General features: G+C 71.8%; 52 protein-coding genes (2 of these 52 only partly in view). 38 read left to right on the forward strand and 14 right to left on the reverse strand.

Translation table 11 applies throughout. The annotated features are described in order from the left end of the window. A protein-coding gene (locus ABEB28_RS05830) for a hypothetical protein (protein ID WP_345726930.1) crosses the window boundary here: on the forward strand, window positions 1–402 show its 3' portion. 2,214 nt of this gene lie to the left of the window's left edge; 402 of the gene's 2,616 nt are visible here — the last part of the coding sequence; its start codon lies beyond the left edge, outside the window; it ends in the stop codon at window positions 400–402. Between the two features lie 27 nt (window positions 403–429). Here the strand turns inward: ABEB28_RS05830 and ABEB28_RS05835 are convergent, their stop codons facing one another. The 4 genes from ABEB28_RS05835 to ABEB28_RS05850 form a co-directional block, all read right to left on the reverse strand. Then, a complete protein-coding gene (locus ABEB28_RS05835) occupies window positions 430–1,314 on the reverse strand; it encodes an alpha/beta fold hydrolase (RefSeq protein WP_345726931.1) in 885 nt (294 codons plus the stop codon). A gap of 235 nt (window positions 1,315–1,549) precedes the next feature. Next, window positions 1,550–2,344 carry a citryl-CoA lyase gene (locus tag ABEB28_RS05840; protein ID WP_345726932.1) on the reverse strand — a complete coding sequence of 265 codons (795 nt, stop codon included), beginning with the start codon at window positions 2,342–2,344 and terminating at the stop codon, window positions 1,550–1,552. Further along, window positions 2,341–3,534, reverse strand: a complete 1,194-nt coding sequence (locus tag ABEB28_RS05845; protein WP_345726933.1) for a CaiB/BaiF CoA transferase family protein — start codon at window positions 3,532–3,534, stop codon at window positions 2,341–2,343. Before ABEB28_RS05845 ends, ABEB28_RS05840 begins: the two co-directional genes overlap by 4 nt. A gap of 56 nt (window positions 3,535–3,590) precedes the next feature. Beyond that, window positions 3,591–4,373 (reverse strand): IclR family transcriptional regulator, encoded by a 783-nt coding sequence (locus ABEB28_RS05850; RefSeq protein ID WP_345726934.1) that lies wholly within the window; start codon window positions 4,371–4,373, stop codon window positions 3,591–3,593. 297 nt (window positions 4,374–4,670) lie between these two features. Here ABEB28_RS05850 and ABEB28_RS05855 point away from each other — a divergent pair, with 297 nt between their 5' ends. From ABEB28_RS05855 to ABEB28_RS05890, 8 genes are all read left to right on the forward strand, one after another. Continuing rightward, complete coding sequence (locus ABEB28_RS05855; RefSeq protein WP_345726935.1) at window positions 4,671–6,188, forward strand: aldehyde dehydrogenase family protein; 1,518 nt, start codon at window positions 4,671–4,673, stop codon at window positions 6,186–6,188. Beyond that, window positions 6,188–7,915, forward strand: coding sequence for a thiamine pyrophosphate-binding protein (locus ABEB28_RS05860; protein WP_345726936.1), 1,728 nt, complete (start codon window positions 6,188–6,190; stop codon window positions 7,913–7,915). Before ABEB28_RS05855 ends, ABEB28_RS05860 begins: the two co-directional genes overlap by 1 nt. 59 nt (window positions 7,916–7,974) lie before the next feature. Next, window positions 7,975–9,102, forward strand: a complete 1,128-nt coding sequence (locus ABEB28_RS05865; RefSeq protein ID WP_345726937.1) for an ABC transporter substrate-binding protein — start codon at window positions 7,975–7,977, stop codon at window positions 9,100–9,102. 80 nt (window positions 9,103–9,182) lie between these two features. Then, window positions 9,183–10,052: a branched-chain amino acid ABC transporter permease gene (locus tag ABEB28_RS05870; protein ID WP_345726938.1), complete on the forward strand. Its 870-nt coding sequence runs from the start codon at window positions 9,183–9,185 to the stop codon at window positions 10,050–10,052. Next, entirely contained in the window at window positions 10,049–11,857 is a 1,809-nt protein-coding gene (locus tag ABEB28_RS05875) for a branched-chain amino acid ABC transporter ATP-binding protein/permease (protein WP_345726939.1), read from the forward strand. Before ABEB28_RS05870 ends, ABEB28_RS05875 begins: the two co-directional genes overlap by 4 nt. After that, the gene (locus ABEB28_RS05880; RefSeq protein WP_345726940.1) at window positions 11,854–12,585 is read left to right on the forward strand and encodes an ABC transporter ATP-binding protein; all 732 of its coding nucleotides are present in this window, start codon (window positions 11,854–11,856) and stop codon (window positions 12,583–12,585) included. Before ABEB28_RS05875 ends, ABEB28_RS05880 begins: the two co-directional genes overlap by 4 nt. Before the next feature lie 70 nt (window positions 12,586–12,655). After that, window positions 12,656–13,324 (forward strand): TetR/AcrR family transcriptional regulator, encoded by a 669-nt coding sequence (locus tag ABEB28_RS05885; protein ID WP_345726941.1) that lies wholly within the window; start codon window positions 12,656–12,658, stop codon window positions 13,322–13,324. A 12-nt stretch (window positions 13,325–13,336) separates the two neighbouring features. Beyond that, window positions 13,337–15,022, forward strand: a complete 1,686-nt coding sequence (locus ABEB28_RS05890) for an FAD-dependent oxidoreductase (RefSeq protein ID WP_345726942.1) — start codon at window positions 13,337–13,339, stop codon at window positions 15,020–15,022. Window positions 15,023–15,050: 28 nt separating this feature from the next. On the opposite strand, the gene ABEB28_RS05895 is transcribed toward ABEB28_RS05890, so the two are convergent. The 3 genes from ABEB28_RS05895 to ABEB28_RS05905 all read right to left on the reverse strand — a co-directional run bounded on the left by ABEB28_RS05895 (window position 15,051) and on the right by ABEB28_RS05905 (window position 18,228). Further along, a complete protein-coding gene (locus ABEB28_RS05895; RefSeq protein ID WP_345726943.1) occupies window positions 15,051–15,722 on the reverse strand; it encodes a hypothetical protein in 672 nt (223 codons plus the stop codon). Between the two features lie 109 nt (window positions 15,723–15,831). Further along, window positions 15,832–17,364, reverse strand: coding sequence for an alpha/beta hydrolase domain-containing protein (locus ABEB28_RS05900; protein ID WP_345726944.1), 1,533 nt, complete (start codon window positions 17,362–17,364; stop codon window positions 15,832–15,834). 297 nt (window positions 17,365–17,661) lie between these two features. After that, window positions 17,662–18,228, reverse strand: a complete 567-nt coding sequence (locus ABEB28_RS05905) for a TetR/AcrR family transcriptional regulator (RefSeq protein ID WP_345726945.1) — start codon at window positions 18,226–18,228, stop codon at window positions 17,662–17,664. A 216-nt stretch (window positions 18,229–18,444) separates the two neighbouring features. On the opposite strand from ABEB28_RS05905, the gene ABEB28_RS05910 reads away from it, so the two are divergent. The 21 genes from ABEB28_RS05910 to ABEB28_RS06010 all read left to right on the forward strand — a co-directional run bounded on the left by ABEB28_RS05910 (window position 18,445) and on the right by ABEB28_RS06010 (window position 39,974). Next, window positions 18,445–19,842, forward strand: a complete 1,398-nt coding sequence (locus tag ABEB28_RS05910; protein ID WP_345726946.1) for a DNA-binding protein — start codon at window positions 18,445–18,447, stop codon at window positions 19,840–19,842. Between the two features lie 32 nt (window positions 19,843–19,874). Further along, window positions 19,875–22,061 (forward strand): catalase/peroxidase HPI, encoded by a 2,187-nt coding sequence (gene katG / locus ABEB28_RS05915; protein WP_345726947.1) that lies wholly within the window; start codon window positions 19,875–19,877, stop codon window positions 22,059–22,061. A 335-nt stretch (window positions 22,062–22,396) separates the two neighbouring features. Beyond that, entirely contained in the window at window positions 22,397–22,858 is a 462-nt protein-coding gene (locus ABEB28_RS05920; RefSeq protein ID WP_345726948.1) for an MSMEG_3727 family PQQ-associated protein, read from the forward strand. Window positions 22,859–22,886: 28 nt separating this feature from the next. Further along, the gene (locus tag ABEB28_RS05925; protein ID WP_345726949.1) at window positions 22,887–24,587 is read left to right on the forward strand and encodes a PQQ-dependent dehydrogenase, methanol/ethanol family; all 1,701 of its coding nucleotides are present in this window, start codon (window positions 22,887–22,889) and stop codon (window positions 24,585–24,587) included. Window positions 24,588–24,600: 13 nt separating this feature from the next. Further along, entirely contained in the window at window positions 24,601–24,696 is a 96-nt protein-coding gene (gene pqqA / locus ABEB28_RS05930) for a pyrroloquinoline quinone precursor peptide PqqA (protein ID WP_345726950.1), read from the forward strand. A gap of 59 nt (window positions 24,697–24,755) precedes the next feature. Next, on the forward strand, window positions 24,756–25,625 hold the full coding sequence (gene pqqB, locus ABEB28_RS05935) for a pyrroloquinoline quinone biosynthesis protein PqqB (protein ID WP_345726951.1): 870 nt from the start codon (window positions 24,756–24,758) through the stop codon (window positions 25,623–25,625). 79 nt (window positions 25,626–25,704) lie between these two features. Next, a complete protein-coding gene (gene pqqC / locus ABEB28_RS05940; RefSeq protein WP_345726952.1) occupies window positions 25,705–26,391 on the forward strand; it encodes a pyrroloquinoline-quinone synthase PqqC in 687 nt (228 codons plus the stop codon). 4 nt (window positions 26,392–26,395) lie between these two features. Further along, a complete protein-coding gene (gene pqqD / locus ABEB28_RS05945) occupies window positions 26,396–26,665 on the forward strand; it encodes a pyrroloquinoline quinone biosynthesis peptide chaperone PqqD (protein WP_345726953.1) in 270 nt (89 codons plus the stop codon). Beyond that, window positions 26,658–27,737, forward strand: a complete 1,080-nt coding sequence (gene pqqE, locus ABEB28_RS05950) for a pyrroloquinoline quinone biosynthesis protein PqqE (protein WP_345726954.1) — start codon at window positions 26,658–26,660, stop codon at window positions 27,735–27,737. The genes pqqD and pqqE overlap by 8 nt, the downstream gene beginning before the upstream one ends. Beyond that, the gene (locus tag ABEB28_RS05955; protein ID WP_345726955.1) at window positions 27,737–28,786 is read left to right on the forward strand and encodes a sodium:calcium antiporter; all 1,050 of its coding nucleotides are present in this window, start codon (window positions 27,737–27,739) and stop codon (window positions 28,784–28,786) included. The genes pqqE and ABEB28_RS05955 overlap by 1 nt, the downstream gene beginning before the upstream one ends. Before the next feature lie 95 nt (window positions 28,787–28,881). Further along, entirely contained in the window at window positions 28,882–30,213 is a 1,332-nt protein-coding gene (locus tag ABEB28_RS05960; RefSeq protein ID WP_345726956.1) for a PP2C family protein-serine/threonine phosphatase, read from the forward strand. Then, window positions 30,213–31,226, forward strand: coding sequence for a cobalamin B12-binding domain-containing protein (locus tag ABEB28_RS05965; RefSeq protein ID WP_345726957.1), 1,014 nt, complete (start codon window positions 30,213–30,215; stop codon window positions 31,224–31,226). The genes ABEB28_RS05960 and ABEB28_RS05965 overlap by 1 nt, the downstream gene beginning before the upstream one ends. A gap of 76 nt (window positions 31,227–31,302) precedes the next feature. Further along, on the forward strand, window positions 31,303–31,995 hold the full coding sequence (gene trmB / locus ABEB28_RS05970; RefSeq protein WP_345726958.1) for a tRNA (guanosine(46)-N7)-methyltransferase TrmB: 693 nt from the start codon (window positions 31,303–31,305) through the stop codon (window positions 31,993–31,995). A gap of 134 nt (window positions 31,996–32,129) precedes the next feature. Continuing rightward, window positions 32,130–33,851: a cholesterol oxidase substrate-binding domain-containing protein gene (locus tag ABEB28_RS05975; RefSeq protein WP_345726959.1), complete on the forward strand. Its 1,722-nt coding sequence runs from the start codon at window positions 32,130–32,132 to the stop codon at window positions 33,849–33,851. A gap of 90 nt (window positions 33,852–33,941) precedes the next feature. Next, window positions 33,942–34,391, forward strand: a complete 450-nt coding sequence (locus ABEB28_RS05980) for a protein-tyrosine phosphatase family protein (protein ID WP_345726960.1) — start codon at window positions 33,942–33,944, stop codon at window positions 34,389–34,391. Window positions 34,392–34,447: 56 nt separating this feature from the next. Next, window positions 34,448–34,999 carry an RNA polymerase sigma factor gene (locus ABEB28_RS05985; RefSeq protein WP_345726961.1) on the forward strand — a complete coding sequence of 184 codons (552 nt, stop codon included), beginning with the start codon at window positions 34,448–34,450 and terminating at the stop codon, window positions 34,997–34,999. After that, window positions 34,996–35,790, forward strand: coding sequence for a zf-HC2 domain-containing protein (locus ABEB28_RS05990; protein ID WP_345726962.1), 795 nt, complete (start codon window positions 34,996–34,998; stop codon window positions 35,788–35,790). The genes ABEB28_RS05985 and ABEB28_RS05990 overlap by 4 nt, the downstream gene beginning before the upstream one ends. Before the next feature lie 60 nt (window positions 35,791–35,850). Next, window positions 35,851–36,651 carry an ABC transporter ATP-binding protein gene (locus ABEB28_RS05995; protein ID WP_345726963.1) on the forward strand — a complete coding sequence of 267 codons (801 nt, stop codon included), beginning with the start codon at window positions 35,851–35,853 and terminating at the stop codon, window positions 36,649–36,651. After that, window positions 36,648–38,000: a hypothetical protein gene (locus ABEB28_RS06000; protein ID WP_345726964.1), complete on the forward strand. Its 1,353-nt coding sequence runs from the start codon at window positions 36,648–36,650 to the stop codon at window positions 37,998–38,000. The genes ABEB28_RS05995 and ABEB28_RS06000 overlap by 4 nt, the downstream gene beginning before the upstream one ends. Further along, window positions 37,997–38,587, forward strand: coding sequence for a hypothetical protein (locus tag ABEB28_RS06005; RefSeq protein ID WP_345726965.1), 591 nt, complete (start codon window positions 37,997–37,999; stop codon window positions 38,585–38,587). Before ABEB28_RS06000 ends, ABEB28_RS06005 begins: the two co-directional genes overlap by 4 nt. Window positions 38,588–38,951: 364 nt before the next feature. Further along, window positions 38,952–39,974 (forward strand): zinc-dependent alcohol dehydrogenase family protein, encoded by a 1,023-nt coding sequence (locus tag ABEB28_RS06010; protein WP_345726966.1) that lies wholly within the window; start codon window positions 38,952–38,954, stop codon window positions 39,972–39,974. Window positions 39,975–40,040: 66 nt separating this feature from the next. Here the strand turns inward: ABEB28_RS06010 and ABEB28_RS06015 are convergent, their stop codons facing one another. After that, window positions 40,041–41,483, reverse strand: a complete 1,443-nt coding sequence (locus ABEB28_RS06015) for an MFS transporter (protein ID WP_345726967.1) — start codon at window positions 41,481–41,483, stop codon at window positions 40,041–40,043. Window positions 41,484–41,635: 152 nt separating this feature from the next. Between ABEB28_RS06015 and ABEB28_RS06020 the strand changes: the two genes are divergently transcribed. From ABEB28_RS06020 to ABEB28_RS06030, 3 genes are all read left to right on the forward strand, one after another. After that, on the forward strand, window positions 41,636–42,283 hold the full coding sequence (locus ABEB28_RS06020) for a TetR/AcrR family transcriptional regulator (protein WP_345726968.1): 648 nt from the start codon (window positions 41,636–41,638) through the stop codon (window positions 42,281–42,283). A gap of 8 nt (window positions 42,284–42,291) precedes the next feature. Continuing rightward, window positions 42,292–44,265, forward strand: a complete 1,974-nt coding sequence (locus ABEB28_RS06025) for a hypothetical protein (RefSeq protein WP_345726969.1) — start codon at window positions 42,292–42,294, stop codon at window positions 44,263–44,265. Window positions 44,266–44,376: 111 nt separating this feature from the next. Continuing rightward, the gene (locus ABEB28_RS06030; RefSeq protein WP_345726970.1) at window positions 44,377–45,447 is read left to right on the forward strand and encodes a YihY/virulence factor BrkB family protein; all 1,071 of its coding nucleotides are present in this window, start codon (window positions 44,377–44,379) and stop codon (window positions 45,445–45,447) included. 38 nt (window positions 45,448–45,485) lie between these two features. Here ABEB28_RS06030 and ABEB28_RS06035 read toward each other — a convergent pair whose 3' ends face one another. The 5 genes from ABEB28_RS06035 to ABEB28_RS06055 all read right to left on the reverse strand — a co-directional run bounded on the left by ABEB28_RS06035 (window position 45,486) and on the right by ABEB28_RS06055 (window position 49,075). After that, window positions 45,486–46,034, reverse strand: a complete 549-nt coding sequence (locus ABEB28_RS06035; protein ID WP_345726971.1) for a CGNR zinc finger domain-containing protein — start codon at window positions 46,032–46,034, stop codon at window positions 45,486–45,488. Window positions 46,035–46,082: 48 nt separating this feature from the next. After that, on the reverse strand, window positions 46,083–47,039 hold the full coding sequence (locus ABEB28_RS06040; RefSeq protein WP_345726972.1) for a pyridoxamine 5'-phosphate oxidase family protein: 957 nt from the start codon (window positions 47,037–47,039) through the stop codon (window positions 46,083–46,085). Continuing rightward, on the reverse strand, window positions 47,039–47,524 hold the full coding sequence (locus ABEB28_RS06045; RefSeq protein ID WP_345726973.1) for a VOC family protein: 486 nt from the start codon (window positions 47,522–47,524) through the stop codon (window positions 47,039–47,041). Before ABEB28_RS06045 ends, ABEB28_RS06040 begins: the two co-directional genes overlap by 1 nt. 93 nt (window positions 47,525–47,617) lie before the next feature. Continuing rightward, window positions 47,618–48,100 (reverse strand): SRPBCC family protein, encoded by a 483-nt coding sequence (locus ABEB28_RS06050; protein WP_345726974.1) that lies wholly within the window; start codon window positions 48,098–48,100, stop codon window positions 47,618–47,620. Between the two features lie 66 nt (window positions 48,101–48,166). Further along, window positions 48,167–49,075, reverse strand: a complete 909-nt coding sequence (locus tag ABEB28_RS06055; RefSeq protein WP_345726975.1) for a LysR substrate-binding domain-containing protein — start codon at window positions 49,073–49,075, stop codon at window positions 48,167–48,169. 71 nt (window positions 49,076–49,146) lie between these two features. On the opposite strand from ABEB28_RS06055, the gene ABEB28_RS06060 reads away from it, so the two are divergent. The 5 genes from ABEB28_RS06060 to ABEB28_RS06080 all read left to right on the forward strand — a co-directional run bounded on the left by ABEB28_RS06060 (window position 49,147) and on the right by ABEB28_RS06080 (window position 56,348). Beyond that, window positions 49,147–49,890 (forward strand): SDR family NAD(P)-dependent oxidoreductase, encoded by a 744-nt coding sequence (locus tag ABEB28_RS06060; protein ID WP_345726976.1) that lies wholly within the window; start codon window positions 49,147–49,149, stop codon window positions 49,888–49,890. Next, window positions 49,887–51,305, forward strand: a complete 1,419-nt coding sequence (locus ABEB28_RS06065; RefSeq protein ID WP_345726977.1) for an MFS transporter — start codon at window positions 49,887–49,889, stop codon at window positions 51,303–51,305. The genes ABEB28_RS06060 and ABEB28_RS06065 overlap by 4 nt, the downstream gene beginning before the upstream one ends. Before the next feature lie 88 nt (window positions 51,306–51,393). Further along, a complete protein-coding gene (locus ABEB28_RS06070) occupies window positions 51,394–53,826 on the forward strand; it encodes a glycoside hydrolase family 2 TIM barrel-domain containing protein (protein ID WP_345726978.1) in 2,433 nt (810 codons plus the stop codon). 83 nt (window positions 53,827–53,909) lie between these two features. Next, a complete protein-coding gene (locus tag ABEB28_RS06075; RefSeq protein ID WP_345726979.1) occupies window positions 53,910–54,689 on the forward strand; it encodes an SGNH/GDSL hydrolase family protein in 780 nt (259 codons plus the stop codon). Between the two features lie 87 nt (window positions 54,690–54,776). After that, window positions 54,777–56,348 (forward strand): methyl-accepting chemotaxis protein, encoded by a 1,572-nt coding sequence (locus tag ABEB28_RS06080; protein WP_345726980.1) that lies wholly within the window; start codon window positions 54,777–54,779, stop codon window positions 56,346–56,348. A 10-nt stretch (window positions 56,349–56,358) separates the two neighbouring features. On the opposite strand, the gene ABEB28_RS06085 is transcribed toward ABEB28_RS06080, so the two are convergent. Then, on the reverse strand, window positions 56,359–57,095 hold the final stretch of the coding sequence (locus ABEB28_RS06085) for an N-acyl-D-amino-acid deacylase family protein (protein WP_345726981.1). Its footprint extends 1,033 nt past the window's final position; only the last 737 of its 1,770 coding nucleotides appear in the window; the start codon falls outside the window, past its right edge — the gene reads right to left on this strand; the stop codon is at window positions 56,359–56,361.

Here is a 57,095-nt window from a genome sequence, read left to right on the forward strand (position 1 = left end):
GCCGCGGAGATCTACCGTCGGCTACGGGTGCCGGTGAGCGAGGCCGAGACCCGTGCGGCGCTCGCGGTGTCCACCCACGTCCCCGGGGAGACCGCCTCGACGCTGGCCGAGCTGGCGACCTGCCGCGCGTCCGGTGCCGGGGTGTGGGCGGACGCCGGCGAGGTCCTCGTTCGCTGCCTCGAGGGGGACGTCGAGGGCGCCCACGAGGTCCGGAGCCGGATGGCGACCGAACAGCAGGGCGCCGCGTACGGGTTCTGGCTGGCGATCACCGGGTGGTGGCTCGACGAGGCGAGCGGACAGCTCGAGGAGACCGACGCGCCGGGCGTCACCTGGCTCCACGGCGCAGACGACGCGCGGAGCCGCTGGCAGGAGGTGCTGCGCCGCCGGATCCCGAGCAGGTGAGCGCTCCGCCGACCGCCAGCCCGGCGCTCAGCGGTCGACCGGGGACCCGGCGAGGAAGCCGGCGAGCGCCGCGGCCAGAGCGGCGGGCTGCTGCTCCTGGACGTTGTGGCCGGCGTCGATCTCGACGATCTCGGCGCGGGGGACCCGGGACCGGAACTCCTCGACCGCGCCCGGGCCCAGGAAGCCCTGCGTACCGCGGACCAGGAGGACCGGGACCGTCGCCTCCTCCACCGCCGGCCAGAGGTCGCGGAAGTCGACGTCGAACCTCGCGCCGGGTGGCGGGCTGGCGAGGTGGTGCTTGAACACGACCACGCCGTCGTCGCGCACGCGGGTGTTGAGGACGACGCCCCGGGCGAGCGCACGCCGCGAGGAGCCGAGGCCGGCGGCGAGGGCCAGCTCGACGATCTCCTCGCGGGATCCGAACTCCAACGGTCCGGAGAGGAAGGTCGTCACCGGCGCGGCGTCCTCGGGGCGCAGGCCGGGGCTGACGTCGACGAGGACCAGACGCTCGACCAGGTCCGGGCGGGCCTGCGCGAGCGCGAGCGCGGTGACGCCGCCGAGCGACTGGCCGACGAGGGTCTGCCGGGCGCCCGGCGCGTGCGCGTCGAGCACGGCCGCCACGGCGGCGGCGTTCGCGCGGGGCCCGTAGTCGAAGTCGTCCCGCCAGGCGGAGTCGCCGTGCCCGGGGAGGTCCACGGCGAGCGCGGACCGGCCGAGCGCGAGGATCGTCGCGTCCCAGGTGTGGGCGTTCAAGCCACCGCCGTGCAGCAGCGTGATCCCGGGGGACTCGCCCCAGAGCAGCGCGCTGACCGTGCCGGCCGGCGTCGCGGCGTCGACGCGGCGCACGGTGGGGAGCGCGGCCGGCGCACCCACCTCCGCAGCCTCTTCGGCGAGGAATTCGAACTCGCTCACGTGCTCTCCCTTCGGACCGGCGGACGCGGCCTAGGTGACCGCCGACGAGGCCTCACCCGCCTCCATCGACCGCTGACGCCCGCTGGCGGCGCCCGTGGCGGTCACATTTTTCGGGAAGACCATCGCACGAGCCGACCCGCAGCATGGACTTTCGGGAAGAGCACCCCACGCGGCGCCGCGAGAGGTGCTCTTCCCGGCAATCGGCGGGCGGCGGCCCCGCGGGGACGCCGGGGCCTCAGGGCGCCGGGTGGTAGCTGGGGAGGATGGAGCGGGGGATCGGTCCCTTGTTGCGCTGCCCGCTCCGGCTCTCCTCCCAGGCGTGGGCGAGGATCCCGACGCTGCGGCTGAGCACGAACAACCCGCGGGCCAGCGGCGCGGGGAACCCGAGCTCGGCGTAGATCACGGCGGTGGCGCCGTCGATGTTCATCGGGACCGGCCGCGCACGGCCGCGATTCAGCTCGGTCTCCACGGCCCGCGCCGCCGCGGCGTGCCGACCCTCGACCACTCCCTCGTCCACCGCGGCGTCGACCAGCGCGAGCAGCGGATCCCGCCGGGGATCGACCGGGTGGAACCGGTGGCCGAAGCCCGGTAGGTAGCGCGACCGCGACCGCCAGGCGGCGACCGTGGCCGCGGCGGCTTCCTCGAGGGCGCCGTCGAACGCCACCACGTCGGTCAGCAGCTCGACGCACTGCTCGCCGGCGCCGCCGTGGACGTCGCCGAGCAGGTTGACACCGGTGGCCATCGCGTTGTTCAAGCCGATACCGCAGGTGGCCGCCATCCGAGCGGCGGCGATCGACGGGGCCTGCGGCCCGTGGTCGACGGAGGCCACCAGCGCGGCCTCCAGCAGCGCCGCCTGGCCGGGTGTCGGCAGATCACCGCGCACCAGCAACCAGATCATGCCGGGGAAACTCAGCGAGCCGATCAGCTCCTGCACCGGGCGGCCGCGGAGTTCGACGACGCCGGGCTCGATCCGGGAGACGCCGGTCGCCCACCAGTCGGCGACCTCCTGCCGGACCGACTCCGCGGTCACGACGTGGCCTCCGCGGTGCGGGCGCCCCACGCCGCCAGCAGTTCGGGAATCCGTGCGGTGTCGGCCCCGAGGAGCGGCGCGGGCCCGGTGGGCGTCAACGGCTCCCCGTCGACGAGCACGCCGTTGCCGGTCATCCGCACGGTGCGCTGCTCGTCGCCGGGGAACGGGACTTCGGTGAGAAATCCGCGGTGCGCGAGCTGCTCGACCTCGACCGCCTGCGGCACGGTGAGGATGCGTGCCGCGGGTACCCCGGCCGCCGGGAGGATCTTCTCCCACTCCCGGGCGGTGCGCGCCCGCAGCGCCGCGTTGAGTTCCGCGTTCAGCGACTCCCGGTGGGCCTTCCGCGCCTCCCGCTCGGCGAACCGCTGGTCGAGTAGCAGGTCTTCCCGACCGACGAGGCGGCACAGCGTCTCGAACTGCTCCTGGCGATTCGCGGCGATGTTGAGTGGTCCGTCGGCGGCGTCGAACGTCCCCGACGGGGCCGCGGTCGCGTTCTGGTCGCCCATCGGTTCCGGGGGGACGCCGCTGACGAGGTAGTTGGAGACCGCCCAGCCCATCGACGACAACGACGCCTCCAACATCGACACGTCGAGGAACGTGCCCTCCCCGGTCCGCGCCCTGGCCGCGAGCGCCGCGGTGATGCTCAGGGCCGCCATCAGGCCCCCGACGGTGTCGGCGATCGGGAAACCCACCCGCAGCGGCGCGGTCTCCGGTGTGCCGGTGATGCTCATCATCCCGGCGAGTCCTTGGACGATCTGGTCGTAGGCCGGTGCCTGGCTCATCGGTCCGGTCTGGCCGAAGCCGCTGATCGCGCAGTAGACGAGGGCGGGGTTGAGCGAGCGGAGGCGCGCCCAGGGGAACCCCATCCGGGCCAGGACCCCGGCGCGAAAGTTCTCCAGGAGGACGTCGGCGCCGGTGACCAGCTGCTCGAAGGTGTGCTGGTCCGCGTCGTCCTTGAGGTTCAGCTCGATCGACTTCTTGCCCGCGTTCTGCGCCAGGAACGACGCGCCGACGCCGGCCCGGTTGAGCGTGGCGTCCGGACCCAGATGGCGGGCCAGGTCCCCGCGGCCCGGCGTCTCGACCTTGACGACCTCCGCCCCCAGCAGCATCAGGTGGTAGCTGCAGTAGGGCCCGGCGAGCACGTTCGTGAGGTCGAGGACGCGAATGCCGTCCAGCGGTCGTCCCTGCATTGGCATGGCTCCTTCCGCGGCCACATGGTCCGACCGCGTTCCGAGGGAATGGCGGCCTACGCGCCCAGCGGGTGGTCGAAGCCCCGCTCCGAGAGCTGCCGGGCGACGTCGACGAGATCGCGCGCGTAGACGTCGACCTGCTCGTCGCCGAACCGCACGGTCGGACCGCTGAGCGTCAGGGCGGCGACCACCCCACCCGATCGGCCCTCGATCGGCACCGCCACCGCGGAGAGACCGGCCTCGCGCTCGCCGTGGCTGACCGCGTACCCGCGTTCCGCGGCCTCCGCGATCCACGCGCGCAGGGTGGACAGGTGCGCCTCCCCGTCGGGGGAGGCCTGGACGATCCGCCGCAGACGCTTGTCGTCGGCGTCCCGGAGCAGCACCTTCGCCGAGGCGCCGCCCCAGAGCGGCAACTCGTCCCCGATCCGGACCACGTGGCGCAACGCCTGCGGGCTCTCCTGCTGGGCGAGGCAGATCCGGGTCAGGTCGCGGGCCCCGTAGAGGTTCACCGTCTCGCGGTGTCGGGCGGACAGGTCGTTCATCGCGCGGGTCAGCTCCGGAGGCATCTCCCAGCTGCTCCGGGCCAGGTGGGCCCAGCGCCACAGCGCGGGACCGGCGAGGTAGCCGCCGGCGGTGGCCCAGAGCAGCCCGGTCTGCTCCAGCGTCTGCACCAGCCGGATGACCGTGGTCTTCGCCAGGCCCGTTCCGTCGGTGATGTCGCGGATGGTCACCACCGGCCGGTCCTCGGTCAGCAGGGACAGGATCTCCATCGCCCGCTGGACGCTGCGCACGCCGGTGGCATCGGCGCTAGCCGGGCCGTCTGTGGTTGCCGCACTCACTGATGGCACCTTCCCCGAGCGACGTCGAAATGCTTCTGGCGGTTGATTCTCGCCAGGGGCGGCCACGTCATCCATCGGCAACTTTCCGGGAACCGCCTATTGCCAGCCGTGAGCGGGCACCCGTACGTTACACGCAGTCCGCAGAGCGGTCCATAAGGTCCGCAGAGCGGTTCGCGGCATAGCTCCGGATTACACGAGCCGGGTATCGATCAAGGTCTTCCTCGCGGCGAGTGCCGTCCCTAACGTGTACGTACTAGTTCGAACATTGCGCCGTTCCGCGTGACGAGGAGTGTGCGAGTGAGTCCAAACAGGGCAGATCCGCTGGACGGCAGGCCGATCCTGGACGCACTTCTGATCCGTCAGGAGAATTCCGGTCCCGTGCTCGCGGCTGCGCTGCTGGCCGGACGCTGGGAGACCGACGGTGCGACCGCGGACCGGGTCGGCCCGTACACCCGGACCGTCGTCTCGCGGGCCCGGACCGCGGGGCTCGACGACGTCGGGAGCGCGGCCGAGTACGCGAGCCGCGCGGCCAGGACGATCGCCGCCCTCGCCCCCGCGACCAGGGCCGACATCCTGGAGCGAGCGGCGAACTCGGCGGCGGTGCACCGCGACGCGCTCGCCCGGCTGATCGCCTGGGAGCTCGGCAAGCCGGTCAAGGACGGCCGGGGCGAGCTGGACCGCGTGGTGGACACGTTCCGCGTCTGTGCCGCCGAGGCCAGGCAGATCGGCGGCGACGTCCTCCCGGTCGCGGGATTCGGTCGTGGCGTCGGGAACACCGCGCTGACCTACCGCGCACCGGCCGGTGTCGCGCTCGCGATCACTCCGTTCAACGCACCGGCCAACCTGCTCGCCCACAAGCTCGGCGCGTCGTTCGCGGCCGGCAACACCACGATCGTCAAGACGCCGCCGCAGGCTCCGGCCAGCTCCGCGGCGATCGTCGCGCTGCTCCTCGACGCCGGCGCACCGCCGGAGGCCGTGCAAGTGCTGCACGGTGACGGGGCCGTCGGCGCGGCGCTGTGTGCGTTACCCGAGGTCAGCGTCGTGAGCTTCACCGGCAGCGCGGCGACCGGCGCGGCCGTCGCCCGGGCCGCGGGCGCGAAGCGGCTGGTCCTCGAACTCGGCGGGAACGCGGCCACGATCGTGTGCGCGGACGCCGACGTCGCGCACGCCGCGGCCGTCTGCGCGAAGACCGGCTACACGAACTCCGGCCAGAGCTGCATCTCCGTGCAGCGGGTCTACGTGCACCGCTCCCGGTTCGGCGAGTTCCTGGACGCGTTCCGGGCGGGCGTCACGGCGTTACGCGTCGGCGACCCGCTCGATCCGGCGACCGACGTCGGCTCCATGGTGGACGACGACGCCGCCGAGCGAGTCGTGCGGTGGAGCCGCGAGGCCTCCGACGCGGGCGCCACGATCGTCACCGGCGGCACCCGCGACGGCGCCACCGTCGCCCCGACGATCGTCGCCGATCCGCCCCCGACGGCGAACGTCGTCACCGAAGAGGTCTTCGGTGCGCTCGTCGCGGTGGTGCCGTTCGACGACTTCGACCAGGTCGTGCAGGAGTGCAACCGCAGCCGGTACGGGCTGCAGGCCGGGCTGTTCACCCGGGACCTCGGGACGATCGTCCACGCGTGGCGCGAGCTCGAGGTCGGCGGCTTGATCGTCAACGGCTCCTCGAACTTCCGGCTCGACCACGTCCCGTTCGGCGGCGTCAAGGACTCCGGCTTCGGCCGGGAGACCCCGCGCTCGATGATCGAGGACTACACGGTGGTCAAGACGCTCGTCCTGCGCGGGATCTCGATTTGGGGCGATCGCTGATGCGCACCCCGACGGCCGCCGCGGCGCTCACCGCCCAGCTCGAGTCCTACGGCGTCGAGTACGTCTTCGGCACCTGCGGCCACACGAACATCGCGCTGCTGGACGCGCTCGGCCGCAGCAGCATCGAGTTCGTCATCGCCCGGCACGAGCAGGCCGCCGCCCACGCCGCCGACGGCTACGCCCGGGCCAGCGGCAAGCCCGGCGTCGTCCTGCTGCACGTCGGGCCGGGAATGATGAACGCGGTCACCGGGGTCGCGACCGCGGCGCTGGACTCGGTGCCGCTGGTCGCGATCGCCGGCGACATCCCGTCCTACTACGCCGGTCGGCACCCGCACCAGGAGGTCAACCTCCACAACGACGCCGACCAGACCGCGATCTACCGCCCGTTCGTGAAGCGCGCCTGGCACGTGCACCGGGTCGAGGACCTGCCCCGGTTCACCGAGCGGGCGTTCACCACCGCGGTCAGCGGTCGCCCGGGCGCGGTCCTGCTCAACGTCCCCATGGATCTGTTCAATCGGCCGCAGGCCGAGAAGGCCTACCCGCTGCCGGGCGAGCTGACCAAGCCCGACCTGCCCACCGAGGTCGCCGCGCGGATCGCGGACGCCCTGGCGGGCGCGGAGCGTCCGCTGATCTACCTCGGCGGCGGTCTCTCCGCCGGGCCGGGCCGGGCCGATCTCACCCGGCTGATCGAGCACCTGGACATCCCGGTCGCGCACTCGCTGATGGCCAAGGGCAGCTTGCCCGACGACCATCCGCTGGTGATGGGCATGCCGGGCTTCTGGGGGCTGGAGCAGACGAACCGGTACGCCCGCGAGGCCGACGTGGTGCTGGCGATCGCGACCCGGTTCGCCGAGACCGACGCCAGCTCCTGGGACGACCGGTACACCTGGAGCTTCCCGCCGACCCGGCTGATCCAGATCGACATCGACCCGGCCGAGATCGGCCGGAACTATCCGGTGGAGATCGGCGCGGTCGCCGACGCGGCGCTCGCCGTCCGCCGGATCGCCGAGGCGGCGATGCCGCACCCCGAGACGCCGCGCCCCGCGCTGCGGGCGGAGATCGCGGCGGGCCGCGGCGAGCTGTTCGCCGCCAGCGCCGAGCGCGGACGCAGCGACGACTTCCCGCTGCGCCCCGAACGCATCCTGCTCGACGTCCGGGAGACGCTGCCCGCCGACACCGTGCTCGTCACCGACGTCGGCTGGAACAAGAACGGGGTCGCCCAGGCGTATCCGCTGCCGGTCGAAGGCCGGTTCATCACCCCGGGCGGCGCCTCGACGATGGGCTTCGGGCCGGCCGCCGCGCTCGGTGTCCAGATCGCCTGGCCGGACCGGCCGGTCGTCGCGCTGATCGGCGACGGCGGGATGAGCGCTCAGCTGCCGGCGTTGCCGATGGCCGTGGAGCGGGGCCTGCCGGTGCTGTTCGTCGTGATGAACAACCGGGCCCACGGCACCATCGCGGACCTGCAGACCGCCAGCTTCGGCACCGGCTACGGCTGCGAGTTCACCGACCCCGACGGGAAGCCCTACAGCCCGGACTTCGCCGCCCTCGGCGAGGCCTGCGGCGCCGACGGCTACCGCATCACGCAGCCGGGCGATCTCCGGAACGCCCTGCGCAGTGCCCTCGCGCGTCGCCGCCCCGCGGTGATCGACGTGCCGATGGTGAACGAGCCGGTGCCCACTCCGGGCCACTGGAACATCAAGGACATCTACGCCGGAATCTTCGAGTGATCCACCCCAACCCCCAGAGGTGATGATCCGTGTTCGGAATCCGTAGTACCCGCCGCGCCATGGCTGCCGCGGCGGCGGTCCTGGCGCTCACGCTCAGCACGGCGTGCAGCGCACCCGGCGACGACGACGAGGACGGTGGCAGCGGCTCCGGCCCGATCAAGATCGCCGTGGTCGACGCCCAGAGCGGGCAGCTGTCCTCGCTGGGCAAGTGGGAGTACAAGGGCGTGAAGCTCGCGGTCGACGAGTGGAACGCGAAGGGCGGAATCGACGGCCGGAAGATCGAACTCGGGCTCTTCGACGACCAGGGTGACCCGACGATCGGCACGAACCTCGCGCGCAAGATCGACAGTGAGGGCTACATCGCGATGCTCGGCACCGCGGAGAGCGCCGTGACGATCGCGATGGCCCCGATTCTGCAGCAGGCCGAGATCCCGAACATCACCTCCGGCCAGTCGCCGGGCCTCACCGCGGTGAAGAGCCCGTTCCTGTTCCTCAACGGACCGACGAGCACGACCTACGACGAGAGCCTCGCGAAGTACATCGTCGATCAGAAGAAGATCACGAAGATCGCGATGATCACCAACAACGGCGGCTACGGCAAGGGCGAACACGACGCGTTCACCAAGGCGCTGGCCGACCGCGGGATCAAGCCGGTCGACGACCAGGTGGTGACCACCGACCAGAAGGACTTCAGCGCGGCGCTCACCAGCATTCGGCAGAAGGCACCGCAGCTGATCTTCGTCGGCGCCGAGGAGGTCGAATCCGGCCTGATCGTCAAGCAGGCCCGCGACCTCGGCATCAAGGTGCCGTTCGCCGGCGCCGCACCGCAGGGCACGCCGGTCTTCCTGGACACCGCCGGCGCGGCCAACGCCGAGGGCACGATCGTCTCCTCGCCGTACCTGAGCAACGACGTCAGCGACGCGTCCAAGAAGTTCGCCGCCGACTACCAGAAGGCGTTCAACGAGGAGGCCGAGCTGCACGGCGCCAAGGCGTACGACGGTGCGCAGATCATGTTGACCGCGCTGAAGAACAGCAACGTCGCCACCGGTAAGGAGCTGGCCGACGCGATCCGCGCGGTCAAGCACAAGGGGCTGCTCGGCGACTTCGCGTTCGACGACACGGGTGTCGGCATCTTCGCCACGTCGATCGGCACCATCACCGGCGGAAAGCTCGTCGCCGCGAGCTGATTTTTCTCGACCCGGTGCGGGGCCGCTCGGTGGCGGCCCCGCACCGACGCCCGCGCCTAGGCCCCTGCTCAGGGAGAGTCATGCAAGTCTTCGTTCAGACGCTCGTCGGCGGCATCAGCCTCGGAGCGATCTACGCGCTGGTCGCCATGGGTTTCTCCCTGGTCTACCGCACGATGGGCCTGGTCAACTTCGCCCACGGCAACGTCGTCATGATCGGCGCCTACCTGGCCTCCACCTTCTACCTCTCGGTCCGCCTGCCGTTCGCGCTCGCGATGGTCGTGGCGATCGCCGTCACCGGCCTCATCGGCGTCATCATCGAACGGGTTCTCCGGCCACTGGAGAACAAGGACTTCGACCTGATGCTGATCGGCACGATCGGCTTCGGCATCGTGCTGGACGCGCTGGCGATCCTGATCTGGGGCGCCACCGGCCGTGCCGTCCCCTCACCGGTGCGGTCGGCGCCGCTCGACGTGTTCGGGATCCGCATCCGCACCTACGACCTGGTCGTGCTCGCGGTCGCCGCGGCGGCGATGGTGCTGCTCGTCCTGTTCCTCCAACGCACCAAGCGCGGCGCGGCGATGCAGGCGGTGGCGATGGACCACGAGGCCGCCACCGCGGTCGGCATCCACGTCGGACGCAGCAACGCGATCGCGTTCGTGATCGGCGCCGGGCTCGCCGCGCTCGCCGGTGGCCTGGTCGGGCCGCTGCTCTACGTCAGCCCGTCGATGGGGGGCGCGCTGGGTATCAAGGGGTTCGCCGGCGCGATCCTCGGTGGCTTCGGCAGTATCCCGGGCGCGATCGTCGGCGGTCTCGCGATCGGCGTCCTGGACTCGTTCGCAGCCGGCCACTTCCAGGGCTACTCGGAGCTCGTGACGTTCGTCGTCTTCGCGGTGCTGATCATGGTCCGGCCGACGGGCATCTTCGGGGAGAAGACGGTGAACCGCGCATGAAGTACTCCCGGGTGGCTGCCCTCACTCTGCTCGTCGCCGCGGCGGTGGTCCTGCCCTACACCGTCGGCCGCTACACGATCCACGTCATCGACGTCACGATCATCTTCGCCATCCTCGCCATCGGCATGGGGCTGGCGATGGGCATCGGCGGCCAGATCAACCTCGCACAGATCGCGTTCTTCGGCCTCGGCAGCTACGTCACCGCGATCCTCACGGTGAAGGAGGGCTGGGGCTTCTGGACGGCGTCCGTGCTGGCGATCCTCGCCACGGTCGCGGTCGGCCTGCTGGTCGGGACGCCCGCGCTGCGGGTCCAGTCGCACTACCTGGGCATCGTCACCCTCGGCCTCGCGCTGGCGTTCACGAACTGGCTGACCAACACCGAGCTGACCGGGGGAGCGGAGGGCATCTCCGGGATCCCGGTCCCGGAGCTGCCCGGCATCGACCTGTCCAGCGAGTACCTCTACTACTACCTGGAGATCACCGCGTTCGCGGTCCTGCTCACGTTCGGCGAGTTCATCGTCCGTACGCCGCTGGGCCGACGGCTCCGCGCGATGCGCGACGACCCGCTCGCAGCCGGCGCGATGGGTGCCGAGGTCCCGATGCTGCGGATGACCGCGTTCGCGCTCTCCAGCGTCTACGGCGGGCTGGCCGGCGTGCTCTACGCCGGGCTGATCCGGTACGTCGCACCGGAGACGTTCAGCATCGCCAACATGTTCCTGCTGCTGGCGATGGTGATCATCGGCGGCAGGCAATCGCTGGTGGGCTGCGTCGTCGGCGCCGTCGGCCTGTCCCTGGTCCGGGAGTGGCTCGTCGACTACCCGACCTACGCCCAGATCGCCTACGGCAGCGTCGTCGTCCTGACCGTGCTGTTCGCCCCGACCGGCCTGGCCGGTCTGCCGGAGCGGATCCGCGGTGCCTATCGCCGCCGCCGTCCTGCCGCGGCCGACCGCGCGGTGCTGCGCCCCTTCCAGCCCTATGCGGACGCCGGGGAGCGAACCGCCTCCGGTGCGCCGGCGCTGGAGATCCTCTCGGTCAGCAAGCACTTCCGCGGGCTCAAGGCGCTCGACGACATCTCGCTGTCGGTGGCGGCCGCGCAGATCCGGGGCATCGTCGGCCCGAACGGTTCGGGCAAGACGACGCTGTTCAACGTCATCAGCGGGTTCTACAAGCCGACCGGCGGCGAGGTCCGGATCGATGGCCGACCGATGACCAACGCCCGGTCCTACCGGCTGGCCCAGGCCGGAGTCGCGCGGACGTTCCAGAACCTCCGGCTCTTCCCGGCCATGACCGTGCGGGAGAACGTGCTGGTGGCGCTCGACCAGACCCGGACCCGCAGCATCTGGCGGTACGCGATCTGGCAACCCGGGGTCTGGCGCCACGACCGAGCGCTGCGCCGCCAGGCCGACACGATCCTCGAGCGGTACGGCCTGACGGACTTCGGGGACGCCTTGCCCGGCGCCCTGCCCTACGGGATCCAGCGCCGCGTCGAGATCGCCCGCGCGATGGCCCGCGAGCCGCGTCTGCTGCTGCTCGACGAGCCGGCCGCCGGCCTCAACGGCGACGAAGTCCGCCAGCTCGGTGAGATCGTCCGATCGATCCGGGACAGCGGGGTCACCGTCGTGCTGATCGAACACAACATGGGCCTGGTCATGTCGCTCTGCGAGCACGTGACCGTGCTCGCCAGCGGCCGCATCATCGCCGACGGCACGCCCGACGAGGTCGCCACCGCTCCCCAGGTCATCGAGGCCTACCTCGGCGACTCGATGGACGACGTCCTGCCCGCCGAGAAGGAGGTCCGGCCATGACGCAGACCGTCACGTCCACCGACGCCCTGGTGGTCGAGGGATTGACCGTCAACTACGGCGGCGTGAGCGCGGTCCGGTCGGTCGCGCTCACCGTCCCGCCCGGCTCGGCGGTGGGGATCATCGGTGCAAACGGTGCCGGGAAGACCTCGACGCTGCGGGCGATCATGGGGCTCGTCCCGCGTAGCGCGAGCACGATGCGGTGGGGAGACGTCGACCTGACGAAGGTGCCGGCCCGGGACATGGTGCGGCACGGCGTCGGCTACGTCCCGGAGGGCCGGCACGTGTTCTCCGGCTTGACCGTGGAGAAGAACCTGCTGCTCGGCGCCTACTCGCGACCGTGGAAGGCGGACACCAAACAGGCCTTGGCGGAGGTATACGAACTGTTCCCGGTGCTCGGCGAGATGCACGGGCGGCTCGCCGGGGCCCTGTCCGGCGGTCAGCAGCAGATGCTCTCGATCGGCCGCGCGCTGATGTGCCGTCCGCGGCTGCTGCTGCTCGACGAGCCGTCGATGGGGCTGTCGCCGAAGTTGGTGGCGGACATCCTCGCGGTACTGCAGCGGCTCTCCTCCGAGGGGCTGAGCCTGCTGCTGGTCGAGCAGAACGCCAAGCTGACGTTCGAGGCGACGAGCAGCTGCCTGGTCGTCGAGAACGGCGAGGTGGCGATGGTCGGCAGCTCCGAGGAGCTCCGGCACGACCCGAACGTGCGCCGCATCTACCTGGGGTTGTGACCATGCGGCCGCGCCGGTCGCCCGGGCGGTAGCGTACTAACCGGTACGTAACTTGTGGAAGAGGGGCGGCATGCCGAGCGACTCGCAGGTGATACCGACCGAGCGGACCCGCGACGCCGAGCGCACCCGGGCGGAGATCCTCGACGTCGCGACGCACGAGTTCGCCGAGCACGGGTACGCGAGCGCACGGGTCGACGCGATCGCCGGCAAGACCAGTACGACCAAGCGGATGATCTACTACTACTTCCGCAGCAAACAGGGCCTCTACGTCGCCGCTCTCGAGCACGCGTACCGCCGCATCCGCTCGCTCGAACAGCGGCTCGACGTGGAGGATCTCGAGCCGGTCGACGCCCTGCGTCAGCTGGCCGAGCTGACCTTCGACCACCACGAGACCCACCAGGACTTCGTCCGGCTGGTGAGTATCGAGAACATCCACCACGCCGAGCACCTGCTGAGCTCCGGAGCGCGGGAAGGGCTGGCCGCTCCGGCGCTCGACGTGCTCACCCGGATCATGGAGCGCGGCCGCGCCGCCGGCGTCTTCCGCAGCGACCTGGACGCGCTCGACGTGCACATGATCATCAGCTCCTACTGCATCTTCCGCGGGGCGAACCGCTACACGTTCCGGGCGATCTTCCAGCGGGACCTGCTGGATCCGGCCCGGCGCGACCACCTGCGGCGACTGCTCGGCGATCTGGTGGTCGATCACGTGACCAGCGGTGGCAAGCACGCGAGCGCGTGACGGGGCCGTCTCGTGGCCAACACCGACGTGGACGTCGATCTGCTCGTCGTCGGCTCCGGCGCAGGTGGGCTGTCCGCCGCGGTGTTCGGTGCGGCCGCAGGACTGTCCACACTGGTGCTGGAGAAGACCGAGTGGCTGGGTGGAACGACCGCCTACTCGGCCGGCACCGCCTGGATCCCCGGCCACCGGCACCAGGCCGACTCCGCTGCCGATCGCGAGGCCGCACGCCGCTACCTCGACACGCTCGTCGGCGATCGGGCGCCCGTCGAGCTGCGGGAGTCGCTGCTCACCCACGGGCCGGCGGCGATCGACCAACTGGATCGGCTCGGGGTCGGCTTCCGGCACACGGTCTCCGCGGTCGACTACCACCCCGAGATCGAGGGGTGCGGCGTCGGCCGGGCGCTGGAGCCCGAACCCTTCGACGGACGTCGGCTCGGCGCAGAGCGGTTCCGGCGAGTGCGGCCTCCGGTGCCCGAGTTCGCGCTGTTCGGTGGCTCACTGATGCTGCGCCGCGCCGAGGTCGACGAGCTACTGGCGATCTTCGGCGGGTCGCCGCGCGCTGTCGGGCTCGCGCTGCGTCGCGGCGCGCGCTGGGCGCTCGACCGGCTCCGGTATCCGCGGGGTACCCGGCTGACGATGGGCAACGCGCTGGTGGCCGGCCTCTACCACCAGCTCGTTCGCCGGTCGGGTGACGTGTGGTTCGGCGCGCGGGCCGTGTCGCTGATCGTCGACGACTCCGGACGTGTCGCCGGAGCGGTGGTCTCCCGGGAGGGCGGAACCGTCCGGGTCGGCGCTCGTCGCGGGGTCGTACTCGCCGGCGGTGGCTTCGCGGCGAACCCTGCCCTGCGGGCCCGGCACCTGCCGGAGCCGACGGCGGAGTTCACCTGCGCGGCCGAGGGAGCCACCGGCGACTTCCTCACCCTGGCGGGCTCGGCGGGTGGTGCCCTCTCCGCACCGGTTGTCGGGGCCGCGCCTGGTGCCCGGTCCGCACGGCGGGACGACAACGCGTTCTGGTTCCCGAGCTCCGTCGGCCGGCGGCGGAACGGCTCGCTCGCGGTCTTCCCACACATCTGGGATCGCGCGAAGCCGGGCATCATCGCCGTCGACGCCGCAGGCCACCGGTTCGTCGACGAGTCGGTGTCCTACCACCGCTTCGTTCGTGCGATGTACGCGACGTCGACCGTCCCGGCCTGGCTCGTGCTGGACGCGCGCACCCTGTCGCGGTACGGGCTCGGGCTGATCCGCCCGCGTCTGCCCGCGCCGCTGTTGCGCCACTACCTGCGAACCGGCTATCTACGCCGCGGCGCCACCATCGGGGAGCTGGCCGCCGCGATCGGCGTCGACCCGGCGGGGCTCGAGCAGACGATCCGCGCGGTCAACGACGCCGCGCGCCTCGGCGTCCCCCAACTCCCGCACCCCAACCCCAACCTGGGGACCATCGAGGATTCGCCGTTCTCTGCGATCGCCGTGGTGCCGACGCCGCTCGCCACGTCGCTCGGACTGCGCATCAACCCGGCGGCGCAGGTGCTCGACGCGGCCGATCAGCCGGTGCCGGGCCTCTACGCGTGCGGCAACGACGCCCAGTCGATCACGGCGTCGGAGTATCCCGGCGCCGGCTGCCAGATCGGCGCGGCGCTGACCTTCGCCTACCTGGCCGCGCGCGACGCTTCCCGTGCCCACCGATCCGGGCGCGACTGACGGTCGAGCCCCGAGTCGGACCAGCGGTTCAGAGGTTCCAGAAGTATCGGCTGGTCGGCACCAGGTCCAGTCCCTGGTCCGCGCCGAACGCGGCGACGCTCGCCATCAGCTCCGTCGTCCGGCGGCGCAGTTCCGCGTCGTCGCCGCGGCTGCCGTAGAACGCGTGCGGGTCGGTCAGCGCGGCCATCGGGAAGTGCTCCTCGACGATCGCGGCGATCGGCGGCGACGACGCCGTGAGGGCCTCGTCCACGATGTTCTGGATGTAGCAGACCGTGTTCTGGGTGCGGATCGCGATCGGGGTGTGGTGCACCGTCCAGTACTCCAGGTACTCCGCCTCGGTCATCGTCGCGGGCCGACGGAGCAGCGCGACCTGGGCGAAGACGTCGGCGCGGGCGCCGTCGGGCACCGGCGCCGGGTCGAGCCGGACCCGTTCGGTCACGCGGTAGGCGTGCGGCGCCGGTTCACCGGCCGCCTCCGCGACGGCGGTGATCGCGGGCGAGGCGTCCCCGTCGGTCCAGATCGAGACCAGGGCGGTGATCGGCTCGCCCGGCCCGAACCGCATCGCGGGCGCCACGTCCGCGTCGTCGAGGTTGACCTGCACGGCGGACGCTCCCGCGGCGGCGAGCGTTTTGCGGAGCGGGAGTGCCGAGAGGGGAGCACCGAGGCCAGCGCGGTGCAGGACGACGATCAGCTTCTGCACGCGACGAACCTAGCAGCGAATCCGCAAAACTAGAACCGGTTACAACAGGACCAGCCCGCCGGGCGGCGGGGCTGGTCCCGGCGGTGGCGTCCGGCCACCGCGGTGTGCGTCAGGAAGGCAGGCGCGCGGGCTCGGCGTAGCCGATCAGCGCCGCCCGGTCCTCGGCGAGGACGAAGCCGTTCCGGATCGTCGCCTCGGCATCAGCGAGGTAGCGCTGCTGATAGTCCGCCCGGGACGGGTAGAGCTGGGCCAGCCGGGCCGGGGACAGCGGCTTGGTGGTGCCCAGCAGGAGGCAGATCGCCGACAGCTTCGGACCGGGGTCCCCGGAGAGCACGGTGACCGGGACGTCGACCGGTGGCGTGCGGACGCCGCCGAGGGCGATGCCGTCGGGGTTCCGCTTGACCGCCGAGATCAGGCCGGTCCGCACGTCGATGCGGGGCGCGGTCACCGGCGGCCGGCCGGTGTCCAGCCAGGTGGCCAGGGCGCGATACGCGGCCTTAGTGACCAGGTGCATCGGCCCGTTGTTGATCGGTGCGCCGCAGTCGATCGTGGCCGCGTTCCCGCCGAGCAGGTGGGCGTCCGCGTGCGCGGTTCCGGCGACCTCCCAGAGCCGGAACCGGTCGTTGTCGGGCTGGCGCGCCTTCACCGAGTTCAGGATGCTGGTCAGGTCCGTCTCGGTCTGGACGTTCATCACCGGAGCGGCCTGATCGGTGCGGAAGATGGTCGTGGTGCCGCCGATCAGCGCGCCCGTCAAGTCGGCCGCCTTGCCGGGGCCCACCAGCGGGAGCCCGGCCGCGCCGCGGCTGTGCACGAAGAAGCCGTCGAAAGCGCGGGTCAGCGGCTGGACGCCGTTGTAGTAGGTGACCATCGCGAATGCCGACTGGGACTCACCGGCGGCGATGATCTTCTCGGGCTGCAGGCCGCCGGTTCCGGCGCCCGCGCGGACGGCACGGGCGACCTGCGTGAGCATGTCGAACGCGAAGCCGTCGCCGGGATGGGTGAGCGAGCCGTAGCGGGCCGGGTCGATCGCCTTCAGGCCCTTGCCGGCCAGCTCCGAGCCGGGGCCGGGAGCCCCGACGAGAACCTGTCCGCCGATGACACCGATCTGCTGCGCCGACACGCCGACCCAGATGTCTCCACGGCGGATGATCTCCTCGTGGGTCGTGGCCCACTCGGGGTCGGCGTCGACGCCGCCGCTGACGTTCAACCACTCGACGATGACGGTGCCGCTGAATCGAGAGGCGTCCGCCGGCCGGCGAACCAGCACCCGGGTCCGGTACGGCGCGCTGCCATCGGTGCGGAACGTCCATCGGCCGTCGGAGGTCAGCCTGCCGCTGGCCTTGTACGAACTCGCCGTCCCGGTCGCGGCGTACTCGTCCTCGACGTAACCGGCCTGCTGGAGGTCGACGGGGATGGCGGTGCCGATGAACACGCCGTTTCCGCCGGTCAGCCGCTGAGTGAGGTCAGCGGCCGGGCCGGAGGTGGCGGTGGCGACGCCCACGTGCGCGGTCGTGGCACCGCTCCCACAGGCGGCCACCGCCAGCAGCACCGCGACGAGAAGACCGGCCAGCGCGGCCGTCGTCCGTCGGCCGGACGCCGGGGGGTCCGTTCCGGGGTCGAGATCGGAATGCGGGGATCGCATGCGTGATCGTCCTCTCGTGCGGGCCGGGTGAGCGGAATGGCGAAGCAAGCCGGCAGGGAGTTCCGCATTGGTTCCGGTGAGCATTTCGGTACGTATTCGGAGCCGGTACTTACCTGCCGGTAACCTGCTGAGGGATAAGGTCTATCGCCCGGGTAGCACTAGTCAAGTCTGTACCGAGCAAGTCGGCTCACCAGGAGATTTCGGGATCAGCAAACGAGAAATCCGGTCGCGGCGTCCCCCATTCCTCGAGTCGGAATCGTCAATTCGGCAACTCTATTGGCATTCCGGTGGGAGGAATCAATCCGACCCGGGACGGCCGGAGAACAGGCCGTCGAGGAGAACGGTGATCGCGCGCAGAGCCGTCCGCGACCGGTCCTCGATCGCGGCGTGAGCGATTGCGCCTTCGAGCATCGTCATGACCATCCGCAGGTCGCCGGGGCCGACTCCCTCCCGGAGCCCGCCGACGGCCTGGCAACGCAGCATCGGCCCGGTGAGCGCGGAGATCACCTGCTCCGTGCACCACTCCCGCTCCGCGTCGGTCAGCTGGTCGGTGAGCGTGACCAGCGGGCGCATCGACGCCTGCCCGATCAGGACCATCTCCAGCAGCCAGCGGAAGTTGTGCGGCTCGGTCTGCTCGACGAGGTCGCCGAGCACCGCCAGCTGCTCGCGGGTCACCGCGAGCGCTATCGCTCGGCGATCCGGGAAATGCCGGTAGGCGGTGGCCTGGCCGACACCGGCCCGGCGCGCGATCTCCGCGAGCGAGGGCACCGCATCGCCCTGGGTGAGCTCGGCGTTGGCGACGTGCAGGATCCGTGCCCGGTTCCGTTTCGCGTCGCTGCGCACGGGGGGAGGGGACGACGGCATGCGATGCCTCCTTGCCGGACGGCCAGGTGTTACCGATCGGTAGGAACCGTACCAATCGCCGGGCGAGACGGGTCCAATCCGGACGGAGTGCGGGAAAGGTGGCGCAGTCCGACCCGGGTACTTAGAGTGGGGTTGCTGGCCTGTGACCTAGGTAACTCCGTCGGGCGTCGGGGCTGGACGCAGCCATATTGGATGGACCAAGGGCGGTTCTCCACCATGAAGAACGGACATCGGCGCGACCCTTTGGCGACGACCGCGAGCCGGGGCTCCGTCTACGCGGCCTGGGAACGGTTCGTACAGGGCGACGATCAGGTCGTGGGTGTCCGTCCCGAAGTAGCGATCTCCTGGCATCGCTGCCGGGAGCAGTACCGCGTCGACCCGCACCTCACCGAGGCGCCGATCGCCGTCGCGGAGATCGACCACACGCCGGAGCACGACGGCGTCTTCGCCGAGCTGGGGTTCCGGGCCGCGGCCCTCGCCCACGACGTGGCGGTGATCGGCGGTGTCGTCACGATCACCGACTCCACCGGCCGGATCCTGGCCGAGTGGGGCGACGCGGCCACGCGCGCCCGGGCCGAGGAGGCCAACCTCGCGCCCTGGTTCTGCTGGTCGGAGTCGGCGGCCGGCACGAACGGCATGGGCATGGCACTCGAGGCGCACGGCCCGGTACTGGTCCGGGGCGCGGAGCACTGGTGCGAGCCGTTCCACGACTGGACCTGCGCGGGCATCGCGGTGCGTGACGTGGTGAGCCGGGAGCCGATCGCCGTCCTGAACATCTCCTGCTGGCGCAGCCAGCTCCCGTCGCTCGCGGGCAGCTGGCTGACGAACGCTGCGGCCAGGACGCAGTGCCTGCTGCGGCGGCGCGCGCGCAACAGCGGCGCCGAGCTGGTCGCGGCATACACCCAGGCCAGGGCCGGCTGCACCGGAGGGCTCGCCGCGATGGACACCGCGGGCAAGGTGGTGATCGCGGACGAGACGGCGAGCGTGCTGATGGGAGTTCCGGCGGCCATCCCGGCGCTCGACCCGACCGTGCGCTGGAACCCCGGGCTGCCGGAGCTGATCAGCGCCACCCGCTTCGCCAGCAGCCAGGCGGCCCGCAACCCCGAGTGGGTCGGCTCCACCCAGATCTTCACCTACCTCTCCGCGGAGCCGACGCCGATCACCATCCGTCCCGTCTTCCTCTCCGGTCACCTGATCGGGACCCTGGTCTCGTTCGGCGCCTCGGACGAGGTGCCGCTGCCTCCCGGCGCCGAAGCGCCCGCCCACCCGGGTACGAATCCGCGCCGGGTGGTCGCGACGCGGGAGAACCGGACGGTGTTGCTACGGCCGCCGGAGGTGTCGTTCGCCGAGTCGGACGGGAACGACGTGTGGCTCTCCACCGATCAGGGACGGCTCCGGGCCGCGTCGCCGAGCCTGGACAGCCTCGGCGACGAGCTGGCCGACGTCGGGTTCCTCCGGGTGCACCGCCGGTACGTGGTCAACCTCAGCCGCGTCCGTGAGGTCGAGCGCCGGCGGGGAGGCGAGCTGTTCCTGGTCACCGACGACGGGGCGGACGGGCTGGTGCCGGTCTCCCGTCGGAACGCGCCGGCCGTCCGCCGCGCGCTGGACATCTGAGCGCTGAGCAGACGACTCTCCGGGAGGGTTCCGTGTCCGAAAGCCCGAGCGGCACGACGAACACCGACACCGCGGGCGGCGGTCTCGGCCTCCCCGCCCCGAGGGAGGCCCGCCGCCCGACCACGCGCGCCGGGACCGGTGACTGGTGGCCGGAGCAGCTGGACCTCCGGGCGCTGCCGAAAAGAGCCGACCCGCTCGGCGACGACTTCGACTACCGCGCCGCGTTCCGGACGCTCGCCCTCGACGCGCTGGCCGACGACGTCGACGCGGTCCTCACCACGTCGCAGGAGTGGTGGCCCGCCGACTTCGGCCACTACGGACCTCTCGTCGTCCGGATGGTGTGGCACTGCGCCGGGACCTACCGCATCGGCGACGGCCGGGGCGGTCCCAGCGCGGGGCTGCAGCGCTTCGCGCCGGTCGACAGCTGGCCGGACAACCGCAACCTCGACAAGGCGCGCCGGCTGCTCTGGCCGGTGAAGAAGAAGTACGGCCGCCGGATCTCCTGGGCTGATCTCATGGTCTTCGCGGGCAACCGCGCCCTGGAGACGATGGGCTTCACCACGTTCGGGTACGCCGGCGGGCGGGCGGACGTCTTCGAGCCCGACGAGGTCTACTGGGGCCCGGAGACGACCTGGCTCGGCGACGAGCGCCACACCGGCGTCCGGGATCTGGAGAGCCCGCTCGCCGCCGACCAGCTGGGCCTCATCTACGTCAATCCGGAGGGCCCGAACACGGTCCCGGACCCGGTCGCCTCGGCCCGGGACATCCGCGCCACGTTCCGGCGCATGGGCATGAACGACGAGGAGACCGTCGCGCTCATCGCGGGCGGCCACACGTTCGGCAAGACCCACGGCGTCGCCGACCCGGAGCGTCACCTCGGCCGCGAACCGGCCGGCGCCGCGCTCGAGGACCAGGGGCTGGGCTGGCGGAGCAGCTACCGCACCGGCCGCGGCTCGGACACGATCACCAGCGGTCTCGACGGTACGTGGACACCGACGCCCACCACCTGGGACAACAGCTACCTGGAGAACCTGTTCGGCTACGAGTGGGACGTCGCGCTGAGCCCGGCCGGCCTGTGGCAGTGGGTACCCCGAGACGGCGCAGGAGCCGGCACCGTGCCGGACGCGCACGACCCCGCGAAGACCCACCCCCCGACGTTCCTCACGACTGATCTGGCCCTCCGCTTCGACCCCGGCTACGAACCGATCGCGCGGCGCTTCCACACGCACCCGGACCAGCTGGCGGACGCGTTCGCCCGGGCCTGGTTCAAGCTCACGCACATCGACCTGGGACCGATCCAGCGCTACCTCGGGCCGCTGGTGCCCGCCGAGACGCTGATCTGGCAGGACCCCGTCCCCGCCCCGTCCCAGGAGCCCGCCGGGGTCGCGGAGATCGCCGAGCTCAAGAGCCGGGTCCTCGACTCCGGACTGTCGGTCGCCGAGCTGGTCGCCTGCGCGTGGGCGTCGGCCTCGACGTTCCGCGTCAGCGACAAACGCGGCGGGACGAACGGTGGCCGCCTGCGCCTGGAGCCGCAGCGGAGCTGGGAGGTCAACGCGCCCGAGACGCTGGCGCGCGTGCTCGAAACGCTCGAAAGACTTCGCGGGACCATGTCGCTCGCCGATGCGATCGTGCTGGGCGGCTGCGCCGCCGTGGAGCAGGCCGCGCGGACCGCCGGTGTCGACGTCGTGGTCCCGTTCCGTCCGGGGCGGACGGACGCGACGCAGGAGTGGACCGATCCGGAGTCCTTCGCCGCGCTGGAACCGGTGGCGGACGGCTTCCGCAACTACCGCGGGGCGCGCGCCCGGCGGCCCTCGGAGCACCTGCTCGTCGATCGGGCGAACCTGCTGACGCTCAGCGCACCGGAGATGACCGTCCTCGTCGGCGGCCTGCGCGTGCTGGGCGCGAACACGGGCCGGTCCGAGCTGGGGGTCCTGACGGTCGCTCCCGGTGCGCTGACCAACGACTTCTTCGTCAACCTGCTCGACCCTGGCACGGAGTGGACGTCGGGAGCAACCCCGGAGGTCTTCGAGGGCCACGAACGCGCCACCGGTGAGCTCACGTGGACGGCCAGCCGCGTCGACCTCGTCTTCGGCGCGAACGCGGAGCTGCGGTCCATCGCGGAGGTCTACGCGGCCGACGACGCCCGGGAGACGTTCGTGCGTGACTTCGTCGCCGCGTGGGACAAGGTGATGAACCTCGGCCGGTACGACCTCCGGTGAGCCGCCCAGCGGTGGCGTCCGAGGTCTGAACGGTAGCTGCGGGCGGACGAACGGCGGTGCCGGCCCCGAATAGGCGTTCGTCCTTGTCGGTGCCAATTCGTCAGCGTAAAGTCCAGCGCGATAGGCGATCGCGGTAGCACACGACGATCACAATGGACGATGTCGCGACCCGATGTCGGGGATCGCTTTTTCCACTGCTGTGCCGGGGATTTCCCATTGCTGGCCCGAAAAGCTCCGCGAATTGGTCGCGGTTGTTTTCGCGTGCCATCGGCCGTCGTGATCGCGAATTCAGACGGAAAACCGGGTGACGAATCAGCGCGAGGAGATGAGGGTCGATGGCGACCTCGCAGGATCGGGACTTGCTGCTGGACAAACTCGGCTTGGGTGCGCAGAACAAGGCGGCGCTCGGCCGGGTGCTCAACACCGGGAACATCGGGGAGGCGACGGAGCGGGCCGACGGCCGGATGGAGGCGACGATCCGGATCCGGCCCGACGAGATCTGCTGGGACCCGTCGATCCTGGTCATGCCGCACGGGGGTGACCTGGAACTCGAGCTGATCAACGACGATCTGAACACCCACTGCGCGCTCCTGCCGAGCAACGGCGACCGGAAGTTCATCTGGCTGGTGAACCACTCACGCGGACGCGCGACCCTCAACCTCGACGGCCCTGGCTACTACTGGTACAGCTCGCCCACGGGCAACGACGAGGGCCGCGGACTGACCGGCGCGATCGTCGTGCTGGGCGATGTTCCGCCGGAGGCCCGCCTCGACCGCCCCGACCAACCTCGGCCGTGACCACCGTCCTGAGAAAGGGGAGCCGGCAATGACCAACGTCGAGTACGTAGATGCGGGCGAGGCCGTCGATCAAGCGCGGCTGAGCGGCAAGGTCGCGGGCGGAGAAACTGCGCCGCCGGTGGTGGAGAACGTCACCTACGAGCGCATTCTCCAGGCGCGGTCGGAGCCCGAGAATTGGCTCACTTACTACGGCGCGTACAACGGGCAGCGGTACAGCCTGCTCGACCAGATCAATACCGAAAACGTCAAGCGCATCGGGCCCGCGTGGGTCTTCCAGGCCGGTTCCAGCGGCATCATCGCGGGCGCGTCGACCTACTCGTTCGAGGCGACGCCGATCGTCGTCGACGGGATCATGTTCCTCTCCGGCTGGGACGGCTGGGTCTGGGCGCTGGACGCGAAGACCGGGACCGAGATCTGGCGGTACAAGCACGCGATCCCGTTCGACGTGTCGCTGTGCTGCGGGAACGTGAACCGGGGCGTCGCCGTGGCGAAGGGCAAGGTCTTCTTCGTCACCGCGAACGCCCACGTCCTCGCGCTCGACGCGACGACCGGCAAGAGGGTCTGGGACCGGACCTACGGCGACGTGCGGGCCGGGGAGAGCGCCACGGTCGCGCCGCTCGTCGTCAAGAACATGGTGATCGTCGGGAGCTCCGGCGGCGAGTTCGGGGTCCGGGGCCACCTGGACGCGTTCGACGTCGACACCGGTGAGCACCAGTGGCGTTGTTACACGGTGCCGAAGCCCGGCGAGCCGGGCTCGGAGACCTGGCCCGCCGAGGGAGAGGCCTGGGCGCGCGGCGGCGCGAACTGCTGGCTCACCGGCACGTTCGACGCGGAGACGAACCTGCTCTACGTGGGCACCGGCAACCCCGCGCCGGACTTCGACGGCGGCGTTCGCGAGGGCGACAACCTCTACACCGACAGCATCATCGCGGTGGACGTCGACGCCGGCCAGATCCGCTGGCACTACCAGTGCACCCCGCACGACGTGTGGGACTACGACAGCATCGGCGAGTGCATCCTGTTCGAAAAGGACGGGCGCAAGCTGCTCGGGCACTTCGACAAGAACGGGTACTTCTTCGTCCTCGACCGCACCAACGGCGAGCGGGTCTCGATCACCCCGTTCGTGGACCGGATCACCTGGGGTGCGATCACCCGCGACGGCCAGGTGGTGGCGAAGGTCTACCCCGACGAAGAGGGCGTCCCGGTGCACTTCTACCCGGGCCCGGCCGGTGCCAAGGAGTGGACCCACGCGGCCTACAGCCCGAAGACCGAACTCTTCTACGTCCCGGTCCAGGACGTCGGGGCCACGGCCACCCGTCGGCGCCGGGAGTTCAAGGAGAGCATCCCGTACTGGGGTGCGGGCGTGCAGGTCGACATCGACGAAGCGGTTGGCTACCTCAGCGCGTTCGACGCCAACGGCGAGGAGAAGTGGCGTTGGCGCAACGAGCTCCCGATGTGCGCGTCGGTGCTGGCCACCGCTGGTGACCTGGTATTCGCCGGCGAGCCCTCGGGGGAGTTCAACGCGTTCGACGCGCGCACCGGGGAGCTGCTGTGGCAGTTCCAGTGCGGCAGCGGCCATCACAGCAGCCCGTCGACGTACATGGTCGACGGCCGGCAGTACATCGCCGTGCCGGTCGGCTGGGGCGGGTGGGCCGAGGGATTCCTCCCGGGCATGCTCGGCGCCGGCCACGGAAGCGCGTTGATCGTCTTCGCTCTCCCGGAGTCGTAAAGGAGGTGGATCTGTGGAATCCCAGCTGGCTGCGTGGGAGACGCCCGAGTTCGAGGAGGTCTCCGTCGCACCCGAAGTGACCATGTACATGGGTCAGCTCGACGACTAGGAGGACGGCGCCGGACTTCCGAGTCCGGCGCCTCGCCTCGGCTGTGGAGGGCGGGCCGGATGTGGATGCGGGTGCTGGGTTCGGCGGCAGGAGGCGGCTCTCCGCAGTGGAACTGCGGCTGCCCGGTCTGCACCGCGGTCCGCGCCGGTGCCGCCCCTCCGCGCACCCAGTCGTCGATCGCGGTGAGCGTCGACCGACGGCGGTGGTTCCTGTTCAACGCCTCGCCCGACGTCCGGACGCAGCTCGAAGCGTTCTCCGGCCTCCATCCGCGCGGCGACCGGGTGACACCGCTCTCCGCGGTGCTGCTCACCGACGCGGAGCTGGACCACACGCTCGGCTTGTTGCTGTTGCGCGAGGCCCGGGACCTGCGTCTCTACGCCACGCCCGCGGTGCACACGACGCTGAGCGACGGCTCCGGGCTGCTGCCGCTGCTGGAGCGCTACTGCCGGGTCGAGTGGCGACCGGTCACCCCAGGCGGCGACGTGCCGCTCGCGGACGGGCTGTCCTGCCGGGCGTTCGACGTCCCCACCACGAAGCCGGACCGGTTCGCGACCGGCGAGAACCACGGCCGCGTCGTCGGTTACCGGCTGACCGACGAGCACACCGGCGGCACGCTCGGCTACCTGCCGTGCGTCCAAGCGCTCACCCCGGCGGTGCGCGCCGAGATCGAGGGCTGTGACTGCCTGCTGATCGACGGGACGTGCTGGCGCGACGACGAGCTGGGCCCCACCGCCCGGACCTCGCGCGAGATGGGCCACCTGCCCGTCGCCAGCAGCCTGCTGGAGATCCAGGCCCTGCGGGTGCGGCGGACGATCTTCGTCCACATCAACAACACCAACCCGATCCTCCTCGACGACACGCCCGAGCGGCGCCTCGTCGAGGACCGCGGCATGGAGGTGGCGATGGACGGCCTCGAGGTGAAGCTATGACCGTGTGCCCCGGCGCCCTCCTCCGCTCCGCTCCTCGGTCGCTAGGGCTCCCTACGATGCTCACTTCGGAGGACGCCTCATGACCGCGACGCTCCAGAACGACTTCGTCGCGACGTTGCGGGCGCACTCGCAGCGCTACCACGACCAGCACCCGTTCCACGTCCGGATGAACGCGGGGGAGTGCAGCCGTCGGCAGCTCCAGGGCTGGATCGCCAACCGCTTCTACTACCAGGAGAACATTCCCCGTAAGGACGCGGCGATCCTCGCCAACTGCCCGGACGTCGAGGTCCGCCGCCGCTGGATCCGCCGCATCCTCGACCACGACGGCCGGACGGACGGCGAGGGCGGCATCGAGGCGTGGTTGCGCCTCGGCGAAGCCGCCGGTCTGACCCGCGAGGAGATCGTCGACCACCGGCACCTGGTCCCCGGGGTGCGGTTCGCGGTCGACGCCTACGTGAACTTCGCCAGGACCCGTCCCTGGGTGGAGGCCGTCGCGTCGTCGCTCACCGAGCTGTTCGCCCCGGACCTGATGGCGGAGCGGCTGGTCGCGTTCGAGCGGTGGTACGCCTGGATCGAGCCGGGGGGCCTCGCCTACTTCCGGGCCCGCCTCGAACAAGCGCCGCGCGACTGCGAGCACGCCCTCGAGGTCGTCACCGAGTACTGCCGATCCGCGGAGGACCGGTCCCGCGCGGTGGACGCGCTGTCGTTCAAGTGCGACGTCCTCTGGAGCCTGATGGACGCCATCGACAACGCGTATCCGGAGTGATCCGATGGAGCCCGAGACCCGGCCCCGGTTGGCGCGCCATGCCCGGTTGACGTTCGACCGGACCCGGCAGCGGCCCGTCCTGCTGCTCCCGGAGACGGTGGTGGTGCTCAACGGCAGCGGCGCGGCCATCCTCGAGCGCTGCGACGGGACGCACACGGTGGCCGAGATCGTCGCCGATCTGGGCGGGCGGTACCACGCCGTCCCCGACGCCGACGTGCAGCGATTCCTGAGTGGGCTGGTCGCCCGCCGCTGCGTGGAGCTGGACCGTGACTAGCGCGTTCGGGTTACTCGCCGAGCTCACCTATCGCTGCCCGCTGTCCTGCGCGTACTGCTCCAACCCGCTGAACTTGGCGGACTACACCGACGAGCTCAACACCGACGAGTGGCGGCGGGTGTTCACCGAGGCTCGTGACCTGGGGGTGCTGCAGTGCCACCTGTCCGGAGGGGAGCCGCTGCTGCGGCGTGACCTGGTCGAGATCGTGGCGGCCGCCTCCGAACTCGGCCTCTACACCAACCTCGTGACCAGTGCGGTCGGGCTCTCCCGACCCAAGGCCGAGCAGCTGCGGGCCGCGGGCCTGGACCACGTGCAGGTCAGTGTCCAGTCCGACGAGCCGCTGCTGGCCGACCGGATCGCCGGGATCCCCTCGTTCCGGCGCAAAGTCGAGGCGATGGGCGTGGTCAAGGAACTGGGCTGGCCACTCACCGTGAACGTCGTGCTGCACCGGCAGAACATCGACCGCGTCGCCGAGGTGCTGGAGCTGGCCGAGCAGGTGGGCGCCGACCGGCTGGAGCTGGCCAACACCCAGTACTACGGCTGGGCCTGGCGGAACCGGAGCGCGCTGCTGCCGAGCCGGGCCCAGCTCGCGGCCGCCGAGGTCGTCGTCCGCGCCGCCCGCGAACGGCTGGCCGACCGCATGGACGTCATCTACGTCGTCCCCGACTACTACAGCCGGTATCCGAAGCCCTGCATGGGCGGCTGGGCCGCCCGGCAGCTGACCGTGACACCCAACGGCGACGTCCTGCCGTGCCCGGCCGCCCAGTCCCTGCCGCTGCCGCGGGCCAGCGTCCGCACCGACTCACTGGACTGGATCTGGGCGGACGCTCCGGTGATGACCGCGTTCCGGGGCACGGACTGGATGCCGGATCCCTGCCGCAGCTGCGAGCGGCGGGAGCAGGACTTCGGCGGGTGCCGCTGCCAAGCCTTCCAGCTCACCGGTGACGCCGGGCGCACCGACCCGGTCTGCCACCTCTCGCCGGACCACGCCCTGGTGACCGACGTCGTGGCGGCGGCGAACACTGGGACGACGGACCTGCCGCTGGTTCCTCGCCCGCACCGGGGCCGCTGATGACGTCGGTACTCCTCTTCGTGGCCGGCGCGGCCCTGCTGATCTACTGCGCCGAGAAGCTGATCGTCTACGTCGTCGGTGCGGCCGCGGGCCTCCGCATTTCGGTGTTCCTGCTGGCGATCGTCTTCACCGGCATCGAGTTCGACGACGTGGCGCTCGGCGTCGCGCTGAACGTCGAGGACCTCGGTGGGGTGGCGCTCGGCACCGTGTTCGGAACGGCGATCTCGATGACCGGGATCGTGCTCGCGCTCGCCGCGATCATCAGCCCGACCAGGGTGAACATCCCCGGCAGCTACCTCGCGCTCTTCGCGGTCTCCCCGCTGGTGCTCGTCCCGTTCGTGCTGACCGCGCCGCTCACCGCGGGCGACGGCGTGGTGCTGCTGCTGCTGTTCGCGGCGTTCCTCGGTTACGTCGCCGCCACCGAACTCCGCAGTACGACGCCGGTGTTCCGGAACGCCGAGATCCTGGAGCGGGTCGGGGCGGGCGGGGACGCGCCCGCCGTCGTCGGTCCGCAGCGGCCGGCCGACGAGCCCCCGTTCCCGGTGACCGTGCCGTTCACCGACGGCAAGCCGCTCCCGAACTGGGCCGGGTTGGGGCTCGCGGTGGTAGCTCTCGCCGGCCTCGTCGTCGCCGCCGCGCTCACGAGCGAGGGGATCCAGGGCATCCTCGACGACTACGCGATCCAGGGCACCCTGTTCGGCGCGACGATCGCCACCCTCGTGCTCTCGCTGGAGGACATCTTCCTGACCGTGGAACCCCACCGCCGGGGAGCGCCGGAGATTGGGATCGGGAACGTCATCGGCAGCGTGGTCTTCGGCGTCACCGCGAAGCTCGGCATCATCCTGCTCACCGGCGGAAGCATCGTCGTCGACGACGACGTCCTGTCCTGGCATCTCCCGGCCCTGACCGTCGTGACCGCTCTGTCCGCATACTTCGTCTTCACCGGTCGGCTGCGTCGCTGGCATGGCTTTCTGCTGTTGGCGCTGTACATCACCTACTGGATCGTCAGCTTCGCGGTGTTCGGCGCGGCCCCGATCGAGTCGGACTGATCAGCTGCCCAATATCGGGACGGACGTAGCTCAGGGTAGTCAGCCCTCAACTCAGTGATTACCATCCGGCTCGATATTGATTCGCCTCCACACGAATGGCTTGGTCGATGTTCGAGGAGCCGACGGCACGGGGGAACCAAGGGCTGACGGCTACCGTCCGGCGTGCCCGGGGCTCGTTCACGGCCGGGGAGATCGCTGTTCTCGCTGAAGTCACCAGGCACCTGCTGGGCGCGTTGGACGTGGACGCCGTGGTGCACCGTGGCCTCAGCGCGTGCGTTCCCCGGATCGCCCGGTGGGCGCAGTTGCTCGTGCCGGGCCGGTACGGCTACTGCTGCACGACGGCCGGCCCGCGCGGGGACCGGATCTCGACCCTCGAGGTCCCGCACCCGGCGGTGGGCGGCTCGCTGTCGGGCCACGCCCGGGTACTCGCCACTGGCCTGGCCGAAGTCGTCGCTCTCGATCCCGTCGCGCCCTGGATAGCGGGGGAGCAGACGCGCCGCAGCCTGCACGCACTCGGTGCGGCGGAGCTCCTCGTCCTGCCGCTGGTCGCTCGCGGGGTCCCGTTCGGCACCTTGACCCTGGCCGACCTCGACGCCGACCTCGCCGGCGACGACCAGGCGTTCGTCGGCGAGCTCGCCGGCCGGATGGCGGTCGCGATCGACGGCGCGCGGATACACGCCGAACAGACCAGACTCGCCGACGCCTTCGCGGCCAGGCAAGGCGCGAGCTGGCCGGCGGAGACGGCGGGTCTGGTGCTCGCGCCACGGCTGCGCCGCGGAACCCGGCCGAGTGAGGACGGCGGCGACTTCCTCGACGTCGTCGGCGTCCCCGGGGACTGGGTGCTGGTCCTCGGCGACGTCGTCCCGTGCCGGGTCCCGGCGCCGTTGCTGAGCATGCAGGCGCGCGACTTCCTCCGCGGTGCGTCCCGGTTCGAACGGCGCCCGGCCGAGCTGCTGCGGGCGCTCAACGCCGAGCTCGCCGAGCGGACGCGGCCCGGGGACGACGTGCGACTGCTCTCCGCGCTCTGCGTCCGGGCCCGGCGGGCGTCGGCCGACGCGCTGATCGTCAGCGTCTCCTCCGCCGGGCACCCACGCCCGCTGGTGATCCGCCGCGGCGGCCGCGTCGAGGAGGTGGCGGTCCAAGGCCTTCTCTGCGGTGCCTCGACGTCCACGACCTACGCCGAGACGCAGTTGGTGCTCGACCGCGACGACCTGTTGCTCCTCGTCAGCGACGGCGTGCCCGACGCCAAGGGCTACCCGGGACGCTTCGGCGTCGATCGGCTGGCTCGGCTCGCCGGTACCTACCGGGAATCCGCTCCCGCCGCGCTCGCCGAGGCCGTCGATCTCGCCGTCGCCGAGTTCACCGCCACCCGACCCGGCGCGCCCGTCGACGACTTCGCCGTCGTCGTACTCGGATTGGAATCCTGATGCCGAGTGCTATCACCGACAGCACCCGGGCGGCATACCTCGCCGCCCTCGACGACACCGACCAGGACGCCGCGTTGGCCGTCGTCCGGGGTCTGCTCGCGGCCGGGGCGGATCCGGTTGACGTGCTCGTCGACCTGGTGAGCGCCGCCCAGGCCATCGTGGGCGTGCGCTGGCAGCAGGCGGTGTGCACCGTTGCCGAAGAGCATGCCGCCACCACGATCGGGGAAGCCGCGGTCGCCGCGGTCGGCGCCACGATCCCCGAGCCCGCGCGACCGGCCGGGCGCGCGCTCGTCGCGTGCCCGGAGCGCGAGTGGCACGCGCTGCCCGCCCGCATCGTGGCCGAGTCGCTCCGTTACCACGGCTGGACCACGCTCTTCCTCGGTGCCTCGACGCCGGCCCAGCACCTGGCCGACTACCTTCGCCGCCACCGGATCACGCTCGTCGCGCTGAGCTGCTCCGTGCCGGTGGCGCTCCCGGCCGCCCGGCGGATCGTCGAGGCCGCCACCGAGGCGCGCGTGCCCGTCCTCGCCGGTGGCCGCGCGTTCGGTTCCGACCCGGCGCGAGCCACCGCCCTCGGCGCAGCCGCCTGGGCCGCTTCGCCGCAGGCCCTCCCCGGCGTCCTCGGCACCCTGCCGCCGGCTCCGGACACGCCGCCGGCCCTGACCCACGATCGCCGGGCCGAGCTGGCGGAGCTGCATCTGCGCGCCCCCGAGTTCGCCGCCGCCACCGCCCGCGCCTGGGACGGGACCCTCGACACCCGCCGTCTGGAGGCCGACGGCACGCTGGACTCCCAGTACCTGGCCGAACACGCGGTGCACTCCCTCACCGCCGCGATCCTCACCGACGACCCGGCGATGATCAGCGAGTGCCGCACCTGGCTCACGCTTCTGCTGGCCGCCCACGGCCAACCACCCGGGGCCGCGGGCGCGTTGCTGGAGGTGCTCCGGCGCACGGTCGAAGCCCATCTGGTGATCGCACCACGCCTGCTCGAAGCCGCTGCGGACCGCCCGTAGCGCGTCTCGTTCGCGGGGCCCGTGACGGATCGGGTCGCTGCATGGCCGACAATGGGTCGTGACCGAGAGTTTCACCGTGGACCACGGCCCCCTCAACCGCACCTACAAGCTGCGCCGCGGCCGCATCACGCCCGGCCAGCGGAGCGCTTTGGGGACGCTGGCCGACCGGTTCGCGCTTCCCGCCGGGGACGCGCCGCTCGACCTGGCGGAGCTGTTCGGCCAGAATGCGCCCGTCGTGCTGGAGATCGGCTTCGGGATGGGCGACGCCACGCTGGCGATGGCCGAGGCCGACCCGTCCACCTGCCTGATCGCCGCCGACGTGCACATCCCTGGCGTCGGGGCGCTGCTGCGCGGCCTGCACCGGCGGACGCTCGAGAACGTCCGGGTGCTCAACGGCGACGGTGCCGAGCTGCTGAAGCGGCGCATCCCGTCCGCGAGCCTCGCCGGGGTGCGCCTCTACTTCCCCGACCCCTGGCCCAAGGCGCGGCATCACAAGCGCCGTCTGGTCGACGCCGCGTTCGCCGCGCTGGTCGCCGACCGGCTGGCTCCGGGTGGGCGGCTGCACTGTGCCACCGACTGGGAGCCCTACGCCCGGCAGATGGTCGCGGTGCTCTCCGCCGAGCCCGGTCTGGAGCTCGAGTTCGGCGGTCCGGTGGAGCGCCCGGAGTGGCGGCCGGTGACCAAGTACGAGACCCGTGGCCGGGCGAGGGGGCACGTCGTCGCGGACATTTTCGCGCGCCGGAAGCCGGGGTCGGTCAGCGGCCGATAGCGCCATCAGGTTTCCGCTTCGGCCCCCTGGACGGGCACGGACCCCAGGAGTATCTTCTGCGCACCGAGCAATTGCTTGGTTGGCGGTCGCGGCTCACGCGAGCGCGTCCGGGAACTCGACGAGGAGGACCGGCGATGACTGCTCCACGCTCCGAATCCCCGCAGGTAGGCCGACGGTCGCTGCTGAAGGGCGCCGCGGCGCTCGTCGGCGCCGGCCTACTGAGCGAGGCGTTCACCCTCCCCGTCGGGGCCGCGACGATCGCGGCCCCGCCGAGCTTCCCGGCGGGGATCGAGCTCTACCAGCAGGCGTACGAGAACTGGTCCGGCGAGATCGAGCTCGCCGACGTCTGGACCTGCGCGCCCGCGAGCCCGGCGGACATCCTGACGGTCGTGAACTGGGCGCGGGCCCACAATTTCCGCGTCCGCCCGAAGGGCATGAGCCACGGCTGGGCACCCACCTTGCTCCCGGCCGGCGCGGACGTCAGCGCGGTGATCCTCGTCGATCTGACGAAGCACCTCCGCGCGATCACCGTCGGCAGTGGCCGCGTCACCGTCCAGGCGGGCGCAACCGTCGACCAGCTGACCGTCGCGCTGGAGAACGCCGGCTACGGGCTGACCGCGCTGACCGCGCCGGGCAACCTCACGATCGGCGGCGTCCTCGCGATCGACGCGCACGGGTCCGGGGTGCCGGCGAACGGCGAGACCCGGATCCCCGGAACCAGCTACGGGACGCTGAGCAACCTCGTGCTGTCCCTCACGGTCGTCGCCTGGGACGCCGGGGCGGGCGCGTACGTGCTGAAGACCTACACCCGGTCCCAGCCGCAGATCGCCGCGTTCCTCGTCCACCTCGGCCGCGCGTTCGTGGTGAGCGCGACGCTCCAGGTCGGCGCGAACACGCGGCTGCGCTGCCAGAGCTTCTACGACATCCCGACCGCGACGTTGTTCGGCGCGCCGGGCACCAGCGGCCGGACCATCGAGAGTTACCTGCGCTCCAGCGGTCGGATCGAGGCCATCTGGTTCCCGTTCACCGACCGGCCGTGGCTGAAGGTCTGGACGGTCGCCCGGTCCAAGCCGCTGCTCTCCCGCACCGTCAACGCGCCCTACGCGTACACGTTCGCCAACTTCCTCTCCGAGGAGCAGAGCGACTTCCTCTCCCAGGTCGTCGCGGGCAATACCAGCGGGACGCCTGCGTTCCAGAACTTCCAGATCTCGGTGGTCGGCTCCGGGCTGATCGTCACCGGCACCTGGGACATCTGGGGCTGGTCGAAGAACCTCCTGCTCTACGTCCAGCCGACGACGTTGCGGATCGTCGAGGCGGGCTACGCCGTCCTGACCTCGCGGGCGAACGTCCAGCGGGTGATCCACGAGTTCTACGTCCGGTACCAGGCCCGGATCACCGCCTACCAGGCGCAGGGCAAGTTCCCGATGAACGGGCCGGTGGAGATCCGGGTCACCGGCGTCGACGATCCGGCCGAGGCCGGTGGCGGGGTCAGTCCGCAGCTCTCGGCCGCCCGGCCCCGGCCGGACCACCCGGAGTGGAACACGGTGGTCTGGCTCGACATGGGCACGATCCCCGGCACGCCGGACAGCAACGCGTTCTACGCCGAGATGGAGGAGTGGATCGTCGCGAACTACAGCGGCAGCTACGCCACCGTGCGGCCGGAGTGGTCGAAGGCCTGGGCGGTCACGCCCCGGGGCGCCTGGACCGACACCGCCGCTCTCACCGGACGCATCCCGGCCTCGCTGCGGGCGGGCCAGCCAGCCGGCGACAACTGGGACACTGCACGGGCGACGCTCAACGCCGCGGACCCCCACCGCGTCTTCAGTAATACGTTCCTGGACGTGCTTCTGCCATAGGGGCCGACCCGGCAGTGGGGAATACGAGTCACCCCACTGCCGGCTCCTATGATCGCCGTCCACACGGACCCTCACCGAGAGCGAGCGATCATGGAGCCGATCAACGCCTGGGAACCGACCGCCGCCGGAGTCCTCCGCCTGCCGTCGGGACGGCTGGTGCGCGGCCGCGGCCTGCGGCGTCCGCTGCCGCCCGGATCGCCGCCGACCTTTGGGGTGTACCTGCTGGGACGTGCAGCGCCGCCGGTCGACTGGGAGAGCCGGTGGCTGCGCTGGCCCGACTTCTGGCTTCCCAGCGACCGGGAACAGGCAGCCCGCACGCTGCGGGAGGTCTGGGAGCGCACCCCCGGCGAGCGTGTCGAGGTGGCCTGCGGAGGCGGCCGCGGCCGCACCGGCACCGCTCTGGCCGGCCTCGCGGTGCTCGACGGGGTGCCGCCGGCCGATGCGGTCGCGTTCGTCCGGCGGCACTACGACAAGCACGCCGTCGAGACACCCTGGCAGCGGCGGTACGTCGAGCGCTTCGCGGTCTCCACCGTAGGGTGAGCTGGATCACACCCGAGGGGAGAACCGCGGCCGGGGCCTCGGTCGCCTAACCCGATGTGAGACGAAGCCTGGACACGCTCGACGAGGGCGAGCTGCTGCGCCGTACCGGGCGCGGTGACCGGCGCGCCTTCGACGAGCTGTATCGGCGGACCGCGCCGTGGCTCCTCGTGCGGTTGCGGCGCCGCTGCTCCGACGAGGACCTGGTGGCCGAGGTCCTCCAGGACACCTACTTGGCGGTGTGGCGCTCGGCCGGGAGTCAGCGCCACGCCGCGGCCTCTGGCAGCGCGGTCGGATGGCTCTGGACGATCGCCGCGCACCGGCTGATCGACGCGTTCCGCCGCCGGGAGCGCCAGACGCGGCTCCCCACGGTGGCGACCGTCGAGACCGTGGAGCCGGCCGCCGAGGACCGCGCGCTCGCCGGCGATCTGGACGCCGACCTCGAGCAGGCGCTGCTCGCGCTGCCGGACGAGCTGCGCCAGGTGCTGCGCGCGCTGGTCCTGGACGGGCTCACCGTGCGGGAGACTTCACTGCTGCTGGGCATGCCCGAAGGCACCGTCAAGACCCGCGCGCGGCGGGCCCGGATCGCGCTGCGGGAGGCGCTGTCATGACCACCCACCCGAATTCTGCGCTGATCGCGCGGTACGCCACCGGCGGCGACGCCCTGGACGAGGCCACCGTCTGGGCGCTGGAAGCACACCTCGAGTCGTGTCCGGGGTGCCGGGAGGCGCTCGGGGGTGCGGTCGGCGCCGACACCCGCACCCTGCTCGACCGGATCGCCGGGGAGATCGCGGACGGAATCACCTCCGGCCCGGTACCGGTGCGCCGGCGCCGGGTTTTTGTCCGGCGCACCGGCGTCACCGCTCGGGTTCTGCCGTGGCTCGCAACGGCGGCCGCGTTGATGCTCGCCGCGGTGGCGTTGGAACGGGCGTTCACCAGCCTGCCGTCGCTGGTGCTGCTCCTCGCACCGGTCACCCCGCTGCTGCCGGTGGCCGCCGCGTGGAGCCGGCGCTCCGATCCGGCGTGGGAACTGCTCGCCGCCTCGCCCCGGGCCGGGCTGGGGCTGCTGCTGCGTCGCACGCTCACCGTGCTCGCCGCGGTCCTTCCGGTGCTGGCGGTCGCGGGGTGGTGGACCGGGCACGCCCCGGCGCTGTGGCTGCTGCCGTGCGTGGCCTTCACCGCGGGCAGCCTCGCCCTGGGCGGCGTCACCGGAGTGGATCGGGCCGCCCTGGCCCTGGCCGGGCTGTGGTCGGTCGCGGTCGTGGCCCCGAGCCTGATCGCCGCCCGGCTGCCCGCGGTGCTGGAAACCGACAGCTGGCCGGTCTGGACCGTGCTCACCGCGGCGCTGCTGCTCGTGGTCGGCGTCCGCTCCGACGGTTACCGCCGCCTCGGCCGGAACTGACACCTCCGGCCGCTCGTCGGCCGACGAACCCGAACCCCGAACGACGAACGGAGAATCCGCATGCGCGCCTTCAGCGCGGCCGAGACCGCACCGACCACGTATCCGTGGGTGGTGCAGGCCGAAGGACTGCGGGTCCGGACCGGACGGCACCTCGCCGTCGACGGACTCGACCTCACGCTCGACCGCGGCGTGCACGGCCTGCTCGGGCCCAACGGTGCCGGGAAAACCACGCTGATGCGCGCGCTGGCCACCGTGCTCCCGCCGGCCGGCGGGACGCTGACGCTGCTCGGCCGGGACGCGAATGCCCGCGGCGCGCTGCGCGAGGTGCGTCGCTCCCTGGGCTACCTCCCGCAGCACTTCGGCTACTACCCGCGGTTCACCGTGCGCGAGTTCGTCGAGTACATGGCGTGGCTCAAGGAGATGCCGAAGCGCGACGTCGCCGCGGCCGTCCAGCGGGCCATCGACCGGGTCGGTCTCACCGACCGCGCCGACACCCGCCTCAAGACACTCTCCGGCGGAATGCTGCGGCGCGCGGGCATCGCGCAGGCCATCGTCAACGATCCGCAGATCCTGCTCCTCGACGAACCCACCGTCGGGCTCGACCCCGAGCAGCGCCTGGACTTCCGGGTCCTGCTGCGGGAGCTCGGCGCGGACAGCTGCGTGCTCGTCTCGACCCACCTGGTCGAGGACGTCGCGGTGGCCTGCAGCGACGTCGTGCTCCTCGATCGCGGACGGCTGGTCTGGCAGGGCACCCCGGCGCAGCTGGCCGACCAGGGCTCGGCCGCCGACGCCGGCGACAGCGCCACCGAGCGCGGCTACGCGGCGCTGCTGCGCGTCCACCGCGGGCAGGTGCCGGCGTGACCGGCCGGATCCTGCGTCTCGAACTGCGCCGCTCGGCGGCGGTGGGGATCGGCGCGCTGTCGCTGCTGGTCGGCGGTGGGCTGCTGCTCTCGTTCCCGGAGGGGTTCGCCGGGCGATGGATGCAGCTGGCCGTCTTCGCCCGGTCGCTGCTGCTGGTGACCTGGCCGTTGGCGCTGGCCGGTGGCGCCTGGCTCGGCCGCCGGGAGGCCCGCAGCCGGGTGGGGGAGCTGTTCGCCAGCACACCCCGGCCGCGCGCACAGCGGATCCTGCCGACCGCCGCGGCGCTGGCGATCACGGTCGTCGTCGCCTACCTGCTGGTGTTCGTGAGCGGAATCCCCTGGGTCGTGCCGACCGCCGCGTACTTCCCGGCCGGCACGCTGCTGGTCGCCGGGGTCGGCGCCGTCGCGATGGTCACCGCCGCCTGGCTCGGCCTGGCCGCGGGACGGGCCCTGCCGTGGCTCGTCACCGCACCGGCGCTCGCCGTGGTCGGCGTGGCCGTCGCCGGGCTGCTGCCGGACTGGCTGTCGGTCGACGCGGAGATCAACGGAGGAGAGGCCCCGAAGGCGCTACTGCTGTCCCCGGTCTACTCGGGCGGAGCCGACGACTTCGAGGTTCTGCTGCCGCGGGTCAGTCTGATCCAGACGCTGTGGCTCGTGGCGGTGGCGGTCACCGGGCTGCTGCTGTTCGCGGCCGTCCGACGCCGGAGCCTGGTGCTCGCGACGCTGCCTGCGGTGCTCGCCGCCGCCGTCGCGCTGCCGCTGCTGCCCAGCGGCGGCTACCCCGCTGCCGCCAAAGTCGACCCGGACGCCGTCGCGCTGGTCTGCGACGACGACGGCCCGCAGGTCTGCGTCACCCGGGTGCACGCCGCGACGCTTCCCGACATCGTCGGCCCGGGCCGGCAGGTGCTCGGGCTGCTCGCCGCGAAGCTGCCCGATGCCCCCACCCGCGCCGTCGAGAGCTGGCGCGGGCCGCAGGAGCCGGCGGTGCGCCACTCCCGCGACACGATCCTGTTCTACCCACCGTCGATCACCAGTGCCGGCCGGGCCGAGCCGGACGACTACCTCCGCACGTACCTGGCCGAAGCGGCGTGGCGGCAGGAGTGCACCGAGCGATCTGGCCCGGTCGAGCCCGATCTCGGCCGCGCCGTGGCCGCGGCCTGGCTGACCGGCCAGCCACCCGCGTCTCAGGACTGGTGGTCCGACGACGACCGCACCCGCGCGAACGCGCTATACCGCACCCTCACCGCGTTGCCACCGGCCGAGCAGCGACGGCGGATGAGCGCCGCCCGGGAGGCGGCTCTGGACTGCCGGGACGACGCGCTGCTGCCGATCCTCTCGGGTGCCCGATGAGGTGGCTCCGTCTCTACCTGCGCTCCCGGCGGGTGCCGCTCGCGCTGGCCGTCGCCGTGACGACCGTCGCGCTCGTCGGGGTTCTCACCGCACGGTTCTCCGACGCCCGGCTGATCGACGTCCGCCCGCTGAGCCTCACGGTGGTGCTCGCGGTGTCGGCGTTCGCCGCAACGCTCGGCGCTGCCGACGAGGCGCTGGAGCGCACCGCGTCGGTGCGCTGGCCGCTGCGGCGGCTGGGGCACCTGGCGCTCGTGGGTGCGCTCGTCGTCGGATTGGTGCTGCTGCTCCCGGTCGAGGCGGGGGTGGTCGTGCGCAACACCGCCGGGCTGCTCGGCCTCACGGCGCTCGGGGCCGCGGTGTTCGGCGCGGCCCGGTCGTGGATCGCGCCGTTGATCTGGACGCTGGTCGCGGCGACGCCGTTCGTCCAGGTGGGGCCGGGGACCGGGTCGCAGCTCGTCGCCTGGCTGGTGCAGCCGCCCGGCGCCGGGATCGCGACCGTCTGCGCGGGTGTGCTGGCGGTGAGCGGAGCACTCGCGTACGCGCTGCGCGGCTGTCCTCCGCGCCCGACCGCCGAGCCGGGGAGCTGAGTTCCGCCCCCGGCGCAGCGGTGTGTTGACCAGCGCGGCGACCTCACTGCGGCGCAGGCCGGGTACCCGGCGTCGTCCGGCCGCGGGGAAGCCGACCTGTTCCGGGGTGATCTCGCGCGGCGCGACGACAGGAACTCCCGCACCTCGACTCGGTTGTCCACGACATCGACGGTACGGCGCGTCCCGTGCATCTGGGATGTACTGGTAGTACACCGATCAGCAGTGCCTTCCGCGCGCCGCGACGCCCGGATGTACTGGGTGCACGCTTCCGAGCAGCCCGGCCGAGCGGGCAGGCGCCACCCGCGCGGTCACCCTCGCCGGGCAGGTCGCCGCCCCGCCGGCACCTCGATCAAGGAGATCAGTTATGCGTGGTGTAGTCCTGTACGCCCCCGGCCGCGTCGGAGTGGAGAACCGGGACGATCCGCGGATCGAGCAGCCCACGGACGCCGTGATCCGTTTGTCGGCGACGTGCGTCTGCGGCTCGGATCTGTGGCCGTACCGCGGCATCGAAAAGGTCCAGGGCCCGGCCCCGATGGGACACGAGTACGTCGGCGTCGTCGAGGAGGTCGGGAGTGCGGTGACCAGCGTGCGGCCCGGCCAGTTCGTGGTCGGCTCGTTCTTCGCCTCGGACAACACGTGCGAGATCTGCCGATCGGGCTACCAGAGCTCGTGCGTGCACCGGGAGCCGATGGGTGCGCTCGGAGCGCAGGCGGAGTACCTGCGGGTTCCGCTCGCCGACGGCACGCTGGTCGCCACCCCCGACGTTCCGCCCGCCGACCTGGTGCCCAGTTACCTCGCCGCGTCCGACGTACTGGGGACCGGCTGGTTCGCCGCGGTCGCCGCCGAAGCCGGTCCGGGCAGGACCGTCGCGGTGGTCGGGGACGGCGCGGTCGGGCTGCTCGGCGTGCTCGCCGCCCGGCAGTTGGGCGCCGAGCGGATCATCGCGATGAGCAGGCACGAGTCCCGGCAGAAGCTGGCGCTGGACTTCGGCGCCACCGACATCGTCACCGAACGCGGTGACGAGGGCGTCGCCCGGATCAAGGAACTCACCGGCGGCCTCGGTGCCCACTCGGTGATCGAGGCGGTCGGCACGCAGGAGTCGATGATGCAGGCGATCGGCTCCACCCGCCCGGGTGGACACGTCGGCTTCGTCGGCGTGACCCACGACGTCGCGCTGCCCGGCATGCCGCTGTTCTTCTCCCACGTCCACCTGCACGGTGGCCCCGCCCCGGTCCGGCGCTTCCTGCCCGAGCTGCTCGCGCTGATCGGCGACCGCACGATCGACCCGGGCCGGGTCTTCGACCTCGAGCTGCCGCTGGACGAGGCCGCCGAGGGCTACCGCGCGATGGACGAGCGCCGCGCGATCAAGACGCTGCTGCGCCCGTAGCGTCGGCCTCACCGACCCGGCCTTTGCGGAGGCCGGGTCGCTCCGATGCGGTCCGGAGCGGCCGTGCTATCGGGCTCCGCGAACCTGGAAGATGGCGAGCGCGGCGACCGCGGTCAGGACGGCGGCGATCGCCCAGACCCCGCGATAGCCGCCCGTGAGCGCCACGATCTGTCCGGCCAGCACCGGGCCCAGGGCCTGGCCGAGGTTGGAGCCGAGCCCGGCGATGCCCAGGTCACGCCCGGCGCTCTCCTTGTCCGGCAGTACGTCGATGAAGAGTGCCTGGTCGACCGGAAGGTAGATCCCGAACGCGACGCCCGCGACGACGCTCTGCAGGAACAGCGCGGGCAGGGCGGGCCAGAGCAGCGGAATCAGCATCGAGGCCGCCATCAGCGCGGAAGACGCGATGACCAGCGGCTTGCGGCGGCCGATTCGGTCGGAGATCCGTCCGGCGAGCAGCAGCGCCACGATCGTGCCCGGCACCGAGACCAGGATCAGTAACGGCGCCAGCCGGGTGGCCTGGGTGACGCTGAGCGCCGGGGTGATGTAGCTCTGCATCATGAACAGGCCGAACGCGGTGGACGCGGCGTAGCCGAAGGCGAGCAGGATCCGGGCCAGCCACACCCAGCGGAAGTCGTGGTCCCGTAGCGGCACGAGGAACCCGCGGAGGAACGGTCCCCAGCGGTGGGCCGGCACGACGAGGTCGGTGGACGGACGATCGCGCAGCAGCAGGACGAACCCGGCCACGCCGACGAGGACCAGCGCGGCGTAGAGGTAGAGGACGTCCAGGCCGACGGAGGAGAGCAACACTCCCGCGCCGACCCCGCCGGCGAGGCCACCGGCGAAGTTGCCGAGTCCACCGATTCCCGAGGCGGTGCCCACTTTCGACTCCGGCACGCGATCGGCGACCGTCGCCTGCAACGGCCCGGCGACGCAGTTGAGGACGGCTTGAGCGCAGGCCCAGAGCAGGGCCAGCACCGCGATCGTGGGGGCGAACCGCACCGCGACGAGGAAGCCGGAGCCGACGACTGCGCCGAACACCATCCACGGGGCGCGGCGGCCGTAGCGACTGCGGGTGCGGTCGGAGAGCACCCCGACGACCGGCTGGACGATCATCGTCGCGACCATCGCGATCGAGGTGACCAGCGCCAGTGACTGGGCCCGGGCGGCATCGAAGCCGGCCAGCAGGTCGAGCAGTCGCTGCTGCTCGGCGGTGGCCACCGCGGTGCCCGCGTCGATCGCCGCCTTCAAGTCGTTCAGCGCGGTCAGGTCGACGTCCGAGTCGGCCCCGGTGAACCAGTGGCCGAATTCGATCATCTGCACCTGATTGGGCAGGACGACGCCGAGTACGCCGCCCCAGACCGCGGTGGTCGCGGCGAACGCGAGCGTGTACCAGACCAGGTAGCGGCGGAACGGCGGGCCGCCCAGGTAGGTCATGGAGGTACCGGGAGCGGTGGGTTCCGCGACGTCGGCCGCTGTTGCTCCGCCGGGTACTGCCTGATCACTGGTCACGGGGTCCCCTCGCGGCGGCCGAGCCTGCACTGGCTCACTGAAAACCGAGTAAAGGACTGTTTCGGCGAAGCTGTCAAGGGCGAGGCCGAGTTCTCTAGCCATCGCTGCGGCTCATTGCTATGGTTCGCTCGGGATTCGCGCCGGAGGTAACCATGAACACTGCCCCGTCCCGCAAACGAGGCTCGTACCAGCGGGGCCGTGAACGCCGCGAGCAGATCGCGCTCGCCGTCGTCGACCTGGTCGATGAAGTCGGCCACGACGGCGTCACCACGGCCCAGGTGGCCGCACGCTGCGGCTTCGCCGAGACGAGCGTGCTGTACCACTACCCGACGAAGGACCACCTGCTCGTCGCGGCGCTCGAGCGCATCGACGACTTCGAGGCAGAGCTGGTGCGCCTCGACGAGCAGCAGATGCTCGACCTGGATGCGCTCCGGGCGGTCGCCGACCCCATCCAGTCGTCGGGGGACCACCGGCTGCGGCTGTTCGTCATGCTCAAGGGGCAGGCGGCCACCCCCGGCCACCCGGCCGCCGAGTACTTCGCGCAGCGCACGGAGCGCCAGGTCACGATCTTCGGTCGCCTGATCGCGGGCCGTCAACAGGCGGGTCTGGCTCACCCCGGTCTGGACCCGCGGGCGACGGCACGGCAGGTCGTGGCCCTGTGGGAGGGCCTCACGTTCATGCGACTGGTCGATTCGGACTTCGACATCGGCCGGGCCCTGATCGACGGGGTGCGCCGTCTGACCGGTGAGAACTGGATGCGCGCACTCGCCGCGCTGAACGACCCGACCACCGGAATCTAAGGATCGCGATGACTTTCGAGCAGCCGTACGTCGACGTCGACGAGTGGCGCGAGACGCCGCACCCGCACCGCTACGTGCACGGGGGCTTCACCGGCACCGACACCCGCTTCTCGATCTACATCCCGCCCGCCGAGCACTACCAGGGCCGCTTCTTCCAGCACATCACCCCGGTGCCGGAGAGCGAGCATCTCGCCCAGAGCTCCACCGGCCAGGAGGACAAGATCGGGTTCGCGTTCCGCGCCGGCGCGTACTTCCTGGAGACCAACGGGGGCGGCAAGTCCGGTGGGCCCGGCAGCGGCGTCGACGCCACGATCGCCGGATACCGTGCGAACGCCGCCTGCGCCGAGCACTCCAAGGCCGTCGCCCGGCAGATCTACGGCGAGCACCGCGTCTACGGCTACGCCTACGGCGGCAGCGGCGGGGCGTACCGGACGATCGGCGGTGCCGAGAACACCACCGGCGTCTGGGACGGCTTCGTTCCGTACGTGCCGGGCAGCCCGATGGCCGCGCCCAACGTGTTCGCGGTGCGCATGCACGCACAGCGCGTACTGCGCGACACACTGGACCGGATCGCCGACGCCTTCGACGCGGGCGGTGACGAGAACCCCGACGGCGACCTCACGGCGGCGGAGCGGGAGGCGTTCGCCGAGGTCACGAAGATGGGTTTCCCGGTCCGGTCCTGGTTCGGGCACCGCACGATGGGCTCACACGCGTTCGGCGCGATCTACCCGGGCATCGTCGCGGTGGACCCCGGGTACTTCGAGGACTTCTGGACGACTCCCGGGTACCTCGGCGCCGACCCGGACTCGTCGGTCCATCGTGATCGGATCCGCTTCACCGGCGTGGTCGCCGCGACCGTGACCCGCGCCGAGGGCGTCGACCTGGGCCCGTACGACAAGGCCATCGACGCGCCGCAGGGAGGGGTGGACGAGGCGTTCAAGGGCGCGGCGGCCGCCCGCACGGTGGTGGCCGTCCGCCTCGCCGACACCCCGGAGGCCGTGACGCAGGGCGCCGAGCTGATCGTCCGCTCCGGCGCCGCCGTAGGCGCACGGCTGCGCCTGAAGGGCCTGCACGGGAACCTCGCGGTGATCGACCTGCCCGATCTCGACGGCTCGCTGGCCGAACTCGTGCCCGGCGACACCGTCGAGATCGACAACAGCAACTTCCTCGCGGCGCAGACCTACCACCGCCACCAGGTTCCGGACCCGGAATTCACGGTGTGGGACCAGTTCCGCGCCGCCGACGGCACGCCGCTGCACCCGCAGCGCCCGTTCCTGCTCGCTCCGCTGTTCGCCGCCGGCGCCGCGGGCACCGTGCAGAGCGGAAAGATCACCGGCAAGATGATCCTCGTCGCCGGCCTGCTCGACCGGGAGGCGTTCCCCTGGCAGGCCGTCTGGTACCGGGACAAGGTCGCCGAGCACGCGCCCGGCGATGTACGGCTCTGGTTCGTCGACCATGCCCTGCACGCCGACGCCGAAGTGCAGGAACACCCGACGCGCTCGGTGAGCTACCTCGGGGTGCTGCACGAGGCGCTGCGCAGCCTCGCCGCCTGGGTCGAGAACGGAACCCCGCCCGCCGCGGACACCGGCTACACGGTCACCGACGGCCAGGTCACCGTCCCCGAGACGGCCGCCGAGCGCGGCGGAGTCCAGCCGGTCGTCACTCTCACCGCCGACGGGGCCCGGCGTGCGGAGATCACGGCGGGGGACGAGGTGCTGGTGCGGGTGGTCGCCGAGGCGCCGCTGGGTGCACCGCCGATCGTGCGGGTGCAGTGGGATCTCGACGGTGACGGGGTGTACGAGATCGACGACGTCGTCGAGCCCGCTGCCCGGGTGGTGCTGGAGCGTCGGCACGTCTACACCGACGCCGGAACCCGGTTCGCCACCGTGCGCGTCAGTGCGCAGCGGAACGGCGACCCGCACAGCCCGCTCGGCCGGATCGACAATCTCGCCCGCGCTCGGGTCGTCGCCGGACCGAACTGAAGATCGATTCGTCCACCTGCCGGTCCGACGCATTCCACGACCGCGGTTGGGTAACACCTCGGCCGAGCCGTGCCCGCACCACGTGGGCGCTACCGCTGGAAGGGGACCGGCATGAAACTGGGCCGCCGCGCCGATGACGAATCCACAGAGAAGGTTGACGTCGATCGGGCCGAAAGCACCCGCACGGGTTCCGACGCGCCCAACGACCTGTCCACGGTTCCCCCCGACGCGGGTCCGGACAATCCCGCGGGGCTGAAGCCCAAGGGCATTTTCGCGGCGCTCAGACGTACGTTCAAGGAGTTCTCCAGCGACAACATCTCCGACTGGGCCGCGGCGCTGACCTACTACGGTGTGCTGTCGATCTTCCCGGGGCTTCTCGTCATCGTCTCCCTGCTGGGCATGCTCAGCAGCGACGGGCAGAAGGAGGTGCGGGACGCGGTCAACGAGATCGCCCCGAACGAGCAGCTCCAGGGCCTGGTCAACACCGTTCTCACCCAGGTCAAGGATCCCGGCACCGCGGGCATCGCCGCGATCGTCGGTATCATCCTCGCGTTCTGGTCGGCCTCCGGGTACGTGGCGGCGTTCATGCGGGCGTCGAACGCCGTTTACGACGTGCCGGAAGGCCGTCCGATCTGGAAGACGTTGCCGGTCCGGGTCGGCGTCACCGCAGTCGTCGGGATCATGCTCATCCTCTCGGCCGCGATCGTCGTCTTCACCGGTGGCCTCGCCGAGGTGGTCGGCGAGAAGATCGGCCTCGACTCCGCCGTCGTCACCGCCTGGAGCATCGCGAAGTGGCCGGTGCTGGTCGTCCTGGTCAGCCTGATGTTCGCGATCCTCTACTGGGCGTCTCCGAACGCCAAGACCGGTGGCTTCCGGTGGGTGAGCCCCGGCGGTCTGTTCGCGGTTCTGCTGTGGATCCTGGCGTCGGCGGCGTTCGCGATCTACCTGGCGAACTTCGCGAGCTACAACAAGACCTACGGCTCCCTCGCCGGGGTGATCGCGTTCCTCGTCTGGATGTGGATCACGAACATCGCGATCCTGCTCGGCGCGGAGCTCGACTCCGAGCTCCAGCGCGGCCGGGCCGTGGCCGCCGGCCACGACCCGACGGACGAACCGTTCCTGGAGCTGCGGGACGACCGCAAGATCAAAAAAGGCACCGAACGAGGGTTGAGTAGCGAGTAGCGGGCGCCGTCGTACGAGCCGCGGCTCGGGGTGGGAAGCTACCGGCTCTCGCCCCGAGCCGCGGTCGTCTTCCGGGTGTAGTGGCGGCGGGCTTTCGCGCGGTTGCCGCAGGCTTCCATCGAGCACCAGCGGCGCGCGTTGCGCGCGGTGGCGTCGACGAAGTGCAGGACGCACTCCGGGTTGGCGCACTTGCGGACCCGTCCGCCCTGCTCGTCGACCAGTTCGAGGTAGGCGTGGAGTGCCGTCCACGCCGGCAACCAGGCCGGATCCTGCACGACCGCTTCGCGGACCGGCCCGTTCGGGCCGAGCCGCAGCCGGAGGTGGCCGGCGGCGAGCAGGTCGTTGACCGCCCCGGCGGACGCTCCCTCGCCGGGCGCGGCGATGTGCGCGGCGATCGCGTCGCGGGCTCGCTTCAGCCGGTCGATCACCGCGCGGGCGTCGCCGGGGGTACTCGGGAGACCCCACGACGTCAACCACCCCGCGGCCTCGACCGGGTCGTCGAGCAGATCGTGACGGTGGCCGGCGGCGATCCACCGGGTGTTGAGCAGGTCGATCGGCAAGGGCTCACCGAGCAGCGGACGTTGCACGGTTCCAGTGTCCCTCTGCCGGTCGGCGACCGCCGCGCGGCCGGGCCGTCAGGTCGTCGCGGCCACACCGACCGGCGGGTTGAATCGGCTGTACTCCGGGCGGCTCCAGCGCAGCGGGCTCGCGGCCGGCCGCTCGACGACGGCCTCGACCGTGAAGTCCACGAGCCGGCTGGCCCCGGGTACGGTCGCGGCGCGCTCGGCGTCCCAGTCGACCCGGGCGACGCCGGAGAGGTGCAGCAGCGTGCCGGTGGACCAGTTCGGAACGAGCAGGCCGGCGCGCGGATCGACCTGCAGGTTGCCGAACGTCAGGTACATGCTGTTACCGGCGTAATCCGGCCACCGCAGGTGGTTGCCGTCGAGGACCTCCACGAAGCCCGGCGCCCCGCCGCGGTGGCTGGCGTCGGTGTCGCCCCCGGGGTGGCGGGTCGCGACGAAGAACGTGTCCGCCCGGCGGACCGCCGCGATCTGCGCGTCGTCCAGGCTCCGGCCGCGGCGGGCCGGGCCCGGTGGCTCGGCGTCCGCGCGCCGGTAGCCACGGGCCTGGATGTACTTCGGACAATTCGAGACCACCTGGTCCAGCGAGAGCCGCAGCCCGCCGTCGAGCGGGGTAGAGGTGCCGTTGAGCCGGACCCGGCGCCGAGACGCCGGCTCAATCGCGATGCTGCCGACGACCGCCGGGCGGCGCAGCACGGCGGCGAGCGGGTCGTCCGCGCCCGGCGACGCATGCACGTCGAGCGTCTGCTCGTCGACGGCGCGCAGGAACCTCGGGTGGCCGGTGAGCATGCTCGCCCACACCGCACCGGCGTCGTCCGTGCCGCCGACGACGAGCAACGGTTGCTCGGCGAGGAACGCCGCGGCGACCGGCGGCAGCAGCGCCCGCACGGCTCGACCGCTGCGGTCGGCTCGCTCGACCTCGCCCGCCAGTTGCTGGGCGACCAGTTCCCCCTCGTGGTAGGGCGACCCGGCGGAACGTCGCGAGCCCGCGTCGTGGGGGGCCGTCGACATCAGAAGAAGCCGCAGGTCGGGGCGTCCTCGGTGGGCGCGGGCGCGTTCTCGGCGCCGGTGGGCGCGAACACCTCCAGCCGGGTGCCGTCGGGGTCGAGGAAGAAGATCCCGCCGCTGCGCGCGCCTTCGCCGTGCGCGACGACGCCGTCGTGCACGAACTCGGCGCCACAGGCGCGGACCCGGGCTTCCGCCGTCGCGACCGCGGCTGCGTCGGCGACCTGGAACGACAGGTGGTGCAGGCCCGGCCGCCGGGGGTCGAACCGGCCGTCGCTCTGCTGCCAGAGCGTGAGCACGAGTGCGCCGTCGACGCCGAGGAACGCGTACTCGCGCCCGGGGTCGGTCGACGTGCCCAGGACGTCGAGTCCCAGGACGTCGGCGTAGAAGTTCCGGGACCTGACGAGGTCGGTGACGTTCAGTCCGACGTGGCCGGTGGTGAGGCCGGTCAGCGGTGCGGTCCGCTCGGGTGCGGGGGGTGCCGAAGACATGGGATCCTCAATCTCTAACCAGTTAGATGGCTTCAACAGGTTAGGAAATGAGGGCGCGCGCGTCAAGGGAGGGGTCGTGCCAGTGGGAACCTGCTACTGGTTCTCGGCGAGCGCGCGGATGCGCTCGAGGGACTGCTCGAGGTTCTGCTGCAGATCCGTGCGGCGGTCGCGGACGCGCAGCATCAGGCGCTCGTACCAGAGCACGGCTCGGGGAAGCGGCATGCGCATCCGGAACGTCTCGGTGAGCTGCGTCGTGTCCGGCTCCGGGCCGGGGTCGGTGCGGTAGGTCCACTCGGTGAACTCGCGCCACCCGAGCCTGACGACGAACGAGAACTCGCGGTCCGGCTCACGGTTCACCACGGTCGCCACCGTGGACCAGCGGGCCAGCGCGCGGCGGTTCCAGCCCTTGAAGCGATGCTCGTCCAGCCACTCGCAGCGGACGCACTCGGGGCTCCACTCCGGGATTCGGGTGACGTCCGTGACGAGCGCGTACACCTCCTCGGGTGCGCGCCGGACGACGGTCGACGCGGTGATCGTCTCGCCGTCCTGCAGGGGGAGCGGCGCCGAAGTCGACATGGGTCCCTCTCCGTCCTCGTGAGCGGTGACCCGACCCTACGGGTGGCCGGTGCTCGGCGGAGGCGATCAGTTGCTCGTGGCCTCGCGCCCGGGGAGTAGCTCGAGGAAGCGCGCCAGCACCGGTGACGTGTCGTCCGCGCGCCACATGGCGGCCGACACGACGGTGCGATCGGCGTCCGCCAGCGGTACGTAGGCGAGCCCGTCCGAGCGCAGCAGCCGGGTGGACTCCTGGACCAGCGCGATCCCGAGCCCGGCCGCCACCAGCGTGAGCTGCGTCCCGAGTTCCCCGGTGTAGCGCACCGCACCGGGCGCGTAGCCGCCCCGCCCGCACATCGCGACGAGGTCGTCGTGCCAGTACTCGCACACCGTGCGCTCGAGGAGGACGAGCGTGCGCTCCCCGAGCGCGGCGAGCGCCACGTCGGATCCGGACGCCAGCGCGTCCCCGGCGGGCGTGGCGACGACGAACGGCTCGGTCGAGAGCGTTCGCATGCGCAGCTCCGTCGGGCCGCAGTCGACGGCGCCGAGCGTGCTGAGGAACGCGACGTCGACGACGTCGTCACGCAGTGGCTGGCCGAGCACGCCCATCGGTAGTTCGCGCAGGGACAGTTCGACGTCCGGCGCCTCGCGCTCGAACGCGGCCAGCGCGGTGAGGAACGGCTGCGAGGAGGCGGTCGGGTGGTATCCGACGCGGAGCCGGCCCACGTGCCCCCGCCGGGCGCGTTCGGCGATCACCTCGGTCGCCCGCGCCTGCTCCAGCGTCCGCCGGGCCTCCACGAGGAACAGCTCCCCGACCGGGCTCAGCGCGGTCCGGCGTCGCTCCCGGACGAGCAGGTCGACGCCGAGGGCGGCCTCCAGGCGCAGGATCTGCTGCGACAGCGCGGGCTGGGCGATACGGAGGCGAGCGGCGGCCCGCCCGAAGTGCAGCTCGTCGGCGACGGCGACGAACGCTTCCAGGTGGCGCAGGTCGAACTTCATGCATTCAACTTATCAACCTGTCGAAGATCAGTCTTTGACGTTACGAACTTCGGATACCTAGCGTCGGTCCCATGACCACATCCCTGGACGGCAAGGTTGCTCTCGTCACCGGCGCGACCGGTGGCATCGGCGCGGAGATCGCCCGCACTCTCGCCGCGGCGGGCGCCGCCGTCACCGTCGTCGGCCGGAACGCGGAGGCCGGCGCGACCGTCGTCAAAGAACTGAACCGAGGTCTGTTCGTCGCGGCCGATCTCACCCGCCGGGAGACCCACCAGTCGATCCTCGACGCCACCCTCGCCCTCTTCGGCCGGCTCGACATCCTCGTCAACAACGCGGCCGCGCACGCCGCCGGCCCGGCGCTGGAGGGCGCGGAGGAAGACTTCGACCGGATCGTCGCGCTCAACTACAAGGCCGCGTTCTTCCTCACCCAGGCCGCACTGCCGTCCCTGATCGCGTCCGGCGCCGGCCGGATCGTCAACATCAGCTCGATCGGAACGGTCAAGTCGTATGCCGGTGCGGCGATCTACAACTCCTCCAAGGCCGCACTGGACAACCTGACCAAATCCTGGGCGCTCGAACACGGTCCGGACGGCGTCCGGGCCAACGCGGTCAATCCGGGCATCGTCGTCGACGGCCCGATGTCCGCGCCGGTCCAGGAGTTCCTCGACATCGAGCACGCCGTGCTCCCGACGATTCCCGCGCGGCGGCTGGCGACAGCGGCCGACGTCGCCGCGGTCGTCACCTTCCTGGCCGGACCCGGCGCGGACTACCTCAACGGGGTCATCGTGCCGCTCGACGGCGGGCTGACCGCGTGACCGAGGCGCGCAGGCGGGCCGCCCTCGCCCTCCTCGCCTCGGTGCAGTTCATCGTCATTCTGGACAGCACGATCACCACCGTGGCACTCGACGACGTCCGTGCCGACCTCGGCGGGGACGAGCGCACCCTTCAGTACGTCGTCACGCTGTACGCGGTGACGTTCGGCGGGCTGCTCCTCCTAGCCGGCCGGATCGGGGATCTGGTGGGTCGCCGCCAGACGTTCGCCGCCGGTGCCGCGACGTTCACGGCGGCGTCGGCGGTGTGCGCGATCGCGCCGACGATGCCCTGGCTCCTGGCGGGCCGGGCCGCGCAGGGGGTCGGTGCCGCATTCGTCTCCGCAGCCGCGTTCGCGCTGGTGCTCGATCTCTACGGCGAAGGTCCCGGCCGCAACCGGGCACTGGGGCTGTGGAGCGCGATGGGGGCGTCCGGGGCCGCGGCCGGGCTGATCGCCGGGGGTGTCCTCACCGACCTCGCCGGCTGGGGTGCGGTTTTCGCGGTCAACGTGCCGCCGGGTGTGCTCGCGGTCGCGCTCGCCGGCCGGTTACTGCCGGCCGGACGCCGATCCAGGGCGCGGGGCACGGCTCGCCCGGACGTCCTGGGCGCCGTTACGGTGACGCTCGGCACCGCAGCGCTCGTCCTCGCGCTGGCGCGCGGCCCGGCTGACGGGTGGACGGGCGGAGGGACGCTCGCCCTGTTCACCGCCGCTGCCGTCCTGATCGGGGGGTTCGTTCTCGTCGAGCGCCGCGCCCGCGACCCGCTGATCCCGCTGTCGGCTCTCACCACGGGTCCGGTGCCGCTCGCAGCGGTGACGCTGGGATGCCTGCTGGCCGTCGTCAGCAGCCAGTGCTTCTTCCTCGTCCTGTACCTGCAGCGAGTCCTCGACCTCGGCGCCACCGCCACCGGGGCGGCGATCGCGCCGAGTGCGGCGATGGCGTTCGCGGGCAGCACTATCGCCGCGCGGCTGGCCGGCCGGATTCGGCCGGGCGGGCTGACCGTCGGGGGCCTGCTTTTCGTCGCGGCCGCCCAACTCCTGCTGAGCCGCCTTCCGGTCGACGGCTGGTACCCCGGTGACCTGCTGCCCGGCCTGCTGCTGTTCGGGTTCGGGCTCGGCGTCGCGTTCGTCGGCGCGACGATCGACGGCGCGGCGGGCCTCGCGACGGCCGACCAAGGGCTGGCGTCGGGCCTCCTCAACACCGGGCAGCAGCTCGGAACCGCCGTCGGTGTCGCCGCGCTCGTCGGTGTCACGGCGGCGAGTGCGAGCCGACCGGACGCCTTGGCCGCGGCCTACGGTGACGGACTGCGGCTCGGAGCGCTCGTCGCGATGGGAGGCGCGGCCGTCGTGGTCGTCACCGGTCTGACGACGACGCTGAGACGGCCGAGAGGGGCCTCGCGGGAGGCTGTTGACGCGCGTTAACACGTATGGCACCGTGGCGCTCACCCTCACGTAACGCGCGTAACCGCGCCGCTGAGCGCCGCCCCTCACGGACTGGATGCCACCTCGGATGATTCGTACCTCGTTCAACAGCGGCTGGGAGACCCGGCCGAAGAGCAACCCGTTCGCCGAGCTGGGCGGACGCACCGCGGCCTGGCGGCCGGTGACACTGCCGCACGACGCGATGCTGGAACAGGATCGCGACGGCAGTGACCCCGAGCGCGGGGCGACCGCCTACTTCCCGGGCGGGGTGTTCGAGTACCGCAAGACGTTTTCGGTCCCGGAAGCCGACCGCGGCAAGCGGGTGCTCGTCGAGTTCGAGGGCGTCTACCGCTCGGCGATGGTGTACGTCAACGGCGCCTACGCCGGACAGCGTCCGTACGGGTACTCGCAGTTCGTTCTCGACGTCGGCCAGTTCCTGCGTTACGGGCAGGAGAACGAGATTCGGGTCGAGGCGCGCGCCGGACAGGACTCGCGCTGGTACTCGGGGATCGGTATCTACCGCGACGCCTGGCTGGTCGTCGGCGATCCGGTCCACATCGCCCTGGACGGCGTCCGCGTCACCACCCCGGACATCGACGCCGACGCGGCCGTCGTCGAGGTGGCGGTGGTCGTGGAGAACGACACCCGAGAGCTGCGCACGGTCACGCTCTCGGTTGACCTGTCCGGGCCGGACGGGCGCTCGGTCGCGTCGGGCACGACGCCGGTCACGGTCGGCCCCGGCGGTTCGGCGGTCGCCCGGCACCGGCTCCTCGTCCACCGGCCGGCGCTCTGGAGCCCGGAGTCGCCGACGCTCCACACCTGCCTCACCACGCTGGACGGTGGGGACGCGCAGACGACGACGTTCGGGATCCGGTCGCTGCAGCTGGACCCCGAGCGAGGGCTGCGGATCAACGGTCAGCCCGTGAAGCTGCGGGGTGCCTGCGTGCACCACGACAACGGGGTGCTGGGCGCGGCGACGATCGGCCGGGCCGAGGAGCGTCGGGTGCAGATCCTCCGGGCGGCCGGGTTCAACGCGGTCCGCAGCTCCCACCATCCGCTGAGCCGGGCGATGCTCGAAGCCTGTGACCGGTTCGGGATGCTGGTGATGGACGAGACGTTCGACATGTGGACGTCGAACAAGAACCCGTACGACTACGCGCTGGACTTCCCGGAGTGGTGGGAGCGCGACGTCGAGGCGATGGTGGCCAAGGACTACAACCACCCCAGCGTCATCCTGTACTCGATCGGCAACGAGATCCCGGAGAACGGATCCCCGACCGGGGCGCTGCTCGGTCGGCAGATCGCGGAGAAGGTCCGCGCGCTGGACCCGACGCGGTACGTCACGAACGGCGTCAACGGCATGCTCGCGGTGATGGACGAGGTCCGGGCCATGATGCAGAGCGGGGCGGAGAACACCGACAGCGCCGGGGGCGGCATCAACACGATGATGACGCAGCTCGGCGACATCATGAACATGCTCGGCGGCTCCGACCTCGTCACGTCCAAGACCGCGGAGGCGTTCGGCGTGCTCGACGTCGCCGGAATGAACTACATGGACGGCCGCTACGCGTCCGACCAGGAACTGTTCCCGAACCGGATCATCGTCGGCACCGAGACGTTCCCGACCCGGATCGACACCAACTGGCGCCTCGTGACCGATCACGCCCACGTGCTCGGCGACTTCACCTGGACCGGGTGGGACTACCTCGGTGAGGTCGGGATCGGCCGACCCCAGTACACGACGCCGGACGCCGTCGCGCCCGCCTCGCTGGCCGCCCCCTACCCGTGGCTCACCGCCGACGCCGGGGACATCGACATCACCGGCCACCGGCGTCCGGTGTCGTACTACCGGGAGATCGTGTTCGGCCTGCGCGCCGAGCCGTACCTCGCCGTCCAGCGTCCCGAGCACCACGGCACGACGTTCGCCGGTACGCCCTGGGCGTGGAGCGACAGCATCCCGTCGTGGACGTGGCCCGGCGCCGAGGGCAAGCCGGTCGTCGTCGAGGTCTACAGCGACGCCGAGCAGGTCGAGCTGCAGCTCAACGGCCGCTCGCTCGGCCGGGTACCGGTGGGGGAGAAGAACCGGTTCCGGGCCGAGTTCGAGACGACCTACGAGCCCGGTGACCTGGTCGCGGTCGCGTACCGCGGCGGGGAGGAGACCGGTCGTTGCGCGCTGTCCTCGGCGACCGGCGCGGTGGTACTCCGGGCCGCGGCCGACCGCGCGTCCGTCCGCGCGGACCACCGGGACCTCGCGTACGTCGACCTCACGCTCACCGACGCGCACGGCACCCCGTACACCGGCGCCGACCGCACCGTGCGGATCACCGTGGACGGCCCGGCGGTGCTGCAGGGCCTGGGCAGCGCCGATCCGCGCGTCGAGCGCCCGTTCCGGTCGCCGGAGACGCGCACCTACGACGGTCGCGCGCTCGCGATCGTCCGTCCCACCGCACCGGGGGAGATCACGATCCGCGTCAGCGCCGAGGGCTGCGCCGACGTCGTCGTCCCGCTCGTCGCCGAGTGACCGCGAGGGCCGCCTCACCCGTCCGGCAGGATCGGGGGAACGCGCGCTGCGGACGCCGGGCGGCGCACGACGAGAGGTGAGGGATGTCGTACCGACACGTGGTCGCGCTGGGCAGTTCGTTCGCGGCGGGGCCGGGGATCCCGCCGGTCGTCGACGCGGCGGCGGGCCGCTCCGGGAACAACTACGCCCACCTCCTCGCGGAGGCGCTCGGTGCGCGGCTCACGGATCTCACGGTCTCCGGTGCCACGACCGCGACGATCCTCGACCAGCCGCAGCGTGCTTACCGGACGACGTTCCCGCCGCAGCTCTCCGGTGTCCCGGACGACGCCGACCTGGTGACGGTCACCGCCGGCGGTAACGACCTGCAGTACCTCGGGACGATGCTCCGGCTGGCGTGGGCGAACACGCTGCGGGGCCGGTGGTGGACGCGTCCGCTCGGGAACGTGCTGGGGCGGCGTCCGGTGCCGGTGCTCGACCCGGACCTGGCCGTCGACGGGCTGCGCCGGGTGGTGGAGGCGGTCCGCACCCGGGCACCGGGCGCCCGGGTCGTCCTGGTGGACTACCTCACGGTGCTGGAGGAGAAGACGCCGCTCGGATCGGACGCGCCGTTCAGCGACGCCGAGCGCAAAGCCCTGCGTGCGCTGGGCCGCCGCGTGGACGGCGCGTTCGCGGTCGCGGCCCAGGCCACCGGCGCGGACCTCGTCAAAGCGTCCGTGCTCAGCGCCGGGCACGGGGTGGGGTCGCCGGAGCCCTGGGTCAACGGCTTCGTCGCGGGCCGGCGGGGCGCGACGTCGTCCTTCCATCCGAACGCCGCCGGAATGCGGGCGATCGCCGACGAACTGCTCAGGTTCGTCGGGCCGTGACCGATGGCGAGGTGAGGTCCGCCGTCGACAGGCGCGGACCACATCTGTGCTGGGGGAGCAATGGGCGCTGGGTTGGCGAATCTACGGGTGGGCACGAAGATCGTCCTCACGGTGACCGTGGTCGCGGTCGTCATGCTGATCATCGGCGGGCTGGCGTGGACGCGGCTGGGGAGCCTCGACGACCGCATCCAGCACATCAAGAACAGCAACATCTCCAGGCTGAACAACCTGGTCGAGGTCCGGGGCGGGCTCTCGGACTCCTACCGCGGGTTGTTCGTTCACCGGGTCAGTCCCGCCGCCGCCCAGCCGGGCGCGGAGACCCAAGCGAAGGCCGGTCAAGCGGCGGTGGACGAGGCGTGGTCCGCGTACATGGCCACACCCGACCCGTCTTCGGTGTGGAAGACCCGGACGCAGACGTTCAGCGAGTCGTGGACGCAGTACAAGGCGCTGGTCAACCTGTTGATCTTCCAGGACCAGCCGCCGGCCGACGTCACCGTGCCCACCGGGATCCAGGCGCAGAGCGCGGCCTGGACCGCTGCCGAGGAGACGATGAACGCGGCGCTGGACCAGCTCACCGAGTTGGAGCGCACCCAGGCGTCGGACGCGGGTAGCTCGGCGCACACCGAGGCCAACGGCGCGAAGACGCTGATCGGTGTGCTGATCGTGCTCGGCCTGGTGGTCGCGCTCGCCGTCGCCTTCGCGGTCGGCCGCAGCGTCGCCCGGCGGCTCTCCGGCGTCCAGCAGGTCCTGGACGCGGTCGCCGACGGTGACCTCACCCGGCACGCCGACGAGACCGGCACGGACGAGGTCGGGACGATGGCCCGAGCGGTGAACCGCGCGACCGCGTCGATCCGCTCCACGGTGACCGCGCTGGCCGACTCCGCCCGCGCGCTGGCCGACAGCTCCCAGCAGCTCTCCGGCTCGGCGGAGGCGATCGCGTCCAACGCCGAGGAGACCTCCGCCCAGACCGGCGTGCTGACCGCCGCGTCCGAAGAGGTCTCCCGGAACGTGCAGACGGCCGCGGCCGGCACGGACGAGATGGGGTCGGCGATCCGGGAGATCTCCCAGTCGGCCAACGACGCCGCCGGGGTCGCCTCGCGGGCGGTCACCGCCGCGGCCGCGACCAACGCCACGGTCGCCAAGCTCGGCGAGTCCTCCGCCGAGATCGGCAACGTCGTCAAGGTCATCACGTCGATCGCCGAGCAGACGAACCTGCTGGCGCTGAACGCGACGATCGAGGCGGCGCGCGCCGGCGAAGCGGGCAAGGGCTTCGCCGTCGTCGCCAACGAGGTCAAAGACCTGGCACAGGAGACCGCGGCGGCGACCGAGAACATCTCCAAGCGCGTCGAGGCGATCCAGGCCGACACCGACTCCGCCGTCGCGGCGATCGAACAGATCTCCGGGATCATCGCCCAGATCAACGACTACCAGATGACGATCGCCAGCGCCGTCGAGGAGCAGACGGCCACCACGCAGGAGATGAGCCGGAGCATCGCCGAGGCGTCCACCGGAGCCGTCAGCATCGCCGACAACATCGGTGGGGTCGCGGCCGCGGCCCGGACCACCAGCATCACGGTCGCGGACACCCGGCGCTCCGCGGAGGAGCTCGCCCGGATGTCCCACGACCTCCAGGGCATCGTCGCTCGGTTCCGCGTGTGAGCGAACGAGGTCAGCGCGCGCCGCGGAGCAGGCGTCCGGGGCGGGCGCCCGTGTCCGCACCGTCCCGGCGGGTCAGCACCCCGTTGACCATCGTGGCGACGTAACCCGACGCAGCCTGGATCAGCCGCCGACCGCCGGCCGGCAGGTCGTAGGCCATCTGCGGCATCTGCAGGGTCAGCCGCTCCAGGTCGATCACGTTGACGTCGGCCCGCTTGCCCGGCGCGAGCACACCGCGGTCACCGAGCCCGAACAACGCCGCGGTGTCCGCGGTCTGCTTCTTGACGACGTACTCGAGTGGCAGCCGCTGGCCGCGGGTGCGGTCGCGGGTCCAGTGCGTCAGCAGGAACGTCGGGTAGGACGCGTCGCAGATCAGCCCGCAGTGGGCGCCGCCGTCGGAGAGCCCGGAGACGCCGGCCGGGTGGGTCAGCATCTCGTAGATCGCGTCGTGATTGCTGTGCGAGTAGTTGAAGAACGGGAAGAACAACATCGACGTCGCGGGCTCTCCGTCGACGCTCTCCAGCATCAGGTCGTAGAGGGCCTCGAGACCGCCGACACCGCGCTGCTCCGCGATCGCCGCCACGGTGCGCTCCGCGGTCGGTTCGTAGTCGGGCGGGTTGCCCAGCCGATAGATCCGGCTGAGTGAGCCCTGCACCAGGTCCTTCATCCCGTCGAACTGTTTCGACGGGTCGAGGGGCAGGTCGTCCTCGGTGAGGATCGCGCGCCGCACGGCGGGTTCCGCCAGTTCGT

This window comes from Cryptosporangium minutisporangium (assembly GCF_039536245.1).
Classification (GTDB): Bacteria; Actinomycetota; Actinomycetes; order Mycobacteriales; family Cryptosporangiaceae; genus Cryptosporangium; species Cryptosporangium minutisporangium.

What these genes read in the sequence shown, in the direction of transcription:
- ABEB28_RS05845 (WP_345726933.1), bottom strand. Translation starts at nt 3,534, where the DNA reads ATGCAGGGACGACCGCTGGACGGCATTCGCGTCCTCGACCTCACGAAC.
- ABEB28_RS05860 (WP_345726936.1), top strand. Translation starts at nt 6,188, where the DNA reads ATGCGCACCCCGACGGCCGCCGCGGCGCTCACCGCCCAGCTCGAGTCC.
- ABEB28_RS05865 (WP_345726937.1), top strand. Translation starts at nt 7,975, where the DNA reads ATGGCTGCCGCGGCGGCGGTCCTGGCGCTCACGCTCAGCACGGCGTGC.
- ABEB28_RS05870 (WP_345726938.1), top strand. Translation starts at nt 9,183, where the DNA reads ATGCAAGTCTTCGTTCAGACGCTCGTCGGCGGCATCAGCCTCGGAGCG.
- ABEB28_RS05875 (WP_345726939.1), top strand. Translation starts at nt 10,049, where the DNA reads ATGAAGTACTCCCGGGTGGCTGCCCTCACTCTGCTCGTCGCCGCGGCG.
- ABEB28_RS05880 (WP_345726940.1), top strand. Translation starts at nt 11,854, where the DNA reads ATGACGCAGACCGTCACGTCCACCGACGCCCTGGTGGTCGAGGGATTG.
- ABEB28_RS05885 (WP_345726941.1), top strand. Translation starts at nt 12,656, where the DNA reads ATGCCGAGCGACTCGCAGGTGATACCGACCGAGCGGACCCGCGACGCC.
- ABEB28_RS05900 (WP_345726944.1), bottom strand. Translation starts at nt 17,364, where the DNA reads ATGCGATCCCCGCATTCCGATCTCGACCCCGGAACGGACCCCCCGGCG.
- ABEB28_RS05905 (WP_345726945.1), bottom strand. Translation starts at nt 18,228, where the DNA reads ATGCCGTCGTCCCCTCCCCCCGTGCGCAGCGACGCGAAACGGAACCGG.
- ABEB28_RS05910 (WP_345726946.1), top strand. Translation starts at nt 18,445, where the DNA reads ATGAAGAACGGACATCGGCGCGACCCTTTGGCGACGACCGCGAGCCGG.
- ABEB28_RS05920 (WP_345726948.1), top strand. Translation starts at nt 22,397, where the DNA reads ATGGCGACCTCGCAGGATCGGGACTTGCTGCTGGACAAACTCGGCTTG.
- ABEB28_RS05925 (WP_345726949.1), top strand. Translation starts at nt 22,887, where the DNA reads ATGACCAACGTCGAGTACGTAGATGCGGGCGAGGCCGTCGATCAAGCG.
- pqqB (WP_345726951.1), top strand. Translation starts at nt 24,756, where the DNA reads ATGTGGATGCGGGTGCTGGGTTCGGCGGCAGGAGGCGGCTCTCCGCAG.
- pqqC (WP_345726952.1), top strand. Translation starts at nt 25,705, where the DNA reads ATGACCGCGACGCTCCAGAACGACTTCGTCGCGACGTTGCGGGCGCAC.
- pqqD (WP_345726953.1), top strand. Translation starts at nt 26,396, where the DNA reads ATGGAGCCCGAGACCCGGCCCCGGTTGGCGCGCCATGCCCGGTTGACG.
- ABEB28_RS05955 (WP_345726955.1), top strand. Translation starts at nt 27,737, where the DNA reads ATGACGTCGGTACTCCTCTTCGTGGCCGGCGCGGCCCTGCTGATCTAC.
- ABEB28_RS05960 (WP_345726956.1), top strand. Translation starts at nt 28,882, where the DNA reads ATGGCTTGGTCGATGTTCGAGGAGCCGACGGCACGGGGGAACCAAGGG.
- ABEB28_RS05965 (WP_345726957.1), top strand. Translation starts at nt 30,213, where the DNA reads ATGCCGAGTGCTATCACCGACAGCACCCGGGCGGCATACCTCGCCGCC.
- ABEB28_RS05975 (WP_345726959.1), top strand. Translation starts at nt 32,130, where the DNA reads ATGACTGCTCCACGCTCCGAATCCCCGCAGGTAGGCCGACGGTCGCTG.
- ABEB28_RS05980 (WP_345726960.1), top strand. Translation starts at nt 33,942, where the DNA reads ATGGAGCCGATCAACGCCTGGGAACCGACCGCCGCCGGAGTCCTCCGC.
- ABEB28_RS05990 (WP_345726962.1), top strand. Translation starts at nt 34,996, where the DNA reads ATGACCACCCACCCGAATTCTGCGCTGATCGCGCGGTACGCCACCGGC.
- ABEB28_RS05995 (WP_345726963.1), top strand. Translation starts at nt 35,851, where the DNA reads ATGCGCGCCTTCAGCGCGGCCGAGACCGCACCGACCACGTATCCGTGG.
- ABEB28_RS06005 (WP_345726965.1), top strand. Translation starts at nt 37,997, where the DNA reads ATGAGGTGGCTCCGTCTCTACCTGCGCTCCCGGCGGGTGCCGCTCGCG.
- ABEB28_RS06010 (WP_345726966.1), top strand. Translation starts at nt 38,952, where the DNA reads ATGCGTGGTGTAGTCCTGTACGCCCCCGGCCGCGTCGGAGTGGAGAAC.
- ABEB28_RS06020 (WP_345726968.1), top strand. Translation starts at nt 41,636, where the DNA reads ATGAACACTGCCCCGTCCCGCAAACGAGGCTCGTACCAGCGGGGCCGT.
- ABEB28_RS06025 (WP_345726969.1), top strand. Translation starts at nt 42,292, where the DNA reads ATGACTTTCGAGCAGCCGTACGTCGACGTCGACGAGTGGCGCGAGACG.
- ABEB28_RS06030 (WP_345726970.1), top strand. Translation starts at nt 44,377, where the DNA reads ATGAAACTGGGCCGCCGCGCCGATGACGAATCCACAGAGAAGGTTGAC.
- ABEB28_RS06040 (WP_345726972.1), bottom strand. Translation starts at nt 47,039, where the DNA reads ATGTCGACGGCCCCCCACGACGCGGGCTCGCGACGTTCCGCCGGGTCG.
- ABEB28_RS06045 (WP_345726973.1), bottom strand. Translation starts at nt 47,524, where the DNA reads ATGTCTTCGGCACCCCCCGCACCCGAGCGGACCGCACCGCTGACCGGC.
- ABEB28_RS06050 (WP_345726974.1), bottom strand. Translation starts at nt 48,100, where the DNA reads ATGTCGACTTCGGCGCCGCTCCCCCTGCAGGACGGCGAGACGATCACC.
- ABEB28_RS06055 (WP_345726975.1), bottom strand. Translation starts at nt 49,075, where the DNA reads ATGAAGTTCGACCTGCGCCACCTGGAAGCGTTCGTCGCCGTCGCCGAC.
- ABEB28_RS06060 (WP_345726976.1), top strand. Translation starts at nt 49,147, where the DNA reads ATGACCACATCCCTGGACGGCAAGGTTGCTCTCGTCACCGGCGCGACC.
- ABEB28_RS06070 (WP_345726978.1), top strand. Translation starts at nt 51,394, where the DNA reads ATGATTCGTACCTCGTTCAACAGCGGCTGGGAGACCCGGCCGAAGAGC.
- ABEB28_RS06075 (WP_345726979.1), top strand. Translation starts at nt 53,910, where the DNA reads ATGTCGTACCGACACGTGGTCGCGCTGGGCAGTTCGTTCGCGGCGGGG.